49 protein-coding genes, 1 tRNA gene and 2 pseudogenes (1 of these 52 running past the window's edge) are annotated in these 54,646 nt (G+C 73.4%); 26 read left to right on the top strand and 26 right to left on the bottom strand.

Annotated features, from left to right (window positions below; genetic code table 11):
- Window positions 1-400: the 5' end (the start) of a hypothetical protein gene (locus ACIBAD_RS15695; RefSeq protein ID WP_398907092.1), read on the bottom strand. 743 nt of this gene lie to the left of the window's left edge; 400 of the gene's 1,143 nt are visible here — the first part of the coding sequence; it begins with the start codon at window positions 398-400; its stop codon lies off the left edge, out of view.
- Between the two features lie 195 nt (window positions 401-595).
- Here ACIBAD_RS15695 and ACIBAD_RS15690 point away from each other — a divergent pair, with 195 nt between their 5' ends.
- The 6 genes from ACIBAD_RS15690 to ACIBAD_RS15665 all read left to right on the top strand — a co-directional run bounded on the left by ACIBAD_RS15690 (window position 596) and on the right by ACIBAD_RS15665 (window position 6,000).
- On the top strand, window positions 596-1,573 hold the full coding sequence (locus ACIBAD_RS15690; RefSeq protein WP_398907090.1) for an NADPH:quinone oxidoreductase family protein: 978 nt from the start codon (window positions 596-598) through the stop codon (window positions 1,571-1,573).
- Complete coding sequence (locus ACIBAD_RS15685; protein ID WP_398907087.1) at window positions 1,570-2,757, top strand: acyl-CoA dehydrogenase family protein; 1,188 nt, start codon at window positions 1,570-1,572, stop codon at window positions 2,755-2,757. The genes ACIBAD_RS15690 and ACIBAD_RS15685 overlap by 4 nt, the downstream gene beginning before the upstream one ends.
- Window positions 2,754-3,866: an acyl-CoA dehydrogenase family protein gene (locus ACIBAD_RS15680; RefSeq protein WP_134069238.1), complete on the top strand. Its 1,113-nt coding sequence runs from the start codon at window positions 2,754-2,756 to the stop codon at window positions 3,864-3,866. Before ACIBAD_RS15685 ends, ACIBAD_RS15680 begins: the two co-directional genes overlap by 4 nt.
- A 301-nt stretch (window positions 3,867-4,167) precedes the next feature.
- Complete coding sequence (locus tag ACIBAD_RS15675; RefSeq protein ID WP_134069237.1) at window positions 4,168-4,701, top strand: GNAT family N-acetyltransferase; 534 nt, start codon at window positions 4,168-4,170, stop codon at window positions 4,699-4,701.
- Between the two features lie 59 nt (window positions 4,702-4,760).
- Window positions 4,761-5,126, top strand: a complete 366-nt coding sequence (locus tag ACIBAD_RS15670; RefSeq protein WP_398907084.1) for a tyrosinase family oxidase copper chaperone — start codon at window positions 4,761-4,763, stop codon at window positions 5,124-5,126.
- Between the two features lie 10 nt (window positions 5,127-5,136).
- Window positions 5,137-6,000: a tyrosinase family protein gene (locus tag ACIBAD_RS15665; RefSeq protein WP_134069235.1), complete on the top strand. Its 864-nt coding sequence runs from the start codon at window positions 5,137-5,139 to the stop codon at window positions 5,998-6,000.
- Window positions 6,001-6,106: 106 nt separating this feature from the next.
- On the opposite strand, the gene ACIBAD_RS15660 is transcribed toward ACIBAD_RS15665, so the two are convergent.
- Both ACIBAD_RS15660 and ACIBAD_RS15655 read right to left on the bottom strand, forming a co-directional pair.
- On the bottom strand, window positions 6,107-6,385 hold the full coding sequence (locus ACIBAD_RS15660) for a chaplin (protein WP_398907082.1): 279 nt from the start codon (window positions 6,383-6,385) through the stop codon (window positions 6,107-6,109).
- 90 nt (window positions 6,386-6,475) lie between these two features.
- On the bottom strand, window positions 6,476-6,847 hold the full coding sequence (locus ACIBAD_RS15655) for a hypothetical protein (protein ID WP_134069233.1): 372 nt from the start codon (window positions 6,845-6,847) through the stop codon (window positions 6,476-6,478).
- Window positions 6,848-6,969: 122 nt separating this feature from the next.
- Between ACIBAD_RS15655 and ACIBAD_RS15650 the strand changes: the two genes are divergently transcribed.
- Window positions 6,970-8,424, top strand: a complete 1,455-nt coding sequence (locus ACIBAD_RS15650) for a carboxylesterase/lipase family protein (RefSeq protein WP_398907079.1) — start codon at window positions 6,970-6,972, stop codon at window positions 8,422-8,424.
- Here the strand turns inward: ACIBAD_RS15650 and ACIBAD_RS15645 are convergent.
- Window positions 8,402-9,646 carry an alpha/beta hydrolase gene (locus ACIBAD_RS15645; protein WP_398907077.1) on the bottom strand — a complete coding sequence of 415 codons (1,245 nt, stop codon included), beginning with the start codon at window positions 9,644-9,646 and terminating at the stop codon, window positions 8,402-8,404. The two genes, ACIBAD_RS15650 and ACIBAD_RS15645, sit on opposite strands and share 23 nt — an antisense overlap.
- A 280-nt stretch (window positions 9,647-9,926) precedes the next feature.
- Here ACIBAD_RS15645 and ACIBAD_RS15640 point away from each other — a divergent pair, with 280 nt between their 5' ends.
- Genes ACIBAD_RS15640 through ACIBAD_RS15630 form a run of 3 tightly spaced genes read left to right on the top strand, consistent with a single transcriptional unit; the run spans window position 9,927 to window position 13,189 of the window.
- Window positions 9,927-10,808 carry an alkaline phosphatase family protein gene (locus ACIBAD_RS15640; RefSeq protein ID WP_398907075.1) on the top strand — a complete coding sequence of 294 codons (882 nt, stop codon included), beginning with the start codon at window positions 9,927-9,929 and terminating at the stop codon, window positions 10,806-10,808.
- Window positions 10,809-10,810: 2 nt separating this feature from the next.
- Window positions 10,811-12,109: an MFS transporter gene (locus ACIBAD_RS15635; RefSeq protein WP_398907073.1), complete on the top strand. Its 1,299-nt coding sequence runs from the start codon at window positions 10,811-10,813 to the stop codon at window positions 12,107-12,109.
- A gap of 51 nt (window positions 12,110-12,160) precedes the next feature.
- Window positions 12,161-13,189, top strand: coding sequence for a hypothetical protein (locus ACIBAD_RS15630; RefSeq protein ID WP_134069228.1), 1,029 nt, complete (start codon window positions 12,161-12,163; stop codon window positions 13,187-13,189).
- Between the two features lie 66 nt (window positions 13,190-13,255).
- Here the strand turns inward: ACIBAD_RS15630 and ACIBAD_RS15625 are convergent, their stop codons facing one another.
- Window positions 13,256-13,942, bottom strand: coding sequence for a GNAT family N-acetyltransferase (locus tag ACIBAD_RS15625; RefSeq protein ID WP_134069227.1), 687 nt, complete (start codon window positions 13,940-13,942; stop codon window positions 13,256-13,258).
- Between the two features lie 935 nt (window positions 13,943-14,877).
- Between ACIBAD_RS15625 and ACIBAD_RS15620 the strand changes: the two genes are divergently transcribed.
- From ACIBAD_RS15620 to ACIBAD_RS15605, 4 genes are all read left to right on the top strand, one after another.
- Entirely contained in the window at window positions 14,878-15,957 is a 1,080-nt protein-coding gene (locus tag ACIBAD_RS15620) for an SIS domain-containing protein (RefSeq protein WP_398907070.1), read from the top strand.
- A gap of 94 nt (window positions 15,958-16,051) precedes the next feature.
- Entirely contained in the window at window positions 16,052-16,501 is a 450-nt protein-coding gene (locus ACIBAD_RS15615; RefSeq protein ID WP_134069226.1) for an SRPBCC family protein, read from the top strand.
- A gap of 82 nt (window positions 16,502-16,583) precedes the next feature.
- Entirely contained in the window at window positions 16,584-17,258 is a 675-nt protein-coding gene (locus tag ACIBAD_RS15610; protein ID WP_134069225.1) for a (2Fe-2S)-binding protein, read from the top strand.
- 76 nt (window positions 17,259-17,334) lie between these two features.
- On the top strand, window positions 17,335-18,768 hold the full coding sequence (locus tag ACIBAD_RS15605) for an alpha/beta hydrolase family protein (protein ID WP_398907067.1): 1,434 nt from the start codon (window positions 17,335-17,337) through the stop codon (window positions 18,766-18,768).
- A 33-nt stretch (window positions 18,769-18,801) separates the two neighbouring features.
- Here ACIBAD_RS15605 and ACIBAD_RS15600 read toward each other — a convergent pair whose 3' ends face one another.
- Together ACIBAD_RS15600 and ACIBAD_RS15595 are read right to left on the bottom strand one after the other, a co-directional pair.
- A complete protein-coding gene (locus ACIBAD_RS15600) occupies window positions 18,802-20,577 on the bottom strand; it encodes a S8 family peptidase (RefSeq protein ID WP_398907065.1) in 1,776 nt (591 codons plus the stop codon).
- 290 nt (window positions 20,578-20,867) lie between these two features.
- Window positions 20,868-22,226: a cation:dicarboxylate symporter family transporter gene (locus ACIBAD_RS15595; RefSeq protein ID WP_134069224.1), complete on the bottom strand. Its 1,359-nt coding sequence runs from the start codon at window positions 22,224-22,226 to the stop codon at window positions 20,868-20,870.
- Between the two features lie 108 nt (window positions 22,227-22,334).
- Here ACIBAD_RS15595 and ACIBAD_RS15590 point away from each other — a divergent pair, with 108 nt between their 5' ends.
- Both ACIBAD_RS15590 and ACIBAD_RS15585 read left to right on the top strand, forming a co-directional pair.
- On the top strand, window positions 22,335-23,939 hold the full coding sequence (locus ACIBAD_RS15590; protein WP_398907062.1) for an ATP-binding protein: 1,605 nt from the start codon (window positions 22,335-22,337) through the stop codon (window positions 23,937-23,939).
- Window positions 23,936-24,679: a response regulator gene (locus ACIBAD_RS15585; RefSeq protein ID WP_134069223.1), complete on the top strand. Its 744-nt coding sequence runs from the start codon at window positions 23,936-23,938 to the stop codon at window positions 24,677-24,679. Before ACIBAD_RS15590 ends, ACIBAD_RS15585 begins: the two co-directional genes overlap by 4 nt.
- On the opposite strand, the gene ACIBAD_RS15580 is transcribed toward ACIBAD_RS15585, so the two are convergent.
- Window positions 24,637-25,482 carry a tyrosinase family protein gene (locus tag ACIBAD_RS15580; protein ID WP_134069222.1) on the bottom strand — a complete coding sequence of 282 codons (846 nt, stop codon included), beginning with the start codon at window positions 25,480-25,482 and terminating at the stop codon, window positions 24,637-24,639. The genes ACIBAD_RS15585 and ACIBAD_RS15580 overlap by 43 nt on opposite strands.
- Complete coding sequence (locus tag ACIBAD_RS15575) at window positions 25,479-25,883, bottom strand: tyrosinase family oxidase copper chaperone (protein WP_134069221.1); 405 nt, start codon at window positions 25,881-25,883, stop codon at window positions 25,479-25,481. The genes ACIBAD_RS15580 and ACIBAD_RS15575 overlap by 4 nt, the downstream gene beginning before the upstream one ends.
- 292 nt (window positions 25,884-26,175) lie before the next feature.
- On the opposite strand from ACIBAD_RS15575, the gene ACIBAD_RS15570 reads away from it, so the two are divergent.
- A complete protein-coding gene (locus ACIBAD_RS15570) occupies window positions 26,176-27,567 on the top strand; it encodes a glutamate decarboxylase (protein ID WP_134069220.1) in 1,392 nt (463 codons plus the stop codon).
- A gap of 159 nt (window positions 27,568-27,726) precedes the next feature.
- On the opposite strand, the gene ACIBAD_RS15565 is transcribed toward ACIBAD_RS15570, so the two are convergent.
- The 3 genes from ACIBAD_RS15565 to ACIBAD_RS15555 all read right to left on the bottom strand — a co-directional run bounded on the left by ACIBAD_RS15565 (window position 27,727) and on the right by ACIBAD_RS15555 (window position 32,963).
- Window positions 27,727-30,192, bottom strand: a complete 2,466-nt coding sequence (locus tag ACIBAD_RS15565) for a Helicase associated domain protein (protein ID WP_398907059.1) — start codon at window positions 30,190-30,192, stop codon at window positions 27,727-27,729.
- 111 nt (window positions 30,193-30,303) lie between these two features.
- On the bottom strand, window positions 30,304-32,049 hold the full coding sequence (locus tag ACIBAD_RS15560; RefSeq protein ID WP_134069218.1) for a sigma-70 family RNA polymerase sigma factor: 1,746 nt from the start codon (window positions 32,047-32,049) through the stop codon (window positions 30,304-30,306).
- A 116-nt stretch (window positions 32,050-32,165) separates the two neighbouring features.
- A complete protein-coding gene (locus ACIBAD_RS15555; RefSeq protein WP_134069217.1) occupies window positions 32,166-32,963 on the bottom strand; it encodes an IclR family transcriptional regulator in 798 nt (265 codons plus the stop codon).
- 129 nt (window positions 32,964-33,092) lie between these two features.
- Between ACIBAD_RS15555 and ACIBAD_RS15550 the strand changes: the two genes are divergently transcribed.
- The 3 genes from ACIBAD_RS15550 to ACIBAD_RS15540 all read left to right on the top strand — a co-directional run bounded on the left by ACIBAD_RS15550 (window position 33,093) and on the right by ACIBAD_RS15540 (window position 35,691).
- Window positions 33,093-33,740, top strand: coding sequence for a bifunctional 4-hydroxy-2-oxoglutarate aldolase/2-dehydro-3-deoxy-phosphogluconate aldolase (locus ACIBAD_RS15550; RefSeq protein ID WP_398907056.1), 648 nt, complete (start codon window positions 33,093-33,095; stop codon window positions 33,738-33,740).
- Window positions 33,698-34,768, top strand: coding sequence for a PfkB family carbohydrate kinase (locus ACIBAD_RS15545; protein WP_398907054.1), 1,071 nt, complete (start codon window positions 33,698-33,700; stop codon window positions 34,766-34,768). The genes ACIBAD_RS15550 and ACIBAD_RS15545 overlap by 43 nt, the downstream gene beginning before the upstream one ends.
- A gap of 152 nt (window positions 34,769-34,920) precedes the next feature.
- Window positions 34,921-35,691 carry a class I SAM-dependent methyltransferase gene (locus tag ACIBAD_RS15540; RefSeq protein WP_398907052.1) on the top strand — a complete coding sequence of 257 codons (771 nt, stop codon included), beginning with the start codon at window positions 34,921-34,923 and terminating at the stop codon, window positions 35,689-35,691.
- Here the strand turns inward: ACIBAD_RS15540 and ACIBAD_RS15535 are convergent.
- The 3 genes from ACIBAD_RS15535 to ACIBAD_RS15525 form a co-directional block, all read right to left on the bottom strand.
- Complete coding sequence (locus ACIBAD_RS15535; RefSeq protein WP_134069215.1) at window positions 35,659-36,564, bottom strand: aldo/keto reductase; 906 nt, start codon at window positions 36,562-36,564, stop codon at window positions 35,659-35,661. The two genes, ACIBAD_RS15540 and ACIBAD_RS15535, sit on opposite strands and share 33 nt — an antisense overlap.
- Complete coding sequence (locus tag ACIBAD_RS15530; RefSeq protein WP_398907050.1) at window positions 36,561-37,745, bottom strand: serpin family protein; 1,185 nt, start codon at window positions 37,743-37,745, stop codon at window positions 36,561-36,563. Before ACIBAD_RS15530 ends, ACIBAD_RS15535 begins: the two co-directional genes overlap by 4 nt.
- Before the next feature lie 132 nt (window positions 37,746-37,877).
- Window positions 37,878-39,203 (bottom strand): glycoside hydrolase family 18 protein, encoded by a 1,326-nt coding sequence (locus ACIBAD_RS15525; protein WP_134069213.1) that lies wholly within the window; start codon window positions 39,201-39,203, stop codon window positions 37,878-37,880.
- Between the two features lie 159 nt (window positions 39,204-39,362).
- Between ACIBAD_RS15525 and ACIBAD_RS15520 the strand changes: the two genes are divergently transcribed.
- The 4 genes and pseudogenes from ACIBAD_RS15520 (at window position 39,363) to ACIBAD_RS15505 (ending at window position 41,784) form a co-directional block, all read left to right on the top strand.
- A complete protein-coding gene (locus ACIBAD_RS15520; protein WP_398907047.1) occupies window positions 39,363-40,124 on the top strand; it encodes an ankyrin repeat domain-containing protein in 762 nt (253 codons plus the stop codon).
- A gap of 55 nt (window positions 40,125-40,179) precedes the next feature.
- Window positions 40,180-40,253, top strand: a tRNA-Trp gene (locus ACIBAD_RS15515).
- A 144-nt stretch (window positions 40,254-40,397) separates the two neighbouring features.
- Window positions 40,398-40,610, top strand: a pseudogene (locus ACIBAD_RS15510) (HNH endonuclease); the annotation flags it as partial.
- Between the two features lie 412 nt (window positions 40,611-41,022).
- The gene (locus tag ACIBAD_RS15505) at window positions 41,023-41,784 is read left to right on the top strand and encodes a pentapeptide repeat-containing protein (RefSeq protein ID WP_398907045.1); all 762 of its coding nucleotides are present in this window, start codon (window positions 41,023-41,025) and stop codon (window positions 41,782-41,784) included.
- Between the two features lie 41 nt (window positions 41,785-41,825).
- On the opposite strand, the gene ACIBAD_RS15500 is transcribed toward ACIBAD_RS15505, so the two are convergent.
- From ACIBAD_RS15500 to ACIBAD_RS15465, 8 genes are all read right to left on the bottom strand, one after another.
- Window positions 41,826-41,966, bottom strand: coding sequence for a hypothetical protein (locus ACIBAD_RS15500; RefSeq protein ID WP_398907043.1), 141 nt, complete (start codon window positions 41,964-41,966; stop codon window positions 41,826-41,828).
- Between the two features lie 338 nt (window positions 41,967-42,304).
- A complete protein-coding gene (locus ACIBAD_RS15495) occupies window positions 42,305-42,454 on the bottom strand; it encodes a hypothetical protein (protein WP_398907041.1) in 150 nt (49 codons plus the stop codon).
- Window positions 42,455-42,666: 212 nt separating this feature from the next.
- Window positions 42,667-43,065: a VOC family protein gene (locus ACIBAD_RS15490; RefSeq protein ID WP_398907039.1), complete on the bottom strand. Its 399-nt coding sequence runs from the start codon at window positions 43,063-43,065 to the stop codon at window positions 42,667-42,669.
- A gap of 84 nt (window positions 43,066-43,149) precedes the next feature.
- Window positions 43,150-44,772, bottom strand: a complete 1,623-nt coding sequence (locus ACIBAD_RS15485; protein ID WP_398907037.1) for a N,N-dimethylformamidase beta subunit family domain-containing protein — start codon at window positions 44,770-44,772, stop codon at window positions 43,150-43,152.
- 29 nt (window positions 44,773-44,801) lie between these two features.
- Window positions 44,802-47,195, bottom strand: a complete 2,394-nt coding sequence (locus tag ACIBAD_RS15480; protein WP_398907035.1) for a polysaccharide lyase 8 family protein — start codon at window positions 47,193-47,195, stop codon at window positions 44,802-44,804.
- A gap of 94 nt (window positions 47,196-47,289) precedes the next feature.
- A complete protein-coding gene (locus tag ACIBAD_RS15475) occupies window positions 47,290-48,129 on the bottom strand; it encodes a sugar phosphate isomerase/epimerase family protein (RefSeq protein WP_398907033.1) in 840 nt (279 codons plus the stop codon).
- Window positions 48,126-49,304, bottom strand: coding sequence for a dihydrodipicolinate synthase family protein (locus tag ACIBAD_RS15470; RefSeq protein ID WP_398907031.1), 1,179 nt, complete (start codon window positions 49,302-49,304; stop codon window positions 48,126-48,128). The genes ACIBAD_RS15475 and ACIBAD_RS15470 overlap by 4 nt, the downstream gene beginning before the upstream one ends.
- On the bottom strand, window positions 49,301-50,425 hold the full coding sequence (locus tag ACIBAD_RS15465; RefSeq protein ID WP_398907359.1) for a Gfo/Idh/MocA family protein: 1,125 nt from the start codon (window positions 50,423-50,425) through the stop codon (window positions 49,301-49,303). The genes ACIBAD_RS15470 and ACIBAD_RS15465 overlap by 4 nt, the downstream gene beginning before the upstream one ends.
- 247 nt (window positions 50,426-50,672) lie before the next feature.
- On the opposite strand from ACIBAD_RS15465, the gene ACIBAD_RS15460 reads away from it, so the two are divergent.
- Together ACIBAD_RS15460 and ACIBAD_RS15455 are read left to right on the top strand one after the other, a co-directional pair.
- Window positions 50,673-51,749, top strand: coding sequence for a LacI family DNA-binding transcriptional regulator (locus ACIBAD_RS15460; RefSeq protein ID WP_398907029.1), 1,077 nt, complete (start codon window positions 50,673-50,675; stop codon window positions 51,747-51,749).
- Complete coding sequence (locus tag ACIBAD_RS15455) at window positions 51,746-52,555, top strand: sugar phosphate isomerase/epimerase family protein (protein ID WP_398907027.1); 810 nt, start codon at window positions 51,746-51,748, stop codon at window positions 52,553-52,555. The genes ACIBAD_RS15460 and ACIBAD_RS15455 overlap by 4 nt, the downstream gene beginning before the upstream one ends.
- Here ACIBAD_RS15455 and ACIBAD_RS15450 read toward each other — a convergent pair.
- From ACIBAD_RS15450 to ACIBAD_RS15440, 3 genes and pseudogenes are all read right to left on the bottom strand, one after another.
- Window positions 52,543-53,529 carry a hydroxyacid dehydrogenase gene (locus ACIBAD_RS15450; protein WP_398907357.1) on the bottom strand — a complete coding sequence of 329 codons (987 nt, stop codon included), beginning with the start codon at window positions 53,527-53,529 and terminating at the stop codon, window positions 52,543-52,545. The genes ACIBAD_RS15455 and ACIBAD_RS15450 overlap by 13 nt on opposite strands.
- 59 nt (window positions 53,530-53,588) lie before the next feature.
- Window positions 53,589-54,359 carry a carbohydrate ABC transporter permease gene (locus tag ACIBAD_RS15445; protein ID WP_398907024.1) on the bottom strand — a complete coding sequence of 257 codons (771 nt, stop codon included), beginning with the start codon at window positions 54,357-54,359 and terminating at the stop codon, window positions 53,589-53,591.
- Window positions 54,359-54,646: pseudogene (locus tag ACIBAD_RS15440) on the bottom strand (hypothetical protein); the annotation flags it as partial. The pseudogene ACIBAD_RS15440 and the gene ACIBAD_RS15445, both read right to left, overlap by 1 nt.

Below are 54,646 nucleotides of genomic sequence, written 5' to 3'. Positions count from 1 at the left end.
TGGTTCCGCCGCCGATCAGCCGGACCGCCGCCGCACCCTTCTCGTACGTGAACCCGTAAGGGGTGTCAGGCCAACCGGCGCGTCGGAGGGTGCCCACCATCAGGCCCTTGGCGTTCACCGCGAGGACCTGGCCGGACACGAAGCCCTCGGGCAGCGGGACGGCGTGCACGGCGTGGTCGGCGGTCCAGTACGCGGGCAGCCCGACGCTGTCGCCGGCCACCAGGCCGCCCGACCCGAAGGCCCGGACGGACCCGCCCGCCGGCGAGGGGCCGTCCGCGAGGGCCGGCAGCCGGAGGATGTCCGGCGTGCACGCAGGCCCGGCGGCGGCCGCCGGCCCGGCCGCCGTGATCAGACCGGCCAGAACGGCGGCGGTCGCGGCTGGGGACGTGCTTCTTCTCATGTGGTGGTCCCCCCTGGACTCAAGTCATGACGCGTGCACGACACATGTTGCCTGATAGGGGGCGGAAGTGGCCGGATTGACCCGTGGGGTTTCGGTCCGACCCGGAATCGGCCCCACCGGCGGTTCCCAGAGAGGCAAGCGACTGCTTAGTATGCCCGCGGAGCGTGGTTCCTCGACGGCGGCTGGAGGCCCCGGATGCAGGCTTGGCGAGTACATACCCCCGGCGAACCCCGAGAGGCCATGCGCCTCGAAGAGATTCCCGAACCCGTGCCCGGCGAGGGCGAGGTGAGGCTCAAGGTGCTCGCGGCGAACGTCAACTTCCCGGACGCGCTGCTCGTCCGCGGCCAGTACCAGGTCCGGCCGCCGCTGCCCTTCACCCCCGGAGTCGAGATCTGCGGCGAGACCGAGGACGGCCGCCGCGTCATCGCCAACCCCAGCCTGCCGCACGGCGGCTTCGCCGAGTACGTCACCGCCTCCGCCCGGGCCCTGCTGCCGGCCCCCGAGACCCTCGACGACGCCGAGGCCGCCGCCCTGCACATCGGCTACCAGACCGGCTGGTTCGGCCTGCACCGCCGGGCCCGCCTCCAGGCCGGCGAGACCCTCCTCGTGCACGCCGCCGCCGGCGGGGTCGGCAGCGCCGCGGTCCAGCTCGGCAAGGCCGCCGGCGCCACCGTCATCGGGGTCGTCGGAGGCAAGGCCAAGGCGCGCACCGCCGAGGACCTCGGCTGCGACCTGGTGATCGACCGGACCGACGAGGACCTGGTCGCCCGGGTCAAGGAGTTCACCGGTGGACGCGGGGCCGACGTGGTGTACGACCCCGTCGGCGGCGACGCGTACACCGCATCCGCCAAGTGCGTGGCCTTCGAGGGCCGCATCGTCGTCGTCGGCTTCGCGAGCGGCACCATCCCCGCCCCCGCCCTCAACCACGCCCTGGTGAAGAACTACGCCATCCTCGGCCTGCACTGGGGCCTGTACGCCGCCAAGGACCCCGCCGCCATCGCCGCCTGCCACACCGAGCTGACCCGGCTCGCCGCCGAGGGCGCCGTCAAGCCGCTGGTCAGCGAACGCGTCCCGCTCGCAGGGGCCGCCGACGCCGTGCAGCGCCTCGCCGACGGGACCACCACCGGCCGGCTGGTCGTCGTACCGGCCCTGAACGGAGGAGACCCGCGGTGATCACCTCCGAAGAACTGGTGGCGCGCGTACAGGACCTGCTCGTGGCCCACCCGCCCGCCGACACCGACCGCGCCGACTTCCTGCGGGCCCGCTTCGACGCAGGCCTCGCCTGGGTCCACTACCCCGAGGGCCTCGGCGGACTCGCCGCGCCGCGCTCCCTCCAGGCCGTCGTCGACGCGCAACTCGAAGCCGCCGGCGCCCCCGACAACGACCCGCGCCGGATCGGGATCGGCCTGGGCATGGCCGCGCCCACGATCCTCGCGTACGGCACCGACGAGCAGAAGCGGCGCTTCCTGCGCCCCCTGTGGGTCGGGGAGGAGGTCTGGTGCCAGCTCTTCAGCGAGCCCGGCGCCGGCTCCGACCTCGCCGCGCTCGGCACCCGCGCGGTCCGCGAGAGCGGCTCCGGAGACTGGATCGTCGACGGGCAGAAGGTGTGGACCTCCAGCGCCCACACCGCCCGCTGGGCCATCCTCATCGCCCGCACCGACCCCGCGCTGCCCAAGCACCAGGGCATCACGTACTTCCTCTGCGACATGCACGCCCCCGGCGTCGAGGTCCGGCCGCTGCGCCAGATCACCGGCGAGGCCGAGTTCAACGAGGTCTTCCTGACCGGCGTCCGCATCCCCGACAGCCACCGGCTCGGCGCCGTCGGCCAGGGCTGGGAGGTCGCCCGCACCACCCTCATGAACGAACGCGTCTCCATCGGCGGCATGCGGATCCCGCGCGAGGGCGGCATGATCGCCCCCGTGGCCGCCGCCTGGCGCGAACGGCCCGAACTCCGCACCCACGCACAGCACCAGCGGCTGCTCCAGCTGTGGGTCCAGGCCGAGGTGGCCCGGCTCACCGGCGAGCGGCTGCGCCAGCAGCTCGCCGCCGGACAGCCCGGCCCCGAGGGCTCCGGGATGAAGCTCACCTTCGCCCGCCTCAACCAGGAGATCAGCGGCCTGGAGGTGGAACTCCTCGGCGAGGAGGGCCTGCTGTACGAGGACTGGACGATGCGCCGGCCCGAGCTCGTCGACTTCACCGGCCGCGACGCCGGCTACCGCTACCTGCGCGCCAAGGGCAACAGCATCGAGGGCGGCACCAGCGAAATCCTCCTCAACATCGTCGCCGAACGCGTCCTCGGCCTGCCCGCCGAGCCGCGCGACGACAAGGACCTCGCCTGGAAGGACCTGGCCCGATGAGCACTGCGTTCGACCTGCTGTACTCCGAGACGGAGGAGGAGCTCCGCTCGGCCGTACGGGCGCTGCTCGCGGACCGGTGCGCACCGGCGGCCGTGCTCGCCCGGGCGGAGACCGGCCGGCCGCACGACCCGGGGCTGTGGCGAACGCTCGCGGCGGACATCGGCACGGCCGGACTGCTCGTACCGGAGAAGCTCGGCGGACAGGGCGCGGGCCACCGGGAGGCGGCCGTGGTCCTGGAGGAGCTGGGGCGGGCCGTGGCGCCGGTGCCGTACCTCACGAGCGCGGTGCTCGCGACGGAGATCCTGCTGGGCTGTGACACCGTCACTGCGGAAGTCGCCGGACTCCTGCGGGAATTGGCCGCGGGCCGGCAGGTGTGCGCACCCGCGCTGCCGCTGACGCAGGCCCCGGGCGCGCCGCTGCCGGCCGCGGTACGGGACACCGGGGGCGGCATTCTGACGGGCACCGTCACCTCGGTGGCGGACGCGGTGTCCGCCGACGTCCTGCTGGTCCTGGCCGACACGGGGCTGTACGCCGTCCCGGCGGCGGAGGCCTCGCTGACCGCGCGGGTCCCGCTGGACCTGACCCGCCCGCTGGCCACGGTGACGCTGGACGGCGCCCCGGGGACCCTGCTCGCGGACCCGGCGACGGCCCGCGCGGCGGTCGCCGGGGCGCTGCTCTCGGGGGCCGGACTGCTGGCCTCCGAGCAGCTCGGGCTCGCGGAGTGGTGCCTGACGGAGACGGTGCGGCACGTGCGCGGCCGCCACCAGTTCAACCGGCCGGTCGGCTCCTTCCAGGCGTTGAAGCACCGGCTGGCGCAGCTGTGGCTGGACGTGGCCTCGGCCCGCGCCGCGGCCCGCGCGGCGGCGGACGCACTGGCCACCGGGGCCCCCGACGCACCGCTGACGGTGGCCGTGGCGCAGGCGTACTGCTCCGGGGTGGCGGTGCGGGCGGCGGAGGAGTGCGTGCAGCTGCACGGCGGCATCGGTATGACCTGGGAGCACCCGGCGCACCTGTACCTGAAGCGGGCCAAGGCCGACGCCCTGACCCTGGGCACCCCGGGCCACCACCACGCCCTGGTCGCGGACTTCGCCGAACTCCCCTCCCCGTAGGGGCATGAGCACCCGGCCCGGAGACCCGGGCCGGGCTTTGCTCCCGACCGCTTCAGTGGGCGGAGTCCTCCGGATCCGACCGCTGTGCGGCCAGGTATTCGGCAGTCAGACTGCCGGGCAGCCTCCCCGCGGCGCTCACGCGCCGTCCGCCGGCCGGACGGCCGATGCGGGGAGGGGGCGGTGGGGGGACCTCATCCTCGACCGCCACCCGCTCTCCTGGACCGCGACCGGCCCCTGCTCTTCCGCGACCTGCACCTGCCCCGCCTGCAGCGGGCCGGCGGCTGATCCCTATCCTCGCCGCATGACCCCCGTGATCGCCCGGCTCGACGCCGCCCGGCTGGCCGCCCACCGCGACGAACTCGCCGACCTCCTGCTCGCCGTGGTCCGCGGCGGCTCCTCGCTCGGCTTCCTCGCCGACCTCGACCACGCCCGGGCGGCCGCCTGGTGGGACTCCCTCGCTCCTGCCGTCGAGGAGGGCTCCCTCGCCCTGTGGGTCTCCCGCACCGGCGGGGGCCGCCTCGACGGCACCGTCAGCTGGTACCGCGAATCCAAGCCCAACGGCCGCCACCGCGCCGAGCTGCGCAAGCTCATGGTGCATCCCGGGGCGCGCGGCCGCGGCACTGCCCGCGCGCTCCTCGCCGAGGCCGAAGGGGCGGCCGCCCGGGCCGGTGTGCTGCTGCTGGTCCTCGACACCGAGACCGGCAGCGGGGCCGAGCGCGTCTACCGCTCCGCGGGCTGGACCGAGGCCGGCACCATCCCCGACTACGCGGCCGACCCGGCGGGCCGGCTCCACCCCACCACCCTTTTCTACAAGCACCCCGAGCTGCCGAGGTGACCTCGCCCGCCGCGCCGCGTTAGACCCCGTAGCGCGGACCACCGAGCGAGGGAGACCGCATGTACGCCACACCCGCCTCCGCAGCATTCACCCGCCGCACGGCCCTTCGTGCGGCCTTCACCGCGGCGGTGCTCGCCGGCACCGCCGCCGCGCTGGCCCCCGTACTGCGCGCCCGCCGCCCCCGGCAGACCCTGACCCCGGCCCCCCTCGCCGAGGAGACGTACCGAGGCCGGCACATCGCCGTCGACCTCGCCGGGGTCCGCATCGACGGCCGCCCCCTGCACGTCATGCGCCGCGCCGACGGCAGCTATCTGAGCGGGATCAACCACTTCCAGTCCTTCGGTACGCCGCTGGAACTCGCCCGCGCCGCCGTCGACGAACTCGGCACCACCCAGCTGGCGTTCGCGGCCCCGCACCACGGCTGAGGAGCCCCGCATGTACACCCGGCAGAACCAGAAGAACCTGACCAGCGCCCAGAAGAAGCGGTTCACGGCGGCCGTGCTGGAGGTCAAGCGCACCGGCGCCTACGACGACCTGGTGCGCACCCACGACAAGTACTTCGTGCCCGACCGCGACAGCAAGCTCCGCGTCGGGCACATGTCCCCGTCGTTCTTCCCCTGGCACCGGCGCTACCTGCTCCAGTTCGAGCGGCTGCTCCAGGCCGTCGACCCGGGAGTCTCGGTCCCGTACTGGGACTGGACCTCGGAGAACAGCCCGGTCTCCTCGCTCTGGGCCGAGGACTTCCTCGGCGGCACCGGCCGCGAGGGCGACCGCCGGGTCATGACGGGCCCCTTCGCCTACGAGAAGGGCAACTGGGAGATCACGGTGGGCATCACGGAGGCCCGCTTCCTCACCCGCAACCTCGGCCGGCCGCAGAACCCGATCGCCCTGCCCACCGCGGCCGAGCTCCAGTGGGCGCTCGACGACCCGAAGTACGACACCTCGCCCTGGGACTCCACGGCGCAGGGCGGCGGCTTCCGCAACAAGCTGGAGGGCTGGGCCGCGCCGAAGAGCGAGCGCTGGCGCAATCACAACAAGGTCCACCAGTGGATCGGCGGCCACATGACGGGCGGCACGGCCCCCAATGACCCGGCGTTCTGGCTGCACCACGCCTTCGTGGACCTGCTCTGGGACCGCTGGCAGCTGATGCACCCCGGCTCCGGCTACCTGCCCGCCGCCCCGCTCGAACGGGGCGACCTCCAGCGCGGCCGGGTGATCGCCCTCGACGAGCCGATGCCGCCGTGGGACCTCACCCCGCGCGACATGCTCAGCCACCAGGGCATCTACCGCTACGAATGACCCGTACGCACGCGTCCGTAGGAGTGACCCGCCGTCCGGAGGCGATGCCCGGACGCGAGAAGGGCCCCCGCCGTGCGGCGGGGGCCCTTGGTCCTCGAACCGGCCGTCAGCCGCCGTAGCCCTCGGTGTGGTGCTTGCCGCCACCCGAGGCGTTGATGCAGGTGTTGCCGAACGCCGGGTTCAGCAGGGCGATCACGTTCACGGTGTTGCCGCAGACGTTGACCGGGACGTGCACCGGAACCTGGACCAGGTTGCCCGAGAGGACACCGGGGGAGCCGACCGCCGCACCGTGCGCTCCGGCATCGGCGACGGCCAGACCGGCACCGGCGGCCAGGGCGCTACCGGCAACAGCGGTGACGGCGATTGCCTTCGCGATACGCGACATCAAGATCTCCTCGTGAGATGTGGGGTGCCACAGGGGTCTGTGGCGTTTGACATGGCGTACAACGCGGCGGGCGCCCTGCGGTCACGGCCGCTAGGCCGTGGTGGTGAAGGAAAATCGCACGGAGGCGAAGTACGGCTTGATCTGGCCCGCGTCGCCCGGCTCCAGCACTGCCGCCGGGCTGCCCGCGCAGCCCGGCTCCCGGTAGAAGGTCGCCGTCCCGCGGGTCGAGTTGGTGACGGCCCGGGATCCGCCGCCCTTCGCCGCCACGCAGCCCTGCGGGGCGGTCAGCCCGTGGATCTTGTCATCCTGGCCCACGTACTGGAAGTCGGGCCCGGCCGCGGCCCGCGCCGGGCCCGCGGCCACGAGCAGGAGCAGGGGCAGGAGCACGGGCGCGAGCGGGGGGACCGGCCGCGCCGCCCGGACGAAGCCGCGGACGGCGGGGTGGATACGCATGGATCGCATGCCCGGTCCAACCCGGCCCGCCCCGTGCCCGGCACGCCTTGTCACCCTTCGCAGGCCTGTGCGACCGTGCCGGGGAGGCGGAACACCCGATTCAGTGGTGCGATGGGGCGACGGAGGAAGCGATGAGCGCAGCGGGCGGCAGCGGCCGGCCCCGGGTCAGGACCGGGTACGGAGTCGTCGAGGGCCGGACCGGGCCCGGCGGGATCGCCTCCTTCCGGGGCATCCCGTACGCCGCCCCGCCCGTCGGGGCGCTTCGCTTCGCCGCGCCCGCACCGCCGGCCGCCTGGGACGGCGTGCGCGACGCCGGCGCCTTCGGGCCCACCGCCCCCAAGGTGCCCTACCCGCCGAAGTTCGCCGCCCTGCTGCCCGACCCGGAGGTCCCCGGGGAGGGCTGCCTGAACCTCAACGTGTGGACCCCGGAGCCGGCCCCCGGTGCCCGGCTGCCCGTCATGGTGTGGCTGCACGGCGGGGCGCTCACCCGCGGCTCCTCGGCCGTCCCCGTCTACGACGGCTCCGCCTTCGCCCGCGACGGGGTGGTGCTGGTCTCCGTCAACTACCGCCTGGGCGTCCTCGGCTACGGGCTCTTCCCCGACGCCCCGGCCAACCGCGGGCTGCTCGACCAGATCGCCGCCCTGACCTGGGTCCGGGAGAACATCGAGGCCTTCGGCGGGGACCCCGCCCGCGTCACCGTCTTCGGAGAGTCCGCCGGAGCCATCAGCGTCGGGGCCCTGCTCGGCGCCCCGCGCGCCGCCGGGCTCTTCGCGCAGGCCGCCCTGCAGAGCGGCGCCCCCGAGGTGCTGCCCCGCGAGAAGGTGCGCGCCATGGTCCGGCGGATGGCCTCGCTGCTCAAGGTGCCCGCGACCGCCGCCGCCTTCGGCGCCACCGCCCTGCCCGACCTGCTCGCCGCCCAGGCCGCCGTGCTGCGGCGCACCAGCCCGCTCACCGGAGGCCCGGCCTTCGGCCTGGTCGCCGACCCGGACACGCTCCCCGCGGACCCGCTGGAGGCCGCGAGGGCGTCGGACGTACCGCTGCTGCTGGGCTGGACCACCGAGGAGTACCGGCTCTGGCTCGCCCCCGTCGGCGCCCTGCCGCTGATGGACCGGCTCGGTCCGCTCACCCTGGCCCTGGCCCGCGCCCGCAGCGGGAAGGACGGGGCCGCCGTTCGGGCGCTGCGCGCCGCAACGCCCGGAGCGGGCCCGGCCGAGCTCGCGGGGCAGCTGCTCACCGACCGGCTGCTGCGCGATCCGCTGCGCCGCCTCGCCGGGGCGCCGCGGTCCGCTCCCAGCTTCCTGTACGAGTTCGGCTGGCCGTCGGGCGTACCGGGCCTCGGTGCCTGCCACGCCCTGGAGCTGGGCTTCGTGTTCGACACCCTCGACGTGCCGGAGGCCTCGTGGCTGGCCGGGCCGGACGCCCCGCAGGAGCTGGCCGACCGGATGCACGCGGCCTGGGTGCGCTTCGCGGTGACCGGGGACCCGGGCTGGGCGGCCTGGGACGGCGACGGCCCGCCGATGGTGTTCGGCGGGCCGCGGCGCGAGGAGTCGTCCGTACCGGTGGTTACTCCACGGGTCCTTCCATGACCTTGCTGATGAACTGGATCGGGCCCTCGCCCATGTTCGGGACGTAGGTCTTGGCGTTGTGCTGGCCGCCGGGGATGACCCTCAGGCTGGTGTGGATCGGCCCCTTGCCGTACGTCGCGACGAACTTCTGCACATCGGGCAGCGTCTTCTTGTTGTTCTCGTTGTCGCCGACCTGGAAGGCGAGGTAGACGTCCGGCGAGCCCTTCTTGTCGATCAGGGCCTTCGCCAGGAGCTCCGGGTTGTTCTCGGCCTTCTCCTTGTCGTGGCCCTTCCACAGCGAGGAGTCGGGCACGATGTCCGGGCCGGAGCAGATCGCGGCCTTGAACTTCTCCGGGTACTTGAGCACGGCCTTCAGGCTCGCGAAGCCGCCGGTGGAGGAGCCCATGTAGGCCCAGCCGTCACGGGACTTGATGGTGCGGAAGTTCTCCTTCATCAGGTCCGGGACGTCCTCGGTCAGCCAGGTGCCCATCTTCGGCTGGTCGGGGATGTCGGAGCCGTCCCAGTAGATGCCCTTGTCGTCCGGGCCCGGGTTCAGCACCGGCATGGCGAGGATGAACGGCTTGCTCTTGCCCTCGGCGTACCACTTGCTGATGCTGGTCTGGAGCCCCAGGTCGGTGCCCATCCAGTAGTTGTTCGGGTAGCCGGCGCCGCCGGGCAGGGCGATCATCACGGGGAAGCCGCTCTTGGCGAACTTCGGGTCGTTGTACTCCTTGGGAGCCCAGACCCACACCTTGCCCTTGAAGCCGGACTTCTTGCCGTCCAGCGTGGTCACGGCCACGTGCGTGCCGTCGCCCAGGGTCATGGAGTTCTTGAACACGGCCGTCGGGTTGGTGGGCATCAGGGCCTTGGAGTTGGCCGCCTGCTTGGCCGCGCCGCCCGTGCCACCCGCCTGGCCGCCGCCCGCGGCCCCCTGGCCGAAGGAGACGTCCTTGCCCTTGTCGGTGAAGGGGGGTATCTCGAAGTGCCACATCACCCCCGCGGCTATGCCGGCGAGCGCGAGGACGGTGACACCCGCGATCAGCCAGCGCCTGCCCCGGCGCGGGCGCCGCTCCTCGTGCCAGGGCTCCTCCGGCTCGTTGTACGGCGGCTGGGGTGGCCCGTACGGGGGCTCGGGCTGGTACTGGGGTTCGTACTGCTGCGTGTACGAAGCGCCGTAGGGCTGCTGCTGGTACTGCCCTTCCGACCGGTACGGCTGGTGCTGTCCGTCGGGTGAGTACGACATGTGCGGTTGCTCTCCGGCTGGTGCTGCCCCGTCGGGGGATGGTCTTTTCCCCGTCTGGGGGTGGTCTCTTCTGTTCGAAGGATGAGCCTACGTGCTGCCTGGTTCCCCTTTTTCCCAGCTCTTGGGTTGCCGTAGGCCAGGGCGTTGCCGAACACCGTCAGGGCAACCGGAGTTCCCGGTCTGTTAGCCGACTGTCCCTGGCCCATGCACATGCCCGTGGGTATGGTGCCTGCGCGCCGCCACCCGACCCCCCTGCCCGGAGGTACCTTCCGTGTTTGGCATGACCTCATCACGGTCCGCCCGCAAGACCGCCCTTGCCACCGCCTTCGGCCTCACCGCCGCCGGCACGGCCCTGTGGGCCGGCCTCGGCGCCGCCCAGCCCGCGCACGCGGCGGGCCTGCCCGCCCCCGACCACGTCGTCGTCGCGGTCTTCGAGAACCACGCCTACGACCAGGTCATCGGCAGCTCCAGCGCCCCCTACATCAACTCCCTCAAGAGCGGCGGTGCCAACCTCACGCAGTCGTTCGGCATCACCCACCCCAGCCAGCCCAACTACCTCCAGCTGTTCTCGGGCTCCAACCAGGGCGTCACCGGCGACAGCTGCTACACGCCCGGCTTCAGCTCCGCGCCCAACCTGGCCTCCGAGCTCATCGCCGCGGGCAAGAGCTGGGCCAGCTACAACGAGACCCTCCCCAGCCAGGGCTCCACCACCTGCAGCAGCGGCAACTACGCCCGCAAGCACAACCCCTGGTTCGCCTTCTCCAACGTCCCCACCAGCACCGCGAAGACCATGACCCAGTTCCCGACGGACTACACCACCCTGCCCAAGGTGTCCTTCGTCGTCCCGAACCTGTGCAGCGACATGCACGACTGCTCCGTCGGCACCGGCGACACCTGGCTGAAGAACAACCTCAAGGCCTACGCGGACTGGGCGAAGACCCACAACAGCCTCCTCGTCGTCACCTTCGACGAGGACAACCGGCTCGCGGGCAACAAGATCCCCACCGTGCTCTACGGCCAGCCCGTCACCCCCGGCAGCACGTCGTCCACCACCTACAACCACTACGACATGCTGCGCACCCTGGAAGGCCTGGCCGGCCTGACCACCCACGCCGGGAACGCGGCCGGCGCCAAGGACATCACGGGGATCTGGGCTTCCTGACCATGTACGTTGCGGACAGCCGCGGTACCCCCGCGCCCGCCGTGACCCCCGAGCAGCAGGCCGCCGTCCCGGGCATCCGCCCGGGGCGGCGCGCCGCGCTCGCCCCCACGGTCCTCGCCCTCGGCACGGTCAGCCTGATCACCGACGTCTCCTCCGAGATGGTCACGGCCGTGCTCCCGCTCTACCTCGTCGCCGGCCTCGGCCTGACCCCGCTCGGCTTCGGGCTGCTCGACGGGATCTACAACGGCATCAGCGCCCTGGTCCGGCTCACCGGGGGCCACCTCGGCGACCGCCTCGGCCGCCACAAGGCCCTCGCCGGCCTCGGCTACGGCCTCTCAGCCCTCTGCAAGCCCCTGCTCCTGCTCGCCCACACCCTCCCCGCCATCGGCGCCGTCCTCGCCCTCGACCGCACCGGCAAGGGCCTGCGCACCGCCCCGCGCGACGCGCTGATCTCCCTGGCCGCCGCCCCCGAGGACCGCGGCCGGGCCTTCGGAGTCCACCGGGCCATGGACACCGCCGGCGCCCTGATCGGACCGATCCTCGCCTTCCTGATCCTGCGCGGCGCCGCCGACGGCTACGACGCCGTCTTCACGGTCAGCGCCTGCGTCGCAGCCCTCGGCGTGCTGGTGCTCGTCCTGTTCGTCCCCGGCCGGCGCACCGAGCCGGCGACCGGCGCAGAGCCCGTCTCACTGCGCGCCGCCTTCGGGCTGCTGGGCCGCCGAGACCTGCGCCGGATCAGCCTGTGCGCCCTGCTGCTCGGGCTGTGCACCGTCAGCGACGCCTTCGTCTTCCTGCTGCTCCAGCGCGCCACCGGGATCGCCGACCGCTGGTTCGCGCTGCTGCCGCTGGGCACGGCCGCCGCGTTCTTCCTCCTCGCGCTGCCGCTCGGCCGGCTCGCCGACCGGATCGGCCGCTGGCGCGTCTTCCTCGGCGGCCACCTCGCGCTGCTCCTCGCGTACGGGCTGCTGCTGGCGGGCGGGCCGGGTCACGCCCCCGCCGCAGTCCTGCCGTACGCCGTGCTCCTGCTGCACGGCGGCTTCTACGCGGCCACCGACGGCGTCCTGATGGCCGCGGCCGCCGGAGCGGTCCCCGAGGAGCACCGCGGCGGCGGCCTCGCCCTCGTCCAGACCGGCCAGGCCCTCGCCCGCTTCGCCGCATCACTGGGCTTCGGCGCCGCCTGGACCGTCTGGGGCCCCCGCCCGGCCCTCGCGGTCGCGGCCGTACTGCTGGCCGCCGCGGCCGGCGCGTGCGCCCGGCTCCGGCCCGCCGACGCGATGGCCGCCGAGCCGCCGGCCGACTGACCCCGCTCGGCCGCCTCCGACGTTCCCCCACATCCCCGAAAGGCCCCGCCCATGACCCTCCCACGCCGGATCCTGATCCTCGTCTGCGCCGTCGTCCTGCTCGCCTCGGTGGGGGTGCTCGCCGTCGTACGGGCCTCCTCGCGGGCCGACGAGAAGAACCGGACCCAGGCCGGCGGGCCGCAGATCACCCGGGGCGAGGTCTCCCTGGCCCCGGACGGGGGCGAACGGCGGATCGTGTTCCGGAACATGGCATGGGGCCCGCACCGCGACGAGCTCGCCACCGTCCCCGCCGACGCGCCCCACGGCCCCCGTACCGCCTCCGGAGTGAGCTGCCTGCGCTTCCACTCCGCGGCCGGCACCGGCATCTGCCTCCAGGCCGACAAGGGCGGGGTCCAGGAGAGCTACCGGGCCGTCGTCCTCGACGCCCACCTGAAGGAGGTCTCCGCGCACCCGCTGGCCGGCATCCCCACCCGCGCCCGGGTCTCGCCCGGCGGCCACCTCGCCGCCTGGACGGTCTTCGTCGGCGGGGACTCGTACGCCGGGACGAACTTCTCCACCCGGACCTCCCTGCTCGACCTGCGCACCGGCACGTTCGACGCCACTCTGGAGGACTTCGAGATCCGCAAGGACGGCAAGGCGTACCGCAACGCCGACGTCAACTTCTGGGGCGTGACCTTCGCCGCCGACGAGCGGACCTTCTACGCGACGCTCGCCACCGGAGGCCAGACCTACCTGGTCCGCGGTGACCTCGCCGAACGCACCGTGACCACGCTGCGCGAGAACCTGGAATGCCCGTCGCTGTCACCCGACGGGACCCGGCTGGTGTTCAAGAAGCGGGTTCCCGGCCTGTCACCGGACGCCCCGTGGCGGCTGTACGTCCTGGACCTGGCTTCGATGCGGGAGACCCCGCTCGCCGAGGAGCGCAGCGTGGACGACCAGGTGGTGTGGACGGATGACAAGACGGTCGTCTACTCCCTGCCCGGCGACTTCGGCGCCGACCTGTACGCGCTGCCGGCTGACGGCAGCGGCGCCCCGGCCCCGCTGATGGCATCGGCCCTCGCCCCGGCCTTCCTCGGCTGACGCCGGGAGGAAGGGGCGGGGCAGGGCCGACGGGACCGCTGCGCCGAACGCGGGATCGCAGGACCGTTACGCCGGGACCAGTGTCTTGCGGCGCCGCTTGCGCGGGGCGCCCGCCGACAGCTTCAGCTCGATGATCGACCGTACGGTCGGCCACTCCTCGTCGAGGATCGAGTAGAAGGCGGTGCTGCGCACGGCGCCGTCGAGACCCCGCGAATGGGCCCGGCGGACCCCCTCGCAGGTGAACCCGAGCCGCTCCATCGCGGCCCGCGAGCGCCCGTTGCGGGCGTCGGCGCGCAGTGAGATGCGGCGCACGCCCCAGGTCTCGAAGGCATGGCGGAGCATGAGCAGCTTCGCCTCCGTGTTGATGCCCGTCCCCTGGGCGCCCGGGGACAGCCAGGTATTGCCGATCTCGGCGGCATCGGGGACCGCCGTCGCCGGATCACCGAACGGGACGCCCGGCACGGCAGGCCACACCAGTGGTCCCTGCCAGTAGTCGAGCTCCAGGAACCGGGTCGAACCGACGACCCGGCCGTCGGTGGCTCTGACCACCGCGAAGGGGAGCGATCGACCCGCCGCCTGATCTGCGAGGGCGCGGTCGATGTACTCGTGGGACGCCTGCACCCCATGGGGTACGGGGGTGAAGGCGTAAGTCGTACGATCCTCGGCCCCGGCCACGGCCAAGGCCTCGGTGTGGCGGGGGGCGAGGGGCTCGAGCCGCACGGTGCGGCCGGCGAGGAGTACGGGTACGGGCACGGAGCCTTCGGTCCTTCTGGGCGGTGGGGTGGTTGCACAGTGTGCGCTCCTGACGTCGCCCCCCGCGCAAAACACGGGTGAAAGGCAACGGGCTGTCAGGTGAACGCGAGTGGCTCAATGTAGCCCCTAAATGTGCTCTCATGAACCCCCAAATTGGCAACGCCGCGGCCATGTTTTTCGATGACTTTGGTCCCCGCCCCGGAGCCCCCGTAATCCTCATCCGCGGACATCCGTTCCGGCGCGCCGCACGGACCCCCCGGACGGCTGCCCCGACGGCCTCCGATCGGCGTACGAAGTGCCTCTGACCTGCACCGATGTCAGGAACCCCAGGCGGGCCGCACGGCGGCCCCGAGCGCGGGCGCGCCGATGTTTCCGGGGCCTCGACCGGGCCGCCGTGACATCGAACATATGGCCGTCGGTGATGTGTCCGGCGCAGGGCTGCGGGACCGTCGCCGCGAGGCCCGCGGGACCACGGCGCCGAGGGGCGCCGCACGGGGGCGCCGGACCCTCCTGAGGGCCGTCCGCACGGCCGTCCGCGGCCGGCGGCCCTCGTCGCCCTGCGCCACCGTCGACCGCAGCCGCGCCGGTCCGTCGCGGGCGCCGTGCGGACCGGGTCGGGGCCTGGTCGGGGGCGGGGCGGCGACGATGATCGACCGCGCCGTCAACCACGGCACCGCCACCGAACCCCGGCTGCTGATCCCGACCGGCCGGGCCCGGGCCGCGCTCCGCCACGGGCCCTTCCGATGGGCGGTCGCGGCATTCGAGCGGGCGTCCCGGGGCCGTGAGGGCGGGGAGGACGGGGAGGGCGGCGCCCACCCCCGCTTCCCGCCCCCTACCGTCCCTCCAACGCACTGTTGCCGCGGGGGCCTTCGGGAACCCGCGCCGACCTTCGCAGACCGCCACAGGACCTCCAGGAAAGACGAGAAACCCCCACCATGTCCGGATCCCGCATCACCTTCATCGAGGGCCAGGCCGGCCAGGGCGCCGCCCTCGCCCGGATCGCCGCCCGCGTCCGCACCCGGCTCGCCTCCCCGGAGTGCGCCGCCCTGCGCGCCGCCCGGCGCCCCCTGTTCGCCGGCATGGGCGCCTCGTACGCAGCCCTCGCCGTCCCCGTGCAGCAGCTGCGCGCGGCCGGGGTCGTCACCCAGCGCGTGCTGTCCAGCGAGATCGCGACCGGCACCGCCGGCTTCGACACCGACTGCCTGATCGCCGTCTCCCAGGGCGGCCGCAGCTGCGAGACCATCGCCGCCTTACGGAGCGCCGCCCCCGGCATCACGAGGGCCGCGCTGCTCAACGTCGTACCGTCGCCGCTCGGCGATCTCGCCGACTTGACCGTGGACCTCGGCAACGAGCCCGACTCGTACGCCTCGACCATCGGCTACACGGGGGCCGTCGTCGCCCTCGATCTGGTCGCGGGGGCCGTCGCGGGCCGCGAGGGAGACCCGTGGGGCGGCATCGCCGAGCAGGCCACCGCGGTCCACCGGCGGGCCGCCGAGGTGGTCGCGGGCCTGCGCGGGCGCGGCGCCCGCTGCATCGCCTCCGACGCGGTCGCGGCCGGCGCCTCGCGGGCCTCGGCAGAGGAGGGGGCGCTGCTGCTGCGCGAGGTGGTCCGGATGACCGCGGCCGCCTCCACGACCCGCAACTACCTGCACGGGGAGATGGAGTCGGCCGGAGACACCCTGCACCTCGTCTTCGGCGACGGCCGCGAGATCGAGCTGGCCCGGTCACTGGCCGCCGCCGGGCACCTCACGCTGCTGCTGACGACGGCCGAGGCCGAACCGTCGGACAGCCTGTCGGTGATCCGCCTCCCCGCAGCCCCGGACGCCGTCCGCGTGGTGCTGGAGGCGGTCGTGCTCCAGGAGCTGGCCGCCCAGCTCAGCGCCGAACGCGGTGTGCCGATCGAGTCGTTCGTCTTCGCCCACGACGACACCAAGCAGGGCGGCCTCCGCAAGGCCGGCTTCCAGGTGGCCGCCTACGCCCCGGCAGGTGACACCGCAAGGCCCCCGGCCCCCTGATTTCGCCATGGTCGGACCTTAGGGGTGCTGCGGGGAATGCCCGGTCTGCGACGCTGGTTGCCCCGTGACAAGATCGAAAACAGGGGAGCCCGGCATGACCGAGACCGTCACCCGCATCGAGTACACCCTGCCCGTGAACGACCCCGTGGCCGAGGACCAGGTCCAGCTGAGCCGTGACGACCTGTGGACGGGTCTGGTGGCCAAGGCCGCCGACCCGCGCCCCTGCGTACCGGCGATCACCGAGTGCACGGTCCTGTCGGAGAACCCGCAGGGCCTGGTCCGGGAGATTGCCCGGGCCGGGGACCGCTTCCGCGAGGTCGTGGTCTTCGACATCGGCCACCGCGTGAGCTTCCGCCGCTCGGACGAGAAGGAGGTCTGGACCATCGACAACGTCATCGACGAGGACCCGTCCGGCGCCCTCACCCTGACGTTCAGCGGCGAGTTCGAGCGCGAGTTCGCCGCGTCCCGGCTCGCCGCGATGCGCACCTCCATGGCCGAGACGGCCGCCCGTACCCTCGCCGTGATCCGCGAGTCCGCCGCCTGAGGCCGCCCGGGACCGCCCGGGACCGCCCGGGACCGCCTGAGGGCGCCCGGGACTGCCCGGGACCGCCTGGGATCATCCACGTATGGACTTGGTACTGAGCCGACTCGCCGCCGTCGGGCCCTTCTTCACCGTCCCGTACGGGAAGGAACCGCCCGGGGACGGCTTCCGGCCGTTGAGCGAGCTGTACGGGCCCCGGCTGGAGCCGTACGTCGCCGAGGTCGGGCGGCGGATCGGCAGCGGGCCGGGGCGCGTCGCGGCCTCGACCGCCCAGTTCGGGATCGCCTCGCGGCTGTGGTCGATCGGGCTGGGCTGCGCCGCGCTGGGCGGGCGGGTGCCGGACCTGGGGGCCGACCGGGTCTGGTGGCGGCTGCCCGGGGCGGGCTCGCTGGAGCTGTGGCTGCCCGAGCCCGGCCGGGGGGACCTGCCGGTCCGTTCGCTCGGGGCGACCGTGCTCGGCAATCTCGCGGCCCTGGACGCGCCGCTGCGCGAGCGGTACGGGGTCTCGCCCAAGGTGCTGCGCGGCAACGCCGCGTCGGGGCTGGTCGGAGCGGTCCGGGTGCTGAGCGACCGGGTGCCGGGCGCCCCGGCGGCATCCCTCGCCGCGGAGCTGTTGGCCGAGGGCGGCGCGCTCGGCGGAAGCGGCACCTTCATCCACGAGGAGGGCCTCGGGGTGGCGTTCGTGCGCCGCAGCTGCTGCCTCTACTACCGGGTCCCCGGCGGCGGCCTCTGCGGGGACTGCGTACTGCGCACCAGGTAACCCGGCAGGGCCGTCCGGAGCAGCCGGGGGTGTGGCGGGCACCGGTCCGCCGCGGCCGCCTCCTACGGTCCCCTGCATGACGCATGCTCGCACACCGCATCCGGAGCCCCTGCCGCCGTCGCGGACCCCCTCGCGGCCCTCGGCGGGCCTGTCCCGGCGCGCCGCCCTGACCGGGCTCGCCGCAGGCGCCGGGGTCCTCGCGGGCGGCGCCGCGGCAGGCTGCGCGGCGGCCACGCCCCGGGCGGCCGCGGCGGCGCCCGATCCCGCGCCGGGGGCCATGAAGCTCTTCGACGACCCGGGATACGACTTCGCCGGGCTCCTCGCGCTCGGCGCGGCCGGCATGCGCGCCTCCGAGGTCGGCGAGGTGCTCACCGCCGTCAACGCCATCAACGCGGCGGGCCTGTCCGCGCAGACCTTCACCGACACCTTCCGGTCCTGGGGCGACCGGCTCTCCGCGCCCCCGGTCGCAGGCCGCGACAGCGGCGAAGCGCCCTCGCAGACCCGCCGGTTCCGCTCGCTGCGCGCCGCCCAGTACTACGCCCAGGCCCTGTTCTACGTCCTCGGCACCCGCAGCCCCGGCGACGAGAAGGCCCTCTACCTGGCCGGCCGCAAGGCCTGGGACGCCTTCGGCCGGCTCTGCTCCCCGGCCGCCGTCCGCGCGCAGGTCCCGTACGGAAGGACCCGGCTGCCGGTCTGGTTCTTCCGGCCCGAGGGCCCGGAGGAGCCCCGCCCGACGGTCATCCTCACCAACGGCAGTGACGGGCAGAACGTCGACATGTGGACCTACGGGGTCGCGGCCGCCCTCGGCCGGGGCTGGAACGCGCTCGTCTACGACGGCCCGGGCCAGGGGCAGCTGCTGTTCGTGGAGGAGATCCCCTTCACCACCCGGTGGGAACAGGTGGTGGCCCCGCTCGTCGACTGGCTCGACGCCCGAAAGGACGTGGACAGCGGCCGGATCGCGATCACCGGCCTCAGCATGGCCGGCAACCTGGTCGCCCGCGCCGCGGCCTTCGAGCACCGGCTGGCAGCCGTGGCGTGCATGCCCGGCGTGCTCAGCCCGTGGCTCGGCTTCGACAAGGAGCTCCGTGACGTCGTCACCGCCGACAAGGCGGAGACCAACCGCGTCTGGAACGAGGAGGTCGTCCCCGAACTCACCCCGGAGCTCGCCGACACCGTCAAGAAGCGCTTCGAGGTCTTCTCGCCGGAGGCGCTGCGCGAGGCGCGGGCCGGCCGGATGTTCAAGGACCTCTGGACCCCGGCCCAGGTCGCGATCGGCCTCGACGTCACCAAGGTCGTACCGCGGATCAAGGCGCCGACTCTGGTCCTCGACTACGACTTCGAGCAGTTCTACCCCGGCCAGCCCCGGCAGATGTACGACCTGCTGCGCTCGAAGCGCGCGTACGTGAAAATGACGGAGGCCATCGGGGCGCAGTTGCACTGCTCCCCGATGGCCCCGCAACAGCACTGCGACGTCGTCTTCGACTGGCTCGCCGACGTCCTGCGGCCTTAGTCGCGCGCTGTCAGCGCTTCAGAGCGCAGGCGCTCAGAACGTGAGGTTCCAGGCGTCGATCTTGCCGGTGTCCGAGTTGGCGTTGTCGTTCACGCGGAGCTTCCAGAGGCCGTTGGCGACCTCGGAGGAGGCGTTGACGGTGAAGCTCTGGACGATGTTGTCCGCACTGCCGCCGGCCCGGTTGCTCAGGGTGTAGACGGTGCCGTCCGGGGCCACCAGGTCCACCTTCAGGTCACCGATGTAGGTGTGCTTGATGTCCACGCCCACCTTGAGGGTGGCCGGCGCGTTGCCGGTCACCCCGCTGACGGTGATCGGGCTCTCCACGGTCGCGTTGTCGTTGATCGCGAAGTCGCCGAGGTTCTCGAAGTACTTCCCGGGGGGCGGCGTGGAGCCGACCGCCTTCAGCGCGTCGACCTGGCCCTCGCCGAAGAACGAGTTGTTGGCCGCGGTACCGGTGCAGCGGCTGTCCGAGGGGCAGGCGATGTCGTTGGCCTGGGTGGCCAGCTTGTCGCGCAGCTGCGCCGGGGTGATGCCCGGGTTGGTGCTGGCGAGCAGCGCCGCGACGCCCACCACGTGCGGGGTGGCCATCGACGTACCGCTCTTCGTGCCGTACTTGCCGCCCGGCACGGTGGAGTAGACGTCGCTGCCCGGGGCCGCGACGTCGATGACGCCGGAGCCGAAGTTGGAGAACGAGGCCTTCGAGGTGCCGGAGCCGTTCGCCGCGACCGTGACCACGCCCGGGAGCTCGGTCGGGATGTCGAGGCAGGCGTTGGTGATGGTGCGGGTGACCGGCGTCGAGTCGTTCGGGCTCGCGGTGTCGGTCGTCTTGTGGGCGAGGTCGTAGTTCTCGTTGCCCGCCGCGGCGATCTGCAGGGAGCCCTTGCCCTCCGCGTACTCCTGGGCGCGCTTGACGCCCTCGATGATGGCGGCCTGGTCGATGTTGTCCGGGCAGTTGAACTGCCACGGGTCCGTGTAGTAGCTGTTGTTGGTGACCTTGAAACCGTGGTCACCGGCCCACACGAAGCCGCAGATGGTGTTCTCGGCGAAGAAGAACGAGTTGCCCGGCTCGGCGACGCGGACCGCGGAGATCTTCACGCCCGGGGCCACGCCGACGACGCCCTTGCCGTTCTTGGCGGCCGCGATGGTGCCCGCGACGTGCGTGCCGTGGCTGTCCACGTCCCGCCAGGCGCCGGTACGGGTGTCCGGCTTGCCGTACGCGCAGGAGACGGAGTCGGCCGCGTTGAAGTTCGGCGCCAGGTCCTGGTGCTGGTCGTCCACACCGGTGTCCAGGATGCCGACCTTGACCGAGGAGGAGCCCGTGGTGACGGCCCAGGCCTGGTCCGCCTTGATCTGGCTCATGTCGGCGCGGACGGGCTCGCCGGCCGGGGTCGTCGACTGGGCCGGGTTGGCGGGCAGCGCCGGGTTGTAGGCGTCGGCCGGGACGTCCGAGGTACGGGTGGCGCCGACCTGCTGGACCCCGCTGACCCCGCGCATCGTCGTGGCGAAGCCGGCGGAGGCGGAGTGGGCGACGATCACGCCGATGGAGTCGAAGTTGGAGAAGACGGTGCCGCCGTTGGCGGCGATGGCGGAACGCACCGCCGAGCTGTCACCGGGGGCGGTGATCACGAGGTAGGCACGGGTGCCGGCAACCCAGGTCGCACTCTGGGAGGTCGGCGCCGCGGCGGCCTTGGCCGCCGCCTGGGCGGGGGCGGCGGGAACGGTCTGGCCGGAAGGGGAGACCGGGGCCGTGCCGGCGAGCGCGGCGGGGGCCCCGAAGGCGAGTGCGGCACCGAGAGTGGCGGCCAGCACGAGAGTGCGTCGAGGTCGGCTGGATATGTGGGGTATCAATGCGTCCTCCGAAGACGGCCCGGAGGTGCTCATGACACCTACCGGGCCGTACGAAAACGAGTGGTGGACGCAAGATGTCAGACGCGTGCCCCGGTATGGAAGTACCTTTTACCGCACGACACTTAACGGCCCCGTGGCCGAAAATCGACCACGGGGCCGCATGAGGGCGGTGTGAAGGGGATGTGAGGGCCGACCGGCCCGGGCACCGTGGGGGCGAGCCCGGCCCGGCCGGCCCGTGACGGGCGTTCCGGTCAGACCGGTACGCCGTCCTTGGCGCCGGCCGGCGACGGGGCGGGCACGGTGGGGAGCTCCGCGCCGTGGCCGTCGTCGATCAGCGTGGTCTCGTCGAACTCCAGGCGTCCCGCGAGGACTTCGGTGGCCCGCCCGCGGTCGAACTCCTTGGTCCAGGTGCCGATGAGCACCGTCGCCACGGCGTTGCCGGCGAAGTTCGTCAGCGCCCGGGCCTCGCTCATGAACCGGTCGATGCCCACGATCAGCCCGACCCCGTCGACGAGCTCCGGCCGGTGCGACTGCAGCCCGCCGGCCAGCGTCGCGAGCCCGGCGCCCGTCACGCCCGCCGCGCCCTTCGAGGCCACGATCATGAACAGCAGCAGCGAGATCTGCTCGCCGATCGCCAGCGGCTTGCCCGTGGCCTCCGCGATGAACAGCGAGGACATGGTGAGGTAGATCGCGGTCCCGTCCAGGTTGAACGAGTAGCCGGTCGGCACCGTGATGCCGACCACCGGCTTCGAGACGCCCAGGTGCTCCATCTTCGCGATCAGCCGCGGCAGCGCCGACTCCGAGGAGGAGGTCGACAGGATCAGGAGGAACTCGCGGCCCAGGTAGCGCAGCAGCGAGAACACGTTGAGCCCGGTGCACACCCGCAGCAGGGTGCCGAGCACCACGAACACGAACAGCAGGCAGGTCGTGTAAAAGCCGATCATGATGACCGCCAGCGACTTCAGCGCGTCCATCCCGGTCGCACCGACCACCGCCGCGATCGCGCCGAACGCGCCCACCGGCGCCGCCCACATGATCATCGCCAGCACCCGGAAGACCAGCTTCTGCACGTGCCCGATCCCGCGCAGCAGCGGCTCGCCCGCCGTGCCCATGGCCTGGAGCGCGAACCCGCACAGCAGCGCCACGAGCAGTGTCTGCAGCACCTGCCCGCCGGTGAAGGCGGAGACCAGGGTGGTCGGGATGATCCCGAGCAGGAACTCGGGCGTGCTCTGCGCCCCGCCCGCCTTGGCCTGCGCCTCGCCGGCGTGCTTGACGGCCTCGGTCAGGTGCAGTCCGCTGCCCGGCTCCAGCAGGTTCCCGACGAGGAGCCCGATCGCCAGCGCCACCGTGGACATGATCATGAAGTAGCCGAGGGCGAGGCCGCCCACGGCGCCGACCTTCGCGGCCTTGCGCACCGACCCGATGCCCAGCACGATCGTGCAGAAGATCACGGGCGAGATCATCATCTTGATGAGGTTCACGAAGCCGGTGCCCAGCGGCTTGAGCTCCACGGCCGTGCCGGGTGCGGCGAAGCCGACGGCGATGCCGAGGAGCACCGCCGCGATCACCGCGATGTACAGGTAGTGGGTCTTGTCGCGTCTGCCGGCCACGGCTCGCCTCCTGGTGGTGAATACGTCCCGGGAGGACCATCGCCCGAGGCTGTGACCCCGGTCACCCTTGCGTTCATTGAGTTCACGGCCCGGTGCACACTGAGCGCCATGTTCCGTTTCCCCCGACCTCCGCGCAGCCTCGCCGGCCAGCTCTTCGCCATGCAGGTGCTGCTGGTCGCCGTGGTCGTGGCCGGCTGCGCGGTCTTCGCGTACGCCACCGCCCGCGGGCAGGCCGAGGAGGCCGCCCGGCGCCAGGCGGGGGCCGTGGCCCGCGCCGTCGCCGACTCCCCGTCCGTACGCGAGGCCGTGCGCGGGGCCGCGGCCGGGGGCGACCCCTCGGCCGCCCTCCAGCCCTACGCAGAGCGCGTCCGCGTGGACTCCGGGGTGGACTTCGTGACGATCATGGCCCCGGACGGGCGGCGCTGGACCCACCCCGACCCCCACCGCATCGGCGAGCCCTTCATGGGGAACACCGCCCCCGCCCTGCGCGGCGAGACCTTCAGCGAGACCTACACCGGCACCCTCGGGCCCTCCATCCGCGTGGTCACCCCGCTCATCGACGACGGCCGGGTGACCGGCATGGTCAGCGCCGGCATCACCGTCCGCGCGATCAGCGCCCGGCTCGCCGAGCAGCTCACCGCACTCGCCTGGGTCGCGGCCGGCGCCCTCGCCCTCGGCGGCGCCGGCACGTACGTCGTCAACGCCCGGCTGCGCCGGCACACCCACGGGATGAACGCGGCCGAGCTCAGCCGGATGTACGACTACCACCAGGCGGCCCTCCACGGGGTCCGCGAGGGCCTGCTCATGCTCGACGGCCAGCGCCGGATCACCCTGATCAACGACGCCGGACGCGAACTGCTCGGCCTGCGGGGGGAGGTCCGGGGCGCCGGCGCCGCCGACCTCGGACTGCCCGCCCCGCTCACCGGCGCCCTGCTCGCCGACCGGCCCCGCGTGGACGAGGTGCACCTGACCGCGGACCGGGTGCTCGTCCTCAACAGCTCGCCCGTCGCGGGCGGCGGCCGCCGCGGCACCGTGGTCACCCTCCGCGACCACACCGAACTCCAGTCGCTCACCGGTGAGTTGGATCAGGAGCGCGGCTTCACCGAGGCGCTGCGCTCCCAGGCCCACGAGGCCGCCAACCGGCTGCACACCGTGGTCTCCCTCATCGAGCTCGGCCGAGCGGACGAGGCGGTGGAATTCGCCACCGCCGAACTGCAGCTGGCCCAGGCCCTCACCGACGAGGTCGTCACCGGCGTAGGAGAGCCCGTCCTGGTGGCGCTGCTGCTCGGCAAGGCGGCCCAGGCGCACGAGCGCGGAGTCGAACTGGTCGTCACCCCCGACAGCCGGGCCGTCGACGGCCGCACCGGAAGCCTTCCCGCCCGGGACCTCGTCACCGTGGTCGGCAACCTCCTCGACAACGCCGTCGACGCTCTCACCGGCGTCCCCGGGGCCCGCATCGCGGTCACCGTCCGGCCCGACGGGGACGGACTGCTGCTCCGCGTCGCCGACAACGGCCCCGGGCTGCCCGCGGGTGCCGCCTCCGACGTGTTCCTGCGCGGCTGGTCGGGCAAGGGAGAGGGGCGCGGCCTCGGCCTCGCCCTGGTGCGCCAGGTGGCCCACCGGCACGGAGGCAGCGCGGTCGCCGCCGAAGGGCCGGGCGGGGGAGCCGAGTTCACCGTACGACTGCCCATGCGAAGGGAGCCGACAGCATGAGCGACGAAGCCCGCGGAGCACGCCGGGCGCGCGAGGCCCCCGGGGCGCCCGACGTGCGGGTGCTGGTGGTCGAGGACGACCCCGTCGCCGCCGACGCGCACGCCCTGTACGTCGGCCGCGTGCCCGGCTTCACCGCCGTCGGCGCCGTCCACTCGCTCGCCGAGGCCACCCGCGTCCTGGAGCGGACCCGGGTCGACCTGCTGCTGCTCGACCTCACCCTGCCCGACGGGCACGGGCTGCGCTTCGCCCGCCGGCTGCGGGCCTCCGGGCATCCCGTGGACGTGATCGTCGTGACCTCGGCGCGGGACCTGGCCGTGGTGCGCGAGAGCGTCTCGCTCGGCGTGGTCCAGTACGTACTGAAGCCGTTCGCCTTCCCGACGCTGCGCGAACGGCTGCTGCGCTACGCCGACTTCCGTGCCACCGCGGGCGAGGCCGCAGGCCAGGACGACGTGGACCGGGCGCTCGCCGCCCTGCGCGCCCCGGGCCCCGCCGAGCTCCCGAAAGGGCTGAGCGCGCCGACCCTGGACCGGGTCGGCGCGCTGCTGCGGGCGGCGCCCGAGGGGCTGACCGCAGCGGGGACGGCCGAGGCGGCCGGGATCTCCCGGATCACGGCCCGCCGCTACCTGGAGCACCTGGTGGAGACCGGGCGGGCGGACCGCACCCCCCGCTACGGGCAGGTCGGGCGCCCCGAACTGCACTACCGCTGGCTGGCCGCCGCCGGCTCGGTGTCGAAGGTGTAGAACTTGCGGTGGTCCAGCATGTCGGCCGGGGTCACGTCGTTCCACGGCCGCATGGTGTCGTGCAGGTCGACGACGTTGGCGGTGCCGGCGGCCGGCAGGTACGTCGACTTCGGGTTGCGGGCCTGCCACTCGGCCCACAGCTTGTCGATGTAGGCGTGGTGCATCCAGAAGACCGGGTCGTTGGGGGAGACCCCGGTGGCCATCTGGCCGCCGACCCAGACGTGCACCCGGTTGTGCAGGTTGGCGCCGCGCCAGCCCTCCAGGTGGTTGCGGAAGCCGTTCGAGGAGCTGTTCCAGGGCGCCATGTCGTACACCGGCATGGCGAGGACGGCCTCCACCTCGGCCTTGGTCGGAAGTTCGGCCACGCCCTCGCCCAGCGCGCGGCGCAGGTAGGCGCGCCCGTCCACCCGTACGTTCACGTTGAACTTCCCGGTCGCGTACGCGAACGGCCCGTCCATGACCTGCCCGTCGCGGGCCCGGCCGGTGCCGCCGAGGAAGTCGGCGGCCCAGAGGGAGGAGCGGGAGGTGCGGTCCGCGGTCCAGTCCCAGTAGGGGAGCGAAACCTTCGGATCCACTTTCTGCAGGGCGGCCTCGAACTCCAGCAGGAAGCGGCGGTGCCAGGGCAGGAAGGAGGGGGAGCGGTGGCCCACCCGGTCGCCCGAGTCGGTGTCGCTCATGATGAACCCGTTGTGGGTGGTCACGAAGCGGTCGTACGCGCCGGTGCGCTTGAGTTCGAGCAGCGCGTTGGTGAAGGCGCGCTTCTCCTCGGCGGTGAGGGCGGCCTGGTTCTTGCGGACGGTCATGCCGTGCCTCCCATGGGCGCGAACGGGGCGAGGACGGCGCCCTGGAGCTCGCGCACCGCGGCGCGGGCGAGCGAGACCGGATCGGCGAAGGTCTCGTAGTGGTTGACCACGCTGATCCAGGTGCCGTCGGCGTTGCGCATGACGTGCAGTTCGCGTCCGTCTATCCGGACGGTGGGCAGGCCGTCGTGGCCGCCGCCGTGATGGCCGCCGTGGTGACCGCCCCCGGTCGGGCCCGGGGTGATCTGGATGCGGCGGCCCTGGTACACCTCGTCGACCGTGCCGGCGGGTATGGAGGCACGGGAGTCGGCGGCGGCCGCGTGCGCGGTGGCGCCGGCTATACCGAGGGCTGAGAGTGCGCCGGCTGCGGTGCCCAAGGCCTGCCGGCGGGTGATCTTGTTCATGGGCCGAAGAACTATCAGGACCGCACGGGGCGTTGACCGGTATCCGGACATCGGCGGATAAGTTGCCCGTAGAACCAGTTGGCCGATCTTCCCGTCCGAACCGGCTCCAGCGGCCCGGACAGGAAGATTTTCATATGAAAGCGTACTGGACAGTAAGTTGTTCGGTCGCAGGTCGTCGGCGTGGAGGGGGTCACGCCGTGGAGTCGGCTGGAAGCTCTCGGTGGCGCGTCCGAATTCTCCACCCAGGCGGCTAAAGACATGTTTGTGAGGATCAGTCACCTATAGTCCGGATATGGCTCTCCATGAGACGAAAGACGTACACGCCGGTGACGCCGACACGGACGTGTTCGCGTCCGCACTGAGCGGCCAGGTCCTCCCCAAGTACCGGATGCCCGACGACCACTCGCCCACCGAGGTGGTCTACGAGCTGCTCAGCAACGAGCTCCTCCTCGACGGCAACGCGGCCCAGAACCTGGCCACCTTCTGCACCACCTGGTCGGACGACGGCGTGCACCGCCTGATGAACCTGTGCCTCGACAAGAACATGATCGACAAGGACGAGTACCCGCAGACGGCCGAGATCGAGGCGCGCTGCGTCAACATCCTGGCCGACCTGTGGAACGCCCCGCCCGGCGGCGAGGCCACCGGCTGCTCCACCACCGGATCCAGCGAGGCCGCCATGCTCGGCGGCCTCGCCCTCAAATGGCGCTGGCGCACCCGCCGCCAGGCCCAGGGATTGCCCGTCGACCGGCCCAATCTGGTGTGCGGACCGGTCCAGATCTGCTGGGAGAAGTTCGCCCGCTACTTCGACGTCGAGCTGCGCCAGGTCCCGCTTGAGGCGGATGCCACCGGGCTGCGCCCCCATCAGCTCGCCGAGTACGTCGACGAGAACACCATCGGCGTCGTCGCCATCCTCGGCGTCACCTACACCTGCGACTACGAGCCCGTCGCCGACATCGCCGCCGAACTCGACCGGATCCAGGCCGAGCACGGCTGGGACGTCCCGATCCACGTGGACGGGGCCAGCGGCGGCTTCGTCGCCCCCTTCCTCCACCCCGACGTGGTGTGGGACTTCCGGCTGCCGCGCGTCGCCTCCGTGAACACCTCGGGCCACAAGTACGGGCTCGCCCCGCTCGGCGTCGGCTGGATCGTGTGGCGCACCGCCGATCTCCTGCCCAAGGAGCTCGTCTTCGACGTGGACTACCTGGGCGGCGACATGCCGACCTTCGCCCTCAACTTCTCCCGCCCCGGCGGCGAGGTCATCGCGCAGTACTACCTGTTCCTGCGGCTCGGCCGCGGCGGCTACCGGCGCGTCCAGAAGGCCTGCGCCGACACCGCCCAGTACCTGGCCGGGGAGATCGCCGCGATGGGCCCCTTCACCATCGTGTACGACGGCGCCGGCGGCCTCCCCGCCGTCTCCTACCGGCTCACCGACCAGGCCGCGTCCGGCTTCAGCCTGTACGACCTCTCCGACCGACTGCGGATGCGCGGCTGGCAGGTTCCCTCGTACCCGCTGCCGGCCGACCGCGACGACACCGTCATCCAGCGCGTGCTGATCCGGCACGGCGTGACCCGCGACCAGATCGCCCTGCTCGTCACCGACCTGCGCAACGCGGTGGAACACCTCACCGTCACGCCCCCGCCGGCCCCGGCGACCGAGCCCCGGTCGGCATTCCACCACTAGGGGGGTCTTGTCGATCAGGCCGGATCAGGGAGCGGCGGCGGGCGCCGTGCCTCGCAAGGTGAGAGCCTCCCGATCACCGGCCGTCCTCGGCTGCCTCGACAACGCGGATCAGGCAGGGTCCGGAAGGGACGGACTGGGGTGCGCCCCCCCGGGGGCCGCTCAGGCGGACGTCGACCAGCGCATGTCGAGCGCGTCGAGGGCGGCGATCCGGTCCGGGGCGAGGCTCGACGCCCGCGAGCGCTGATTGGCGATCCAGACACCCAGGCGGACGTCCTGCGCGCCGACCCGTTCCACATGGCCGCGCGGGACCCGGAGGTGCCGTTCGCGGGTGTGGAACAGGCGGGCCGCGGCCAGGTGCTCCGCCCACTTCTCGGCCTGCGTGCGCCGCGGCCGCGGGCGCTCGGCCGCGCTCGCCCCGGTCACCCCGAGCGTGTGCTCCAGCAGCCAGCGCTGCGCCCAGGTCAGCTGGTCCCAGGCCAGCCGCTGGCCGCGTACCCACCGGCCCAGGTCCTCGCCCTGGACGACCACCTCGCGGGGGGCGAGCGGCAGCCGGCCGCCCGCGTCGAGGTGGACGCGGGTCAGGTGGAAGGCGCGCTGCCAGGAGATGTCCCAGGCCGGGCACCACGACGCGTCGATGGCCTCCAGAGCCTCCCGGCGCTCCTGCGGCAGGGCGCCGGGACCCTCGCGGCGGGCGGCGGCCCGCTGGTTCTTGACCCACACCCCGACCGGCGCCCCGCGCCAGGTGGCCTCCGCCGGCGGCAGCAGGTGGCCGTGTTCCGCCGCCCAGCCGCGGGCCGCCGCGAGCCCCTCCTCGTACGCCACGTCGAAGTGGCTCCACACCATGCCGAGTTCGTCGAGCTGCGCGACCCGCTCCCGGCCGAGGGCGCCCCGGCGGTGGGTGCGCCGCACGTCCGCGATCCACTGGCCGAGCGGGAACCGCGCCAGCCCCGGCGGCCAGGCCTCGGCGGCGGCCTCCGCACCGGCCTCGCCGACCGGCGCGGCAGGCGGCCCCGCCGGCACCTTGAACGCGAACGGCACCCTCAGGTCCCCGGCCCTGGCCGCGTAGATCCGGGCGGCCTCCACCCCGCGCCGCCAGTGCTCGCGCTCCGGGTGCAGCACCCGCAGCCGGATGAACGCCGCCAGCAGCGCCGGATCCCGCGGGGTGGAGAAGCTGAGCAGGGCCCGCGCCCCGGTCCGCACCCCGGCTCCGGCCACGGCCACGGCCTCGGACCCGGCCCGCGGCCGGCTCGGAGCCTGCGGCTGCGCCAGCGATTCGACCAGCCGGGTGTCGTGCGCCCGCAGCGCCTCCAGCAGCCGCGCGAGGTCCCCGTACGCCCGCGAGGTCAGCATCGACTCGGCCGTCTCGTCCGGCCCCAGCAGTACGGGCACCACCAGCGAGGCGACCTTGCCCTCGCCGGGGTGGATGCGCAGCGCCCGCCCGACCGCCTGCACCAGGTCCGGCATGGACCCCCGTACGTCGGCCCAGAAGACGGAGTCGCACTCCTTGGTGTCCACGCCCTCGCCCAGCACCCGGACACTGCCGAGGAAGGCCTTGTCCGCGGCCCCGCCCGCCGCGAACTCCGCCAGCACCCGCCGCCGGTGCGCCGCCGAGTGCTGCCCGCACAGCCAGTCCGCCCAGACCGTACGGGGGTACACCGGCTCCGGCGCGTCGTCGGCGGCCCGCATCCGCCGCGCCACCGCCGGCAGCCCGGCGGCGAACGCCTCGGCCTCCCGTGTCAGGTGATGGAAGACGAGGGTCCGCCGGAACCCCTGGTCGGCGGCGGCCTTCACCAGCGCCGCCTGCAGGGCCGCCAGCCGCGACCCGCGCACGGCGTCGGATCGCGCGTCCGCGCCCAGCAGCACGGCCGCCTGGAACCCCGGATCGCTGACGTCCACGCACACCACCCGGTACGGGGCGCAGATGCCGCGGTCGACGGCCTCCGCGAGGGTCAGGGTGTGGCAGCGCGCGCCGAAGGGGCCGTCGGGGTCGTCCTCCATGGACGCCACGAGCTCGCCCCGCCCGCGGCCGCTCTCCTCGTCCTCCTCCGCGCCGTCCTGCCAGACCCGGGGCGTGGCCGTCATGTACAGCCGCCGGAGGGACGGGATCCGGGTGTTGTCGTGCACCACGGCCCAGGGCTTCCCGATCCGCCCGGACGTACGGTGCGCCTCGTCCACGACGATCAGGTCCCAGCCCGGCAGCCCGGCGAGATGGGCCTGCTCGATCGTGCCGAGGCCCAGCGAGGCGTACGTGGCGTACACCGTCACCCGGTCCGCCGAGGGGCCCGCCCAGCGGGCCAGTTCGGCCGGATCGGTGGTGGCCGGCATGCCCGCGTCCGCGGGGCGCAGGGAGCACACCGCGAGGGCGCGCCCGGTCCGGCCGCCCTCCCGCCAGGCCGCCGCCGTCTGTACGAGCAGGTCCAGCGAGGGCACGAGGACGAGGACCCGCCCGGCCCGCAGCTCCTCGGCCGAGCGTACGGCGACCAGGGATTTGCCGGAGCCGGTGGCCATGATCACCTGGGTCCGCAGACCTGCCCCCGGCACTCGGCCGCCGGCGGGCAGTTCGAGCGCCCGCAGGACCGCGTCGACGGCCTCCCGCTGGTGCGGACGGAGCTCTTTCCTCGCCATGCGCCCTGCTCCGTCCGCCTGCCCCTGCTCCGATCAGCCCTTTCGGCTCCAGACTCCATCCTGCACGAAATGTGAAGCGTGCGGGTCCGCGCCGCGAGCGGAGCGTCCGGATCACATCTTGGCGCCGAAGTTCTGCGTCCACCACGGGCCGCCCGGGCCCGAGTGGATGCCGACGCCGATGTCCTTGAAGGAGCAGTTGAGGATGTTGGCGCGGTGGCCCGGGCTCTTCATCCACGAGTCCATGACCGAGGCCGCGGTCTGCTGGCCCCGCGCGATGTTCTCGCCGTAGGTCGACCAGCGGTACCCGGCGGCCGTGGTCCGCTTCCCCGGGTCGGCGCCGTCGGGGTTGGTGTGGTCGAAGAAGTCCCGGGCAGCCATGTCGTCGGAGTGCCCCTGGGCGGCGGACCGCAGCTGCGGGTCCTCCTTCAGCGGGCCGCAGCCGGCCGCCGCGCGCTCGGAGTTGACCAGGGCGATGACCTGGCCGGCGACGCCCGCCGGGGCGGGACCCGGAGCGGGCGCCGAGGGGCGCGGGGCCGGCGCCTTGGACTTGGTCGGCGTGGGGCTCGGCGTCGGGCTCTCGGCGGACGGGCTCGGCGAGGCGGAGGCCGAGGGGGACGGGGAGGCCGAAGCGGAGGGCGAGGCCGTGTCCGAGGGGGACGCGGAGGCGGCGTCGGGGGCGGCCAGGGCGGACAGCGGGGCGGCGGGCGCGGCGCCGGTGTCCTTGTCGTCCGAGCCGGGGAACCCGCCGAGGTACGCGAGCCCGCCGCCCGCGACGCACGCGGCGAGCACCGCGCCGCCGACCGCGCGGCGGCGGCTCCGGCGGCGCTTGCGCTGGACGCTGCGGCTGCCGCCGGGGGTGGCGTCCGGTATGCCGCCCTGGGCGGAGACCGTGGGGGTGAGCTGCGTCGCGGCGTCGGAGAGGTCCACGCCGTCGAAGCCCGTGGTGTCGAAGCCCGTGCCCGCGCCCCCGCCGGCGGAGTACGCCTGGGCGCCCGCGCCCGCGCCGCCGTCGTACGCGTACGCCGCGTCGGCCGGGGCGAAGCCCGCGGCCGGGACGTAGCCGGCGGCCGCGGCCGCCCGTATGCCCGCCAGCAGTGCCATCGAGACCGGCACCAGGGCCAGACCCGCCAGCAGCCCCTCCGCCGGGAGCAGTCCGCCCCACAGTCCCGCGCACCGTACGCACTCGCGCGCGTGCCGCGCTATTCGCTTGCGCCACAGCGTCGACGGCGCCCCGTCCCAGGCGCCCGTGACCCCGCGCAGCTCCTCGCACGGCGGTTGCGTGGCCAGCGCCCGCTCCACCACCCGGGCCGACTCCAGCTGCGCCTTCATCCGCTGCACGCGCACCGCCGTGTGCTGCGGGGAGAGTTCGAGGGCCGCGGCCACCTCGGCGCGGGTCAGCTCACCGGCGCACTCCAGCCACCACAGCGACAGCAGGGCGCGATCGTCGGTGTCCAGCCAGCGGGTGGCGCGGGCCGTCTCCCGCTGCTGGCCTTCGAGCTGGAGCCGCAGGACCGTCAGGTCCACGAAGTCGGCGCCCGGGTCGGCGAGTTCCCAGGCGGCTTCGAGCCCGCTCTCGCCGGGGGCGCTGTGCCGCGCCTGCCAGTGCGCCCGCACCCGGTTCATGGCGATCGCGACCAGCCAGGACCGGAAACTCTCGTCCGACCGCAGGGCGCCGAGTCCGTCGAGCGCCCGCAGCATCGTGTCCTGCACCACGTCGTCCACGTCGACGGAGCCGTTCAGGGCGCGCCCGACGATGTTGTAGACGAGCGGCAGATAGGTGCCGACCAGCTCGTCCTGCGCGCGGGGATCGCCCGCGCGGGCGGCTGCCACCAGCTCTGCCGTGTGCTGTGTAGTCATGTGAGGTTCCCTGTCCGTACCGGCGGTCGATGATGCCCGATACCTGGGAGACCGTCGAGCGCGGCCCCGATAACGGTTATCCGGAAGAAGAACCCGAAAATGTTTTTCCCAGCTGTTCACAGCAGCGGGGCGAGCGCCCGCGCGGCCGCGCACAGGGCCGGTGCGTACGCCTCGATCTCCTCGCGGGAGACGAGGAAGGCCACCGTGGTGACGCTGACCCCGCCGATCGGCCGGCCCCCGGGGTCCAGCACGGCGGCGCCGATGCACCGGATGGTCGCCTCGTTCTCCTCGTCGTCCACGGCGAAGCCCCGGGCCCGCACGTCCTCCAGCTCCGCCAGCAGGGCCTTCGGAGCGGTCAGCGTCCTCGGCGTGCGGCGCGGCAGTCCCGCGCTCGCGATCAGCGCCCGTACCTCCCCCTCGGGCAGGTGCGCCAGGATGCTCTTGCCGATCGCGGTGCTGTGCAGCGGCATGCGCATCCCGACCCGGGAGGCCGTCCGGATCGGCTGGTCGCTCTCCAGCTTCCGGATGTAGGTGAGGGTCTCCCCGCTGTGCAGGGCCAGGTGGACCGTCTGGCCCACCGTCTCGCGCAGCTCGCCGAGGATCCGCCCGATGCTGTGCGGCTCGCCGCCGCTGACCAGGGCAGACAGTCCGCGCAACCGGGGCCCCACCCCGTACCGCGATCCGCTGTCCGGGCGTACGAAGCCCTGCTCGGTCAGCGAGGCGAGGATCCGGAAGGCGCTCGACTTGGGCACGGCGGCCGCGGCCGCCACATCGGTGAGCCGGTGCGGTCCGCCCGGCGCGGCCACGGCCTCCAGGATCCGCATCGACTTCTCCAGCGCCGTGCCGGCGGCCGAGGTCCGGCCGCCGCGCACGGGGCCTTCAGTAGCGTCCGTCGTGGGCCCGTCGTCGGGCATGCGCTCTCCCGGTGCAGGGGTGGGTGAGGGTAGGGTCTGCCAGAAGCCGTTCCGCTACACGGTACCGCGTTCCACTACGTGGAACAAATGCAGTGTGGTGCAGTGGAACAGATGAGAGGGAGGGGTCCTTTGTCCTGCCACCCGTACGACGCGATGGCCGCCCAGCGCCTGCTGCCGGTCCTGCGCAACGCCGACGCCGACGAAGCCGTCCGCCGGACCACCGCCCTGCTGGCCGCCGGCTGCCGAGTGGTCGAGCTGACCACCTCCACCCACGGCTGGGCCGAGGCCGTCGCGCGGACCGCCCCGCTCGCCGACGCGCACGGCCGGCCCGCCCTGATCGGCGTCGGCACCGTCACGGCCGCCGACCAGGCCGAGACCGCCCTCGACGCGGGCGCGGCCTTCCTGATCTCCCCCTACCCGGCTCCCGAGGTGCGGGCGGTCGCCGCCCTGCGCGGGGCGGTCTTCGTCGAGGGCGGCTTCACCCCGGGCGAGATCGCCTCCGCCGTCCGGTCCGCGGGCGCCGCCAAGGTGTTCCCGGCGCACGTGGGCGGCCCGCAGTTCATCCGCTCCCTCAAGGCGGTCCTGCCCGGCGCCCTGTTCATACCCACCGGCGGCATCCGGCCCGCCGAGATCCGCGAGTGGCTCGCCGCCGGGGCGGCCGCCGTGGGCATCGGCAGCGGGCTGCCCGACGATCCGGGCGAACTGGCCGCCGTCTTCGCGGCTCTGGCCCGGCCGTGCTGCACCGGCTGCGCCGGCTGCGCCGCGGCGGGGCGCTGAGGATGGCGCCCGCGCCCCGTACCGGCCACGACACCGGCTACGACGTCCTCGTCCTCGGTGAGGTCCTCGTCGAGATCCACGCCGACTCCGCCCTGCGGGAAGCCGCCGACGGCACCGCTGCCCGCATCTCCTACTCCGGCGACGCCCTCAACGCGGCGGCCGCCGCCGCGGCCGCCGGGGCCCGGACGGCCCTTCTCGCCGTCGTCGGCGAGGACGAGCTCAGCGTCCCGCTCCTGCACCGCGCGGCCGCGCTCGGCGTGGACGTCTCCCACGTACGCCGCGCCCCGCGCCCCAACGGCGCCTATCTGCTCGCCTCCGACACCGAAGGCGACCGGGCGTTCGTCTACTGGCGCAGCCGCAGCGCGGGTTCCACCCTCTCCACCCGGCACATCGAGTCCTGGCGGGACCTGCTGACCGGCGCGAGGGCGCTCGTCACCAGCGGGATCACGGGCGCCCTGTCCCCGAGCAGCCGCGAGGCGGTGGTGGCCGCGGCCGAGACCGTGCGCGGCGCCGGCGGGCACGTCTCGTACGATCCCAACTTCCGCCCCCGCCTGACCGGTCGTGCCGAGGCCCGCGGGCTGCTGGCCCGGATCGCCCCGCTGACCGGGCTGCTCAAGACCTCCTGCCCGGCCGACGCCGAGGCCCTGGTCGGCACCGCCGATCCGCGCGCCGCCGCCGCCCGCTACCGGGCCCTGGGCGCCCGTACGGTCGTGGTCACCGCGGGCGCCGGGCGGCTGCTGCTCGACGACGGGACGCGGGCCGAGTACCACCCCGTACCGGTCAACCCCGATCCGGTGGACGCGACCGGCGCCGGGGACTGCTTCACCGGCACCGCCACCGCCCGGCTCGCCCTGGGCGACGGCCTCGCCGACGCCGTCGCGTACGGCATGGCGGCGGCCTCCCTCTCGGTCTCCGGCCGCGGCGGCACGGGCCGCGTCCCGGCGTTCCCCGAAACGGCGGCCCTGGCCGCCGCCCACCGGGGGCTGATCCGGCCTGTCGACAAGACACCCCCTAGTGCTCCGGCGTGACGTCGTCATCGTGTGTGGCTGGGTCCGGATGCTGTCGTACGCCGCTTTGGGTGACCGTGCGGGGCTGGAGATCGGCGCGGGGACCGGCAAGGCGACGGTTGCCGTTCGCGGCGGCGGGCACGCCGCTGGTGTGCGTCGCGCCTGATCCGCGTATGGCAGAGGTACTGCGCCGCACCACCGTGCATTGTCCCGAGGCGCGGCTGCGTGTCGGCGCTTTCGAGGACTGGCAGCCGGACAGCCGTGGCTTCGGGCTGGTCTTGGCTGCCACGTCCTGGCACTGGACGGATCCGGAGCGGCGTTGGGACTTGGTGCACGACGCCCTCGCGCCGGGCGGCGCGGTGGCGTTGTTCTGGAACCCGCAGGGGGTCCACGACACGGATCTGCACGCCGCGCTGGCCGATGTCGACGGCCGCCACGGGATGGACGGTGCACCGCACGGTGAGCTGGCGTCCTCCTTCGGCGAGGTGCCCGGGAACCGGGGCGGGCTGCCGTCCGGCTGGTCGGAGGACGAGTGCCGCCGCGACGGTCGTTTCACGGACTTTCGTGCCGTCCGGTACCGGCAGGACCAGTACTACGACCCCGACCACTACCTGGGGTGTCCGGCCTCGCTCTCGCGCTATCGCGTCCTGCCCTCCGGCCGGCGTGAGCAGGTTCTCGCCGAGACCGCCCAGGTCCTGCGCGCCCACGGGGGCGGCATCTCCAGGCCCTGTTCAGGACCTCTTCCTCGCCTCAGGACCTCTTCCTCGCCCGGAGGCGGTGAGGCGGCACCGGTACGGGGCGGGCGGGCTTCGGCGGGTCGCCACCGAGCCCCGCACCGGCGCCGACGGCACCGAGCGGCAGCCCGCCGGTGCCCCTACCGACGACGACCGCCGTCGAACCCGCGGAAGGGATCACGACACCGCACTGGAGTGCCGGACGGCTGACAGCAGCGCGATCTCCTCGGGGGACAGCCGCAGCGACCCGGTGGCGACGTTCTCCACGAGGTGGTCGGGGTTGCCGGTGCCCGGGATCGCCAGGACGTGCGGGCCGCGGTTCAGGGTCCACGCGAGCCGCACCTGCGCCGCAGACACGCCGTGGGCCGCGGCGACGGCCCGTACCGGCCCGGCCTCCTCCATGACCGCCCCGGCCTCCTTGCCCGAGCCGGCGATCGCGAAGAACGGCACGAAGGCGATGCCCTGGTCCCCGCACGCGTCGAGGAAGGCGTGGTCCTCGGCCGGGGAGCCGATCCCGTACGGGTTCTGTACGCAGACGACGGGAGCGATGGCCCGGGCCTCGGCCAGGTGGTCGGGCCGTACGTTGGACACGCCGAGGTGGCGGATGAGGCCGGCCGTGCGCAGCTCGGCGAGCGCACCGAAGTGCTCGGAGATCGATCCCGTGGTCTCCCGGCGCGGGATCCGCAGGTTCACCACGTCCAGGTGGTCCCGGCCCAGTTGGCGCAGGTTCTCCTCGACCTGCCCGCGCAGCTGCTCGGGCGTGGCCCACCACCACTGGCCGGCGCAGTCGCGGCCCGGTCCGACCTTGGTGGTGATGACGAGGTCCGCCGCGTAGGGGGCCAGGGCGTGGTTGATCAGCTCGTTGGCGGAGCGCGTGGGGGAGAAGTAGAAGGAAGCGGTGTCGATGTGGTTCACGCCGAGCTCGACCGCCCGCCGCAGGACGGAGACCACCCGCTCGCGGTCGGTGGGGGAGCCGTCGGCCAGGTGCGTCAGGCGCATGGCGCCGAAGCCGATCCGGCGGACGGCGAGGTCGCCGAGCCGCCAGGTGCCGGATGCTGCTGCGGTGATCGTTTCGGAGGTCATGGCGTGAGGGTAACCGGCTCGGCGACCCAGCCCGCGGCGAGCACCAGGCGGGAGGTGCGGTGGACGGCGAGGAAGCCGAAGGGCCGGTGGAAGGCGACCTCGGCCTGGCGGACCCGGTACCGGTAGCGGGGCTGGGCGCAGCCCGCGGCCGAACCGAGGGCGGTCACGGCCGCGGCTTCGAAGCCTTCGGCGTGGAAGCGGGCCACCGCCGACTGCCGGGCCGACCGGACGGCAAGTGGGTCGGGGCTGATCCCGGGGAAATGCCCGGATCCGGCGTCCGTGGCGGTGTGCAGGCCGAAGAGCCGGGCGTGGTCGAGGAGATCGTGGTCGGCGCTGACGTCGAAAGCCACCGCCTCGACCCGCAGGCGGGGTGCACGATCCGTCGAACGGACCGTCCCGATGCGCAACCCCGGTCCCGGGTTTCCCTCGGGAAGCAGGCTCGCGCCCGTCGACGGCACGGTCCGGGTGACGACGCGGGCGCCGGCGGCGAGGACCTCCCACGGGCGGGCGGCGGTCTCGCCCAGCACCAGGTGGACGTCCACGCCGCCGTCTCCGACCACTTCGAGCAGCGTCACCGGGCCGGTCGGCGTGTGCGCCACCCGCGCGCGGTCCAGGAGGGAGGTGTTGCGGAACAGCGCGAGCGCCGACCGCCCGGCCCACGGGCCCTCGGGCAGATCGATGCATCCGGTCCGGAAGGGCTGGATCCACCGCAGGCGCAGCGCGAGCGCCGAGGCTAGGACCATCAGGGTGTCCCTCTGGACGGGCAGGGGCATCCGCTCGATCAGCCCGCCGGTCCGGTGCGCCGCCCACTCGTCGAGGGCCTTGCGGTCGGTGCCCTCGTCGCCGGTCAGGGTGGCGCGGGCGCCGTCCGGGAGTCCGGCGAGCCAGCGTTCGTGCAGGGGGAGGCCGGCCCTGGTCCACAGTCCGGTGGCCGCCTGGAGGCCGCGTATGGCGGCGAGGTCGGTCAGCAGCTTCCGGGCGGCGTCCGTCGCGGATCCGGCGGGTATGCCGAGGGCTTCGGCGAGTTCGGTGCGGGCCGGGCCGCCCGCGCCGTCGGCGAGGAAGGCCAGCAGGGGCCAGATCCCGGCCGCTGTGAGGACGGTGCCCTTCTCGCCCGTCACCGCCTGCCGGGCCCAGCGTGCGGTGAGCCGGTTTACCGCCCGTACCGTTGTGATCTCCATTTCGGGGAGCGTACGTGGTGGGACGCCGCCGGGCCGGGTCGATTTCCGCGGCCCGGCGGCGCCGGTCTTTCTCGGCCGGCCGGTTTCGCTGCCGGCCGGCCGGCAGGTCGGGCGGGTCTCCCCGTCGGCCGGTCAGCGGCCGTGCAGGCCCCGGTCGACGGCCGTCATCAGCTCTCCGTCGGCGGTGTCCGCGTCCAGGGACCAGAACATCGCGCCGCCCAAGCCGTTCTCGCGGATGTACTCCGCCTTGGTCCGCAGCACCTGTGGGTCGTCGTACGTCCACAGTGTGCTGCCGTCGAACAGCCAGGCGTGGCCGCCCCGGCGGTCGCGGTAGACCTTGTACGTGCCCGAACCGGCGAGCTTCTTCAGCGCCTTGTAGTCCTCGTACCCGGCGGCCCAGGTCGCCGGCGCCGGGCCGGTCGCCGGCTGGCCCATGCCGTCCCCGCCGCCGCTGACACCGGTCCAGCCCTGCCCGTAGAACGGCATGCCCACCACCAGTTTGTGCGCCGGCGCCCCGCGGTCGCGCCACGCCTCCACCGTGCCGTCCACGCTGAAGTCGCCGCGGGCGCGCAGCGCGGACTGCTGGGCGGTGGCCGGCTCGCCGGAGACGTGGAAGTCGTAGCCCTGGAGGGTCACGAAGTCGAGGTCGCGCATGATGCGGCGGACGTCGAAACCCGCGTCGATCTTGGCGGGGGCGGTCGGTACGAACGCCGTCAGCTCGTACCGCTCCTTCCGCTTCCGGTCGCGCGCGTACGCGTCGAGCTGCGTGCGGAATTCCCTCACCAGCGCGGCGAAGTTCTGCTTGTCCTCCGGGCGGTACGTGGTGTCCGTGTCACCTGCCGAGCCGGGCCACTCCCAGTCGAGGTCGATCCCGTCGAAGAGGCCGGCCGCCGCGCCCGCGCCGCCGCGGGAGCCGTCCTGCGGCAGGTCGCCCTTGATGTAGAGGTCGATGCAGGACTGGACGAGGGCCTTGCGGGAGGCGGGGGTGAGCGCGGCGTCCGAGAAGTGCGTGGACCAGCTCCAACCGCCCAGCGAAAGGAGGACCTTGAGTCCCGGGTGCTTGGCCTTGAGCTCCCGCAGCTGGTTGAAGTTCCCGGCGAGCGGCTGCTCGGCGCTGTCGGCGACCCCGTCGACGGAGTTCGCGGCGTCGAGCGGGCGCACGTAGTCAGCCCAGGCGTCCGCCTCACCCGGCACGTTGCCGGTGAAGCACTTGCCCTCCGCGTTGATGTTGCCGAAGGCGTAGTTGATGTGGGTGAGCTTGCCGGCGGTGCCGCTGGTCTCCAGGTCCTGGACCTGGAAGTCCCGTCCGTATACGCCCCATTGGGTGAAGTACCCGACCCGCTTGTACGAGGGGCCGTGCCCGGTCTCGGCCTGCGCGGCGGCGGCTGGTGCGAGGGCGGTGAGCAGGGAGAGGGAACAGGCGGCGACGGCCAGCCTGCGGGGCGTGCTGCGGCGCATGGGCTTCCTTTGCGGGGGCGGGAGCGGTGCGGGACGCGTGCGCGGTGCATGCCGGAAACTATTGGTCTGGACCAGCTGGGTCAAGGGGGCGTACGCAACTCGGCGGCGAGCGCGCCGGCCTCGTAGCCTGGGCTCCGCCCACGGAAGGAGAGGCCGCCCATGGCGAACCCGTCGGAGTCCGCGCCGCTGATCCTCGAATCCGGCGATCCCCTCGCCCTCGCCGTCACGGCCGCGATCAAGGCCGGCGACGTCCCCGGGCTGCGCCGGCTGCTGGACGCGCACCCCGGGCTCGCCGCCGGCCGCATCGTCAAGCGGTGTGCGGGCGCCGGCGGGCGCAGCCTGCTGCACATCGCCACGGACTGGCCCGGCCACCGGCCGGACACCGCGCAGGTGATCCGCACCCTGGTCGCCGCCGGGGCCGACCCGATGGCCCGGTTCGTCGGGGTACACGCCGAGACCCCGCTGCACTGGGCCGCCAGCAACGACGACGTGGAGGCCGTCGACGCCCTCGTCGCCGCCGGAGCCGACGTCGCCGCGCCCGGGGCGGTCATCGGCGGGGGCACCCCGCTCACCGACGCGTGCGCCTTCGGCCAGTGGCGGGCCGCCCGCAGGCTCCTCGAACTCGGCGCCCGCCCCGACCTCCACGAGGCCGCCGCCCTCGGACTGCTCGACCGCGTCGCGGAGTTCCTCGCCGCCGACTCCCCGCCCGCCGGCGAACTCACCGCCGCCTTCTGGTCCGCCTGCCACGGAGGTCAACTGACCGCCGCCCGGTACCTCCTGTCCGATGGCGTGGACGTCAACTGGATCGGACACGGCGACACGACCCCGCTGGACGCCGCCCTGACCAGCGGAAACGGTGCCCTGGTCGACTGGCTCCGGAGCGTCGGCGCCCATACGCGGGCCGAACTTCCACCCGCTTGACCCAGTAATCCATTTGGATCTCCGCGGCCCTCCATGTCAGAGTTTCCCTCACCGAAGGGGTGTAGCTCAGCTGGTCAGAGCGCTGGTCTCCAAAACCAGATGCCGCAGGTTCGAATCCTGCCGCCCCTGCTTGCGTGAACTGCTGGTTCACTGCCGAAGGCCCAGGTCAGACGCCGTCTGCCTGGGCCTTCGTCATATCGGCCTACGCTGCGACTACCTCCCCGCGACCGTGGCACTACACCGACCCACCCCCCCAAATTCCTCCCAAGCGATGTCGCGGTGACGGCGCGGTCGAACCGGTCCAAGGCGGACCAGGACCCTGCTGAGTGGCTGCCGCCGGCTGTGAGCGCTCTGTGCCGGTATACGTCGGAGTGGACGGCGACGAAGTTGCGTTGGGGCCTGTCCGTGGATGAGGCGGAGCGGGACCGGCTGTACGACATCGCTGCTGGCTGCGGGGACGCGACTGTCAGCTACACACCGGCGCCGTACTCATGGGCACTGAGGCCCCGTCCACCATTCGGTAGGCGGCCCTCCGTCGTTGGCGCGTGCCGTCAGACGCCGGGGCCGCCGCCGAGTGGAGGCGGTGGCGGGGCCTGCTGGGCAGCGTTGAGAGAGCGGCGGTTGCTTTGATCCGCGGCTGTCCCCTGAAGGCCGGAGGGCTCGCGGGCCTTCGCTTTGGGTAGGGGCGCAAGTCGCCTAACGGGCCGGCCTTCGGTTTGTGGCGGGGCGCGCCCAGCACTGGCCTTTGGCCGCGGGGACGCAGCACACCTCATACAGGTTTCGCTTCGGCATTTGAGGCTGTTGCCATCCGCTGGAGTAGTCGTTTGCGATCACTGCGGGTAGGGCGTACAGAGGAAGGAGAGGTAGTCCGATTCCGCGTGCGCTGGGGAGGTTCCCCGTGCCCAATGCAGGCCCATGGCAATGGGCTCTGGTCGGTGTACTACTCGTCCTTGGTGGTCTGCTCGCCCTCCGGGCCTGGCGGATGGCCGTCAAAGAGGATGAGTCTGAGCCGAGGATCGAGGTACTTTCAGGTATCGGCGGCGGTTTGGTGTGCGGCATCGCCGTCGGGCTCTCCGCCCTCTTCCTGGGAGAGTCTATCCGTGTGTCCCAGGAGGTTGCGGCTTGGCGTGCAAGTGTGGAGAGCGCCGAGGCCATCCCCGGCTTCACGGTCGCTGGCCATGACATAAAGGGCATCAATTTCAGCGGGAAGTCGCTACACAATGCCGACTTCACCGGGGCGGATCTGCGGGGCTTTAGGTTCCAGGACACCGACTTGACCGGCGCGGACTTCACCGGCGCCGACCTGCGCGAGGTGGACTTCATCGGCGCCAACCTTCAGGACGCAAGCCTGGTCGACGCCGACTTGAGCGGGGCCTCGATGCACAGTGCGAACCTCACCCATGCGGCCGTTGCGGGCACGCATACCACGTTCACCGGGACGAAGGTGAACGCGCGCACATGCTGGCCCAGGGGCCTGAACCACAAGCAGCTCGAAGACCTGCTCAACGGGGTGGTTGTGCAGAGGTACACCGACGATGCAACTGGGCGGATTGTGACTATCCGCGACGATCTGAAGGAGGACGACCTGATTGGAGGACAGCAGGCCCCGCACTGCGCTCTCTGGAAGGGAGGCTTGCGCGTCCGGCCGGGCTCAGGCTGAGAAGTGACGGCCCCCATCGGCCGACTGGGGCCTTCGTCGTGTCATCCGAGGTAGTTGATCTGTAAGACGGTGATCGTCTTGGTTTCGTGGGCGACCAGTGCCGCGAGGGTGGTGCTTCCGAGGGCCAGTGTCCGCAGGATGCCGTCGTCTTCGCCGTAGGGGGGCTGACGAGGAGCAGCCACCACTGTCCATCGCGGATGACGTGTGCGGCGGCGGTCAGGGCATGGTCACGGAGGTCGGTCACGGGCTCGGCTCCTGCCCACTGAGGACGGCACGGTCAGTGGCGATGCCCTGGTACAGGCTGCGGTCGGGGACGCGGTCTTGTTCAGGGCCCAGGCGGCCGCACCTACCCCCATGGCGGGGGCGAAGGCAACGGCCTGCCCGCCTGAGGGCCGGGGGATCTCCGACCGCCGCACGTTGCCGTGGCCGGCGTGGCTGCCTGAGTGGCCGGGGCGGAGGACGCATTCGTACCAGCCGGTGCCGGTGATGCTTTCCGTCATGTCGCCGCAGCGTTCGGCGGTCAATCCTTCCGGGGTGGCGTCTTCACATGCCCGATCAGCCGCGCGCACCAGGAGTTCGCGGAGTACACCCAGCGCGCGGAGGACGGCACGAAGCTGGGCACGGTAAAAGTCCTTGAGCCGTTGAAGAACGATTCCTCGGTGCGGAACATCGACTTGCCACCCTTCCGCGCGCAGCTCTTTCGGTACCACCTCGACGATTGGCCGTACGAGTTCACCCGGCGGAGGTGCTGACCGAGGCCTGCAGGCCGAGGTGTGCGGAGTCCGCACCCGCATCACCACCCACCCGGCCCGCTGCCCCGGACATCGTCTGCCTCCCGCTCGACGGAGAGTGAACGGGAGGCAGACGCGTCGATCCGGTCGGCTAGCCGGCCGTGGGCTCCTGATAGCCGTACGGGCGGGTGATGATCTCCATCCCGTGGCCCGACGGGTCCAGGAAGTAGACGCCGCGGCCCCCGTCGTTGTGATTGATCTCGCCGGGCCGCTTCATGTGGGGGTCGGCGAAGTACGGGATCCCGCCCGCCCGGATCTTCCCGAACGACACGTCGAATTCCTCCTCCGAGACGAGGAACGCGTAGTGCTGGGTGGTGAGGGAGCCGGCCGGCACGGTCGCGAAGTCGAGGGTCACGCCGTTGGCGGTCTCGACGGGGACGAACGGGCCCCACTCCGTCCCCACCTCAAGGCCGAGGACGTCCGCCAGGAATTCGGCGGCCTCCCGGTTGTTCCGGGACTGGATGATCGTGTGGTTGAGCGCTACTGACATGAGTGAATGCCTCCGCAAGGCACATCACGGCACCTCCATGCCTCACCCGGTCGGTGACCGACACGCGATGCCGTGATCACGATCCTAGGTCGTGTCCCCGTAGACCGCCTTCACATTGTCCTGCGCGGGGTGCGCCCGGCCCGCCGGGCCGGCCGCGAAGGCCCGCAGCAGGTTCTCCGTGACCCGGGTGGTCAGCGCGCCCGCCCTCGCGTCGAGCCCGTGGTGGGCACCGCTGCGGCCGTCGCCCGTCGCGTCCAGGGCCTCCACCCACCGCATGGTCCCGGTCGCGAACACGCCCGCGCCGCTCGGCACCGTGTAGTACGCCGTGTCCTGGTGGCTGGGCCGGCCCTCGCACACCACGGGGGAGTGGGCCAGGATCTCGATCGGCCGGGGCGTCGGGAAGCCGGTGTTGACCTTGTCGTACTCCACCCCCACCAGGTGCGCGAACCGGTCGCCGGCCTGCACGCCGGTGCCCTCGAACAGCCAGTGGCCGGGGTGGGTCACCACGTACGGGGCGTCCACCGGGTAGCCGTCGTAGATCACGCCGAGCAGCGAGCTCTCCGGATCGGCGCCGGGCGCCGATCGGAAGTCGACGGTGGCCGGCTGGCCGCGCTTGAATCCCGGGTCCTGGTCGTAGGCGGACTTGTAGCAGACCACCGTGCGGTCCGGACCGAGGTCGGAGGGCTCCAGCCGGATCCGGCGGAAACAGCAGTTCGCGCCGAGGACCGCGATGTTGGTCCCGGCGTCCCGGGCGGCGGTGAAGTGGGCCCGCTGCTCGGGCGACCAGTACTCGTCGTGTCCGAGGGAGAGGACCGCCGCAGCCCCTTCCAGCAGCCGCTTCTCCCGCGCCACGTCGGTGGTCGTCGCGTAGGCCAGGGGTATGCCGAGCCGCTCGGCGAGGGCGAGCAGCGGTGCCTCGTACACGAGGAACAGGCCCGCGCCGTCGTCGTACTCGTACGGCCGGTCGAAGGTGACGGAGAGGGAGCGCGAGGCGTACCCGCCGCTGGGGCCGTCGTAGCTGCCGTAGCCGCCCCACCGGTTGTACGCTTGCCAGGTCGCCACCGCGTTCACCACGACCGTACGCCCGGCGCTCGCCGCCGAGCGGACGGTGACCGGGACGAAGCGCTGGCCCTCGCCGCCCTGTGCGTCGAGCCGCAGCAGGTAGCACCCCTCGGGCCAGTCCTTGGTGTCGATGGTGGTCGTACGGGGCCACCGGGTACGGACCATCCGGGTCGCGGAGTCCACCGTGTGCTCGGGCTGGCGCACGCCGGGCAGCGCCTCGGACCGCCACACCAGCCGGGCCCGGGCGCCGCCGTACCAGCCCATCCGGTAGGCGGAGACGGTGAACCGGGGCGCGGTGGTGGACACGTGCAGGCCGAAGGACTCGCCGGGCAGGACGCTGACCCTGTCGGCGAAACCCTCGATGGCCCGCGCCGCCCCGGCCCTGGTCACACGCCAGTCGGCATGCCCGGGCCGAGCGTTCTCGGCCTTGACGTCGAAGCCGGCCGGTCCGCCTTTCCCCGCCGCCCCGCCGGGCGCCGCCGCCTTGCCCTCGCTCTTCCCGGCCGCCCCGTCGCCGGCTCCGTTCACGCAGCCGGCCACGGCCCCCAGCCCGGCGGCTGTGGCCGCTCCCGTCGCGATCGCGAGGAACCGCCGCCTGCCCGCGCCGTCGCCGTCCCCGGCCCCGGCTATGTGCTCCTGATCCATGGAGGGCACGCTATGTCACCCTCGGCGCCTCACCCCAGCCGGACCACCACCTGCTGGCCGGCGCCCGCCGCCGCGGTGAGGTTCCCGAAGTCGAGCCGCAACCGGCCGCCCGTGGCCTGCGAGACCAGGCTCGGCGGGCGGGAGAGCACCGCGGCGACGGGGCGGTTCCATACCAGCGTCAGCGAGGTCAGTGCCCGTGCCGGGTCCGCGACGCAGACCGCGGCCGTGCCGTCCGGTCTCTCCCGGACCGTCACCGAGCAGGGCGCTCCCGCCTCCAGCGGACCGGCCGATCCGGCCTGCCAGAAGTTGACCCCGGTGAAGCCCAGCGAGGGCACCGAGACGCCCTGCGCCGTCTCGGAGTTGGCGAGTACGGAAAGCCACTCGGCGGCGGCGGCTCTGGAGGCGGTCCGGGCCGCCGTGGCCCCCGGCAGCACCTGGTGGACGTACCCGGCGCCCGCCGGGTCCGTGCCGTGGTCGTACCAGAGGGTGAGGTAGCGCCGGGTCAGGGCCGTGGCGGAGCCGCCCCGGTTGATCTCGCTCCACCGGCCGGTACGCGCCTCCCGCAGGGCCCTGAACGAGCCCGAGCCCGACATCACGTACCCGCCGAAGCCCGCCAGATGGGCCCAGCCGGGGGCGGGGAAGGCGGCCGTCCAGCCGAGGGCGGCCGGCTGGACGGTTCCGCCCACGGTGAGGGCATGGGTGCCGGCGCCGCCCAGATTGCGGTTGTCGACCACCGTCTCGACCGCGGTCCCGTCCGAGCAGCGGATCCCGGCCCCCAGGCAGACGATCGTGTCGTCCAGGAAGAACCACGACTTGCGGGCCGTGAGCGTGCTGCCCAGGCCCCGCAAGTGCTGGCCCAGCGAGGCGAACTCCCCGTCGGTCGTCCCGCCCACCCAGGCCGCATCGGGCCGGGACGCCCCCCAGTCACCGCCCGCCCCGTCGGCGAGCACCTTCCGCGACACCGTGGTCCCCGGCAGCCTATACGGGTCCACCGTGGGCCAGAAGGCGTCCGAGTACTGCCCGTTGCCGTACGTATCCCCCCACCAGGAGAGCATTCCGCTCCCGGTGTGCCAGCCGCGCAGGTTCTCCCCGTTGCCCGTCTCGTAGTGGGTGATCCGCTTCGAGGCCATGGACAGCGAGGCCGCCCAGCCGGGCCGCCGGTGCGTGGCCCGATCCATGGACGCGAACAGCCGGTGCCCGACCGGTTCGGGCAGTGCCGTGACCGACGCGTCGGCCTCGACCTGTGCCAGGCGGGCGAGCGAGGACAGGGCGAGTGCCGTGTCCGCGAGGGGACGGCTGTAGTAGTCCCGGGCCATCCAGCCCTTCACCAACCCCCGCCAGCGCGCCCGCTCGACGGCGCTCGCACCCTCCGCGAGGAGCAGGATCGCGGCGAGCACCGCGTGCCCGCGGGCATGGTCGTCCTGCTGGACCTGCCGTGGGTCGGCGACCATCAGACCCCGGCTCACCGCCCTCCCCGACACGGCGTCCATGACCAGCCCGTTGAACAGGAACGGTGCCCAGGCCCGCTCCACCGCGTCGAAAGCGATCTGCGCCCCGGGGTCCGTGACCTCCCACGCGGTGCCCCTCAGAAGAGCGAAGAGCATGCCGAGGCCGCCGAGCAGCACCGCCCCGTACGTCCCCGCGTACGGCACCCAGGTGTGCTGGACGAACGACCCGTCCGGGTAGAGGCCGTCGCCCGAGGTGACGTACGGGAACACCGGCGCGAGCGCGTCCCGGGCCAGGGCGATCTTCGCCGACTCCCCGCCGACCACCCCGCGCAGCGCCAGCACCCGGCACAGGTCGACCCGGTTGGCCCCCGTACTGGTCCCGGTGTACGAGCCGACGGCGGAGTCCGGGACGAAGTGGTCGACGGCCGCGCAGGAGTCGGCGAGCCGGGCGGCCGGCAGCTCCTCGTACAGCAGCACGCACAGGTCCAGCAGCGCCTGCGGGGCGCCGATCTGCCAGCAGTACCAGTTGCCGTACCGCACCCGGCCGGCGTGGTAGACGTCCGCGTGCAGATGGTCCAGCCCGGTGAGCAGGGCCGAGCGCAGCCCGGCGTCCCCGGTGAGCCCGGTCCCGGGCCGGACGTAGGCCTCGGCCATCGTCCGCAGCCGGTAGTAGCTGTGCATCATCATCTCGGGGTCGGTGCCGTACCCGAGGTCGGGCCAGAGCGAGCCGACCGCCGGAGCCATGGCGGAGCGCCACCCGCCGGCCAGGGCGCCGAGATCGGCAAGTCTCGAACGGAACGGCTCGGCCGTGGCGGGGACGTCACCGCCCAGGTAGAGGCCGCGCCACACCGCCCGCAGGGCGCCGTGGACCTCGTCCGCCGGCGCGGCCCCCGCCAGCGCGGCGGGCGCTCCCAGCAGGAGCGCACCCCCGCCCGCGGCGGAGAGGAAGGCGCGCCGACTCCACACGTCTGTCATCGCATGCTCCTTGTCCGATCCCGTACCGGCCCCCGCCGGCCCGTCACTCGCCCCACTCGGAATGCGCCGTGCCCCGTGCCCCGTGCCACGCGCCTCAGGCCACGTGCTCGCGGTATCGGTCGATCACCTCCCGCAGCATCTCGGCACCGTCTCGCGCCCACAGCCCCGGATGGAAGATCTCCACCTCGACCGGGCCCCGATAGCCGGCCGAGTCGGCCAGCTCCCGGAACGCCCGCAGATCGATGCAGCCGTCGCCCAACTGCCCCCGCCCCAGCAGCACCCCTTGGGGGAGCGGGGTCACCCAGTCGGCCACCTGGACCGACACGATCCGCCCGCCCTCACCCGCCCGGCGCAGATCGGCCGGCAGACGCTCGTCCCACCACAGGTGGTAGGAGTCGGCGACCACCCCCACCTGTCGCGCCGGGAACTGCTCGGCGATGTCCAGGGCTTGGCCGAGCGTGGAGACCACGCAGCGGTCCGAGGCGAACATCGGGTGCAGGGGCTCGATCCCCAGCCGTATCCCGTGTGCGCTCGCCCACGGGGCGAGCTCGCCCAGGACGTCGACGATCCGCCGCCGCGCCCCCACCAGGTCCCGGTCGCCGTCGGGCAGGCCCCCCGAGACCAGGACCAGCACGTCGGCGCCCAGCTCGGCGGCCTCCTCCACGGCCCGGCGGTTGTCCTCCAGGGCCGCCGCCCGCCCCGCCGGATCGGCGGCGGTGAAGAACCCGCCGCGACACAGCGAGCTGACCCGCAGCCCGGCCCCGGCGACCAGCTTCGCCGTCTCGCGCAGCCCGAACTCCCGCACCGGATCCCGCCACAGCCCGACCGCGGCCACCCCGGCCGTGACGCACCCGTCGACCAGCTCGGGCACCGACCACTGCCGGACCGTCGCCTGGTTGAGGCTGAACCGGGCCGGGGCCGGCCGGGGGCTCATGACGCCACCCCGTACACCGCGAGGAGCTGCCGCATCCGCGACTCGGCGAGCTCCGGATCGGGAAACAGGCCCAGCAGATCGGCCTGTTCGTACGCGGTGGCCAGATGGGGCAGCGGCCGGGCCGACTGGAACCCGCCCAGCATCGTGAAGTGCCCCTGGTACCCCGCGAGCCAGGCCAGCAGCACCACCCCCGTCTTGTAGTGGCGGGTCGGCGCGGCGAACAGGTGCCGGGACAGCGGCACCGTGGGATCGAGCAACTCGTGGAAACCCGCGGGGTCCTCCCGGTCCAGCGCGAGCCCGGCCCGGGCGGCCAGCGGGGCGATCGGATCGAAGACGCCCAGCAGCGCATCGCTCGCCGGATCCCCGGACCCCTCCCCGGCGATCAGCTCGGGATAGTGGTAGTCGTCGCCGGTGTAGCAGCGCACGCCCGGCGGGAGCCGGCGCCGGATGTCCTTCTCCCGCTCCGCGTCCAGGAGCGAGACCTTGATCCCGTCCACCTTCTCCGGGCAGTCGGCGATGACCTTCAGGAACACCTCGGTGGCCGCGGCGGGATCGGCGTGTCCCCAGTAGCCCGCCAGCTCCGGGTCGAACATCGGCCCCAGCCAGTGCAGTACGACCGGCCGGGCGCTCTGCCGCAGCAGTCTCCCGTACACCTCCAGATAGTCCTCGGGCCCGCGCGCCGCGGCCGCCAGGGCGCGGGAGGCCATCAGTACGGCCGCCGCCCCGCAGTCCTCGACGTGCGCGAGCTGCTCCTCGTACGCGGCGGTGATCGCGGCCAGAGTGTGCCCGCCGCCCGGCGCGAGTTGGTCGGTGCCCGCGCCGCATACGATCCGGCCGCCCACCGCCCGGGCCTCCGCGGCCGACCGGCCGATCAGCTCCGCCGCAGCCGGCCAGTCCAGACCCATCCCGCGCTGCGCCGTGTCCATGGCCTCCGCGACCCCGAGGCCCTGCGCCCACAGCCGGTGCCGGAAGGCCAGCGTCGCCTCCCAGTCCACGGCCGGCCCGGCCCGGTAGGCCGAGCCGTCGGCGCAGGCTGCGAGCGGATCCGCCACCACGTGCGCCGCAGCGTAGAACCTGCGGCTGCGTGCCGGACCGCAGACCAGTGGCGCGAGCGGATCGGTGCACGGCCGGTGCAGCCGGTACCCGCCGTCCGCCGCCGGAAGCCGGATGCTCACAGGACCACCTCCGGCACCGGCAGCCGCCGGCCCTCCGCCGAGGAGCGCAGCCCCAGCTCGGCGAGCTGCACTCCGCGCGCGCCGGCCAGCAGGTCCCACTGCCAGGGCTCGTCGAGCACGACATGACGCAGGAACAGCTCCCACTGGGCCTTGAAGCCGTTGTCGAACGGGCCGTGGTCCGGGACCTCCTGCCACTGGGAGCGGAAGGACTCCGCCTGTGGCAGATCGGGATTCCACACCGGCTTGGGCGTCACCCCCCGGTGCTGGACGCGGCAGCCGCGCAGCCCGGCGACCGCCGACCCCTGCGTCCCGTCCACCTGGAACTCCACCAGCTCGTCGCGGTGGACCCGCACCGCCCAGGAGGAGTTGATCTGCGCGACGGCGCCGCCCTCCAGCTCGAAGACCGCGTACGCCGCGTCGTCCGCCGTCGCCTCGTACGGTTTGCCCTCCTCGTCCCAGCGGCGCCCGATGTGCGTACGGGCCAGGGCCTGCACCGTGCGGACCGGGCCGAACAGCTCGTGCAGCAGGTACTCCCAGTGCGGGAACATGTCGGCGACGATGCCCCCGCCGTCCTGCGCCCGGTAGTTCCAGGACGGCCGCTGGGCCGGCTGCCAGTCGCCCTCGAACACCCAGTACCCGAACTCTCCGCGGACGGACAGGATCTCGCCGAAGAAACCGCCTTCGACCAGACGCTTCAGTTTCAGCAGCCCCGGCAGGAACAGCTTGTCCTGGACCACCCCGTGCTTGACCCCGGCTGCCGCGGCCAGGCGGGCCAGCTCCAGGGAGGAAGCGAAGCTCAGAGCCGTCGGCTTCTCGCAGTACACGTGTTTGCCCGCCGCCACGGCCTGCCGGACCGCGCCCTCGCGGGCAGCGGTGACCTGAGCGTCGAAGTAGATCTCGACCTCGGGGTCGGCGAGCACGGCCGCCAGGTCCGTGCTGACCTGCTCCAGCCCGTGCTCCTCGGCGATGGCCCGCAGCGCCGGCTCCCGGCGCCCTACCAGCACCGGCTCGGGCCACAGCACCCGGCCGTCGCCCAGGTCCAGCCCGCCCTGCTCACGCAGGGCGAGCAGAGAACGGACCAGATGCTGGCGGTATCCCATCCGCCCGGTCACGCCGTTCATGGCGATCTTGATCGTCCTGCGCTCCACGGTGTCCCCTCCTTCGTGCTCGTTCCTTCTGCTCTTTCGCGGCCTGGCGGAAAGCGCGAGGGAAACCGATAGAAAGCGCTTTCACTCTCATCAGGCTAGAGCCGGAAACGGTCGCCGCGCAACACTCGTTCGAGTGATGGAAAGCGCTTTCTAAATCGGGGAGTATGGAGATCCACACCCGGATGAGACGATGACCCGGGACGAGCAGGAGGGGTGCAAGATGGCGGTGACTCTCGCCGAAGTCGCGGCGCACGCGGGCGTGTCGCCCGCGACGGTCTCGCGCGTGCTCAACGGCGGATACCCGGTGGCGGGCGGCACCCGGACCCGCGTGGAACAGGCCGTCGAAGAGCTCGGCTACGTGGCCAACGGCCCCGCCCGCGCCCTCGCGGCCGCCACCTCCGACCTGGTCGGGGTCCTCGTCCACGACGTGGCGGACGGCTTCTTCGGCATCCTCGCCGGATCCCTGCAGCGCGCGCTCGCCCCGACCGGCCAGGGCGACCCCCGCCGCCTCGCCGTCGTCTGCAACACCGAGGGCGCCCCCGCGGCCGAACTGGCCTACCTGACCCTGCTGGAGGGCCAGCGCGCCGGCGGGGTCGTCCTCACCGGAGGCGCCGTCGAGGAGCCCGGGCACACCGCGGCCCTCGCCGCCCGCGTCACCCGAATGGCGGACGCCGGCGCCCCCGTCGTCCTGTGCGGGCGGCCCCCGCTGCCCGTACCCCCCGCCCTACCCGTCGCCACCGTCATGTTCGACGACCGCGGCGGCGCCTTCCGCCTCGCCGAACACCTGCTGTCGCTCGGCCACCGGCGCATCGCGTACGTCGCCGGCCCGCCGGGGCTGAGCACCACCCGGGAGCGCCTCGGCGGCCACCGCGAGGCGCTGCGACGGCACGATCCGGGCCTGCCCGAAGCCTGCGACCCGCTCACGGTGCACGCCGGATTCGAGCGCTCCGCGGGCTACGACGCCACCCGCGAGCTGCTGCGCCGAGGAGCCCCGTTCACCGCCGTCGCCGCGGCCAACGACACCGTGGCCACCGGAGTGGCGGCGGCCCTGCGCGAGGCCGGCCTGCGCATCCCCGGTGACGTCTCCGTCGCCGGCTTCGACGACCTCCCGGTCTGCGTGGACACCGCCCCGGCGCTCACCACCGTCCGCGTACCGCTGCGCGAGGCAGGCATACTCGCCGCCCAGCTGGTCACCGGCCGCAGGCCCCTGCCCCCGGGCGGCATCACCACCCTGCCCACCGAACTCATGGTGCGCGGCTCCACCGCGCCGCCCCCGCCCGGGGGGAGCCGTCCGTGAGGTACGCCTTCTCCACGCTCGGCCTGCCCGGAGCGCCGCTGGTCCGGAGCGCCGCCCTCGCCGCCGCCCACGGCTACGACGCCCTCGAACTGCGCGCCCACCCCGAGGAGCCCCTGCACCCCCACAGCCCGCCGGCCGACCGGACGGCGGCCCTGCGCACCCTCGCTGCCGCCGGGGTCGCGGTCCTCGGGGTCGCGGGCTATGCCCGGGTGGCCGCCCCCGGCGCCGACGAGCCGGTCCTCGCCGAGCTGTACACCCTGGTCCGCCTCGCCGCCGACCTCGAAGCCCCCTACGTCCGGGTTTTCCCGGGAGGCGCCGGGCAGTCCGAGTCCGCCGCCGATGCCCGTGCCGTGCGCCGGCTCGCCGCCGCCGCGCCGTTCGCCGAGCGGCACGGGGTGCGGATCCTGCTGGAGACGCACGATTCGCACCGGACGGGAGCCGCCGCCGCGCGGGTACTGGACCGGGTCGGGCACGGCGGCGCGGGCGCGCTGTGGGACGTACTGCACACCTGGCTCGGCGGCGAGTCCCCGAAGCAGTCGCGGCGGGCGCTGGACCGGCACCTGGGCTACGTACAGGTGAAGGACGTGGCGTCCGCGCAGGAGCTCACCCCCCTCGCGCTCGGCGCCGGGGTGCTGCCGCTCGCCGAGGCCGTGGCCGCCGCACCGCCGGACGGCTGGCTCTGCTGGGAGTACGAGAAACGCTGGTATCCCGGCGCCGCCGAGCTGCCCGCCCAGCTCGCGCGGGGCCGGGAGCACCTGGAACAGCTGGTGGCGAGGGGAGCGGGACCGGGGGCTCAGGCCGAATAGGCGAGCCGGCCGCGGTCGACGGCGTGGCGGAAGTCCAGCCCCAGGGCGTACCGCTCCAGTTCCTCGACCGCCGTTGCCGCGAGCCGGTCCAGCTCCCCGCCCAGCGAACCCGCCACATGGGGGGTGAGCAGCACGTTCGGAAGGTTGTACAGCGGGGAGCCGGCGGGCAGCACCTCGGGCTCGGTGTGGTCGAGTACGGCGTGCAGCCGGCCGGCGACCAGCTCCTCGGTCAGCGCCGCGGTGTCGACGAGCGAGCCCCGCGCGGTGTTGACGAGCGTGGCGCCGTCCGGCATCAGTGCCAGCCGGGACGCGTCCAGCAGATGGCGGGTCTGGGGAAGCGCGGGGGCGTGCAGGCTCACCACGTCGCTGCGGCGCAGCAGTTCGTCGAGCACGCAGGACTCCCCGCCCAGGGCGGCGAGCTCGCCGGGGTCGGCGTACGGATCGTGGACGAGCACCCGCAGGTCGAAGGGGCGCAGCAGCTCCATCACGCGCCGGCCGATGAGCGAGGCACCGACGATGCCGACGGTGCGGTGGTAGTTGCCGACGCCCGGGTAGCGGCGCAGCAGGTCGATCGGGCCGCGCGCGGCCCGGTACGCGTGGGCGGATTCCAGGACCCGCTTGTTGGCGAACAGGATGGCGGCGAGCGTGTACTCGGCGACCGGCAGGGCATTGGCGGCGGCCGCGCTGGACACCAGCAGCCCGCGCTCCCAGCACGCCTCCGTGACGTGCTGTTTGACGCTGCCCGCGGCATGCACCACCGCGCGCAGCCGCGGCATCCGCTCCAGCGCCTCGGCGTCGAGCGGCGGGCAGCCCCACCCGGTGAACAGCACCTCGGCGTCGGCGAGGCGGCGCCGCAGTTCGGGCTCTTCGTGCTCGAAGCCGGTCAGCAGCAGGTCGGTGTCCACATCGGCGACCCGGACCAGCTCGGGAAGCAGGCGGCCGCTGAGGACGGCGGCCCGGGTGCCGACGCTCATCGCGAGCACGGTGGCGGGGCGGCGGCGGGGGCCGGCTCCGGCGGGGAGGAGGCGGTGGGTCACTTGACGGCTCCTGCGGTGAGACCCGAGCGCCAGAACCGCTGCAGGCCGAGGAAGGCCAGCACGAGCGGGACGACGGCGACGAGTGAACCGGTGATCACCAGGGGATAGAGCTCGGGCTGCTGGTAGACGCTGCGGTTCCACATGAACAGGCCCAGACTGACGGGGTAGAGCCGCTCGTCGTTCAGCATGGTCAGCGCGCCGTAGAAGTTGTTCCAGATGGCCGTGAAGGTGAACAGGAAGATGGTCACAAACCCCGGCCACAGCATCGGGAACGACACGTGCGCGAAGAGCCGCAGTTCACCCGCGCCGTCGACGCGGGCGGCGGCCAGCACCTCGTCCGGGAGGTAACCCTCGGCGAACACCCGGGCCAGGTAGACGCCGAAGGGGTTGACCAGGGCGGGCACCAGGTAGGCCCAGTACGTGTTCACGGCCCCGGCGGCCGAGGCCATCAGGTACAGCGGCAGCTGGAGCACCGTGGCGGGGACCAGGATCCCGGCGAGGACGACGCCGAAGAGCTTCTCCTTGTGCCGGAACTCGTACGCGTGGAACGCGTAGCCGCAGGCCACGCTGATGAGGGCGGAGAGGGTGGAGCCCACGACGGTGTAGAGGAGGCTGTTGGCCAGCCAGCGCCCGAAGATGCCGTCGTTGTACGTGAAGACCTCGCCGAGGTTGCCGAGGAGGCTGAAGTCGCCCAGCGCGTAGGGGGCGGTGGCGAACAGGTCCCGGCGGTTCTTGGTGGCGGCCAGGACCAGCCAGGCGAGCGGCATCAGGGTGTATGCGGCGACGAGGAGGAGAGCGGCGTTGACGGCGGTACGGGAGAGCAGGGCGCTGCCGCGCCTGCCACGGGCGGGGGCCGGGGCCGCGGGCGGGGTCGCGGCGCCAGGCCCAGGCCCAGGCCCAGGCCCAGGCCCAGGCCCAGGCCCAGGCCCAGGCCCAGGACCAGGACCAGGCCCAGGCCCAGGACCAGGACCAGGACCAGGACCAGGACCAGGACCAGGACCAGGACCAGGACCAGGACCAGGACCAGGACCAGGACCAGGACCAGGACCAGGGG

The sequence above is a fragment of the Streptomyces sp. NPDC051109 genome, from assembly GCF_044455885.1.
GTDB lineage: Bacteria > Actinomycetota > Actinomycetes > Streptomycetales > Streptomycetaceae > Streptomyces.
Note: the sequence above shows the minus strand (reverse complement) of the source record. Positions and strands in the feature narration are given on the sequence as shown.

What these genes read in the sequence shown, in the direction of transcription:
- ACIBAD_RS15520 (WP_398907047.1), top strand. Translation starts at nt 39,363, where the DNA reads ATGGCGAACCCGTCGGAGTCCGCGCCGCTGATCCTCGAATCCGGCGAT.
- ACIBAD_RS15680 (WP_134069238.1), top strand. Translation starts at nt 2,754, where the DNA reads ATGAGCACTGCGTTCGACCTGCTGTACTCCGAGACGGAGGAGGAGCTC.
- ACIBAD_RS15460 (WP_398907029.1), top strand. Translation starts at nt 50,673, where the DNA reads ATGGCGGTGACTCTCGCCGAAGTCGCGGCGCACGCGGGCGTGTCGCCC.
- ACIBAD_RS15610 (WP_134069225.1), top strand. Translation starts at nt 16,584, where the DNA reads ATGGACTTGGTACTGAGCCGACTCGCCGCCGTCGGGCCCTTCTTCACC.
- ACIBAD_RS15490 (WP_398907039.1), bottom strand. Translation starts at nt 43,065, where the DNA reads ATGTCAGTAGCGCTCAACCACACGATCATCCAGTCCCGGAACAACCGG.
- ACIBAD_RS15535 (WP_134069215.1), bottom strand. Translation starts at nt 36,564, where the DNA reads ATGACCTCCGAAACGATCACCGCAGCAGCATCCGGCACCTGGCGGCTC.
- ACIBAD_RS15495 (WP_398907041.1), bottom strand. Translation starts at nt 42,454, where the DNA reads ATGTTCCGCACCGAGGAATCGTTCTTCAACGGCTCAAGGACTTTTACC.
- ACIBAD_RS15660 (WP_398907082.1), bottom strand. Translation starts at nt 6,385, where the DNA reads ATGTCGCGTATCGCGAAGGCAATCGCCGTCACCGCTGTTGCCGGTAGC.
- ACIBAD_RS15620 (WP_398907070.1), top strand. Translation starts at nt 14,878, where the DNA reads ATGTCCGGATCCCGCATCACCTTCATCGAGGGCCAGGCCGGCCAGGGC.
- ACIBAD_RS15450 (WP_398907357.1), bottom strand. Translation starts at nt 53,529, where the DNA reads ATGAGCGTCGGCACCCGGGCCGCCGTCCTCAGCGGCCGCCTGCTTCCC.
- ACIBAD_RS15475 (WP_398907033.1), bottom strand. Translation starts at nt 48,129, where the DNA reads ATGAGCCCCCGGCCGGCCCCGGCCCGGTTCAGCCTCAACCAGGCGACG.
- ACIBAD_RS15590 (WP_398907062.1), top strand. Translation starts at nt 22,335, where the DNA reads ATGTTCCGTTTCCCCCGACCTCCGCGCAGCCTCGCCGGCCAGCTCTTC.
- ACIBAD_RS15655 (WP_134069233.1), bottom strand. Translation starts at nt 6,847, where the DNA reads ATGCGATCCATGCGTATCCACCCCGCCGTCCGCGGCTTCGTCCGGGCG.
- ACIBAD_RS15650 (WP_398907079.1), top strand. Translation starts at nt 6,970, where the DNA reads ATGAGCGCAGCGGGCGGCAGCGGCCGGCCCCGGGTCAGGACCGGGTAC.
- ACIBAD_RS15615 (WP_134069226.1), top strand. Translation starts at nt 16,052, where the DNA reads ATGACCGAGACCGTCACCCGCATCGAGTACACCCTGCCCGTGAACGAC.
- ACIBAD_RS15640 (WP_398907075.1), top strand. Translation starts at nt 9,927, where the DNA reads ATGACCTCATCACGGTCCGCCCGCAAGACCGCCCTTGCCACCGCCTTC.
- ACIBAD_RS15675 (WP_134069237.1), top strand. Translation starts at nt 4,168, where the DNA reads ATGACCCCCGTGATCGCCCGGCTCGACGCCGCCCGGCTGGCCGCCCAC.
- ACIBAD_RS15525 (WP_134069213.1), bottom strand. Translation starts at nt 39,203, where the DNA reads ATGCGCCGCAGCACGCCCCGCAGGCTGGCCGTCGCCGCCTGTTCCCTC.
- ACIBAD_RS15480 (WP_398907035.1), bottom strand. Translation starts at nt 47,195, where the DNA reads ATGACAGACGTGTGGAGTCGGCGCGCCTTCCTCTCCGCCGCGGGCGGG.
- ACIBAD_RS15565 (WP_398907059.1), bottom strand. Translation starts at nt 30,192, where the DNA reads ATGGCGAGGAAAGAGCTCCGTCCGCACCAGCGGGAGGCCGTCGACGCG.
- ACIBAD_RS15465 (WP_398907359.1), bottom strand. Translation starts at nt 50,425, where the DNA reads ATGAACGGCGTGACCGGGCGGATGGGATACCGCCAGCATCTGGTCCGT.
- ACIBAD_RS15540 (WP_398907052.1), top strand. Translation starts at nt 34,921, where the DNA reads ATGGCAGAGGTACTGCGCCGCACCACCGTGCATTGTCCCGAGGCGCGG.
- ACIBAD_RS15530 (WP_398907050.1), bottom strand. Translation starts at nt 37,745, where the DNA reads ATGGAGATCACAACGGTACGGGCGGTAAACCGGCTCACCGCACGCTGG.
- ACIBAD_RS15560 (WP_134069218.1), bottom strand. Translation starts at nt 32,049, where the DNA reads ATGACTACACAGCACACGGCAGAGCTGGTGGCAGCCGCCCGCGCGGGC.
- ACIBAD_RS15445 (WP_398907024.1), bottom strand. Translation starts at nt 54,359, where the DNA reads ATGCCGCTCGCCTGGCTGGTCCTGGCCGCCACCAAGAACCGCCGGGAC.
- ACIBAD_RS15555 (WP_134069217.1), bottom strand. Translation starts at nt 32,963, where the DNA reads ATGCCCGACGACGGGCCCACGACGGACGCTACTGAAGGCCCCGTGCGC.
- ACIBAD_RS15690 (WP_398907090.1), top strand. Translation starts at nt 596, where the DNA reads ATGCAGGCTTGGCGAGTACATACCCCCGGCGAACCCCGAGAGGCCATG.
- ACIBAD_RS15665 (WP_134069235.1), top strand. Translation starts at nt 5,137, where the DNA reads ATGTACACCCGGCAGAACCAGAAGAACCTGACCAGCGCCCAGAAGAAG.
- ACIBAD_RS15575 (WP_134069221.1), bottom strand. Translation starts at nt 25,883, where the DNA reads ATGAACAAGATCACCCGCCGGCAGGCCTTGGGCACCGCAGCCGGCGCA.
- ACIBAD_RS15635 (WP_398907073.1), top strand. Translation starts at nt 10,811, where the DNA reads ATGTACGTTGCGGACAGCCGCGGTACCCCCGCGCCCGCCGTGACCCCC.
- ACIBAD_RS15580 (WP_134069222.1), bottom strand. Translation starts at nt 25,482, where the DNA reads ATGACCGTCCGCAAGAACCAGGCCGCCCTCACCGCCGAGGAGAAGCGC.
- ACIBAD_RS15605 (WP_398907067.1), top strand. Translation starts at nt 17,335, where the DNA reads ATGACGCATGCTCGCACACCGCATCCGGAGCCCCTGCCGCCGTCGCGG.
- ACIBAD_RS15485 (WP_398907037.1), bottom strand. Translation starts at nt 44,772, where the DNA reads ATGGATCAGGAGCACATAGCCGGGGCCGGGGACGGCGACGGCGCGGGC.
- ACIBAD_RS15630 (WP_134069228.1), top strand. Translation starts at nt 12,161, where the DNA reads ATGACCCTCCCACGCCGGATCCTGATCCTCGTCTGCGCCGTCGTCCTG.
- ACIBAD_RS15585 (WP_134069223.1), top strand. Translation starts at nt 23,936, where the DNA reads ATGAGCGACGAAGCCCGCGGAGCACGCCGGGCGCGCGAGGCCCCCGGG.
- ACIBAD_RS15670 (WP_398907084.1), top strand. Translation starts at nt 4,761, where the DNA reads ATGTACGCCACACCCGCCTCCGCAGCATTCACCCGCCGCACGGCCCTT.
- ACIBAD_RS15570 (WP_134069220.1), top strand. Translation starts at nt 26,176, where the DNA reads ATGGCTCTCCATGAGACGAAAGACGTACACGCCGGTGACGCCGACACG.
- ACIBAD_RS15645 (WP_398907077.1), bottom strand. Translation starts at nt 9,646, where the DNA reads ATGTCGTACTCACCCGACGGACAGCACCAGCCGTACCGGTCGGAAGGG.